Here is a 57,671-nt window from a genome sequence, read left to right on the forward strand (position 1 = left end):
GCGGCGTCGGCCGATCTTCCGGCGATGTTCCGCGAGCGCATGGTGAACCTCGCGGTGATCGTGGAGGACGTTCCCGCGGAGAGGCTGCTCCGATCCCTCGCCGATCCGACCCCCGGCCTCCTCGGGCTCTTCGTGGGGACGCCCCTCCCCGAGAAGCACCTCTCGGATCTCCCCTCCCCGCCAGACGCCATCTACCTCTTCAAGCGAAACCTGGAGCGCGTCTCTGAGAGCCGCGACGAGCTGGTCGAGGAGATCCGGATCACGATGCTCCACGAGATCGGGCACTTCCTCGGCCTCGACGAGGACGACCTCGAGGCCAGCGGCTACCAGTAGCCCTCAGAGCGAGCCGCTCCCCTTGACGTCGAGGTAACGGTTGACGATCGCGACCGGGAGCGACGAAGGCTTGACGTCGAGCAGCCGGATTCCGTGTCCCGAGATCGCGCGATGGGCGCGGCGGCGCGCCTCGAGGTAGTGATGCACCGCCCCGACGCGGAGGGCGTCGTCGAAGGTCGCGACGGGCGTCGCCAGCGCGCGATCGAGAGCCGATTCCCGGAGGCTCGCGACCATCACGAGGTGGCGTCGCCTCAGCCTGCGGAGCACGGCGGCCGCCTCGGCCCCCTCCTCGTCGCGCAGGTTCGTCAGCACCACGACGAGCGCGCGCTTTCGCTGCGTCGCGGAGAATCGGGCCGCCGCCGACGCGATGTCCGAGGCCGACGCGCCGGGCGAGAGATCGTGCACCGCGTCGAGGAGGCGTCTCATCGCCGCCGGCCCCTTCATGGGCGCCACCCGGCGCTCCGTCTCCCCGAACGCGAGGAGGCCCACCGAGTCCCCCTGCTTCAGCGCGACGTACGCGAGGAGCAGCAGGCTCTTGAGCGCGTGATCGAAGTGCGACTCGCCGTCATCCACGGCGCGCATGCTGCGCCCGCAGTCGAGCAGGAAGACCACCTGCTGATCGCGCTCGTCCTGGTACTCGCGCGAGACGAGGCGGCCCCGGCGGGAGGTCGCCTTCCAGTCGATCTGACGGAGCGGGTCGCCGGGCCGGTAGTCGCGGAGCGCGTGGAGCTCGGTCCCTTCGCCCCGGCGCGGCCGGCGCCGGATCCCGATCTGGCTCGTCCGGTTGTCGACCGCGAGGAGCGCGTAGCGGATCGCCGGGGCGTAGTCGGGGCAGACGCGCACCGTGGTCGTCCCGCCCGCGCGGCGCGAGAGATCGAACAGCCCCAGAGCCGAGCGGAGCCGGACCTCGGCCCGGCCGAACGTCATCGCGCCGCGCGCACGGGGGCGCACTCGGTAGGAGATCTCGACCCACCCCCCCGCCGGGACCCGCGCGGCGAGGGGCATCCCCTCGACCTCGGCGAGCGGGGGATGGTGGTCGAAGACCTCGACGTCGATCGCGCGCCCGGCGGGGGCGGCGAGCCGCAGCCGGACCGTGCACCAGTTCCCCACCGGGATGGACGAGGGGACGGCGCGCGTGACGTCGGGAGCCGGGAGGCGGCGCGACGCGAGCAGATCCGAAAGCGCCGCCGCCGTCACCAGCGCGCCCGCGGCGATCGTCACCGTGAACCCTCCGCGCGCGACGTCGGCGGCCGCGGCGATCGCCACGAGGCCGCACACCCCGAGGAGGCGGCGCGAGGGGGTCATGCGCGCGGCGCCTCGACGGCGTCGACGACCGCCTTCAGCACCGAATCCACCGGCCGCCCCTCGATGTCGAGGTCGGGGGCGATGGTGATCCGGTGCCTGAGGGCGGGGAGGGCCATCCTCTTGACGTCGTCGGGGGTGACGAAGTCGCGCCCCGCGACGAGCGCCGCGGCTCTCGCGGCGCGCACGAGCGCGATGGCGCCCCGCGGGCTCGCCCCCATCGCGATCCCCGGCGCCGCGCGCGTCGCCCTGACGATCCGCACCGCGTACTCGGCCACGCGGCGATCGACGGTGAGGCCCGCGACGAAGCGCTGCAGCGAGACGACCGCCTCCGCGTCCGCCACGGGCTCGACCCCCGAGACGTCGAGGGCGTCCCCCACGCGCCCGAGGGTGGCCGCCGCGACCAGATCGATCTCGTCCTTCTCCCCCGGGAAGTCGACGCGGACCTTGAGGAGGAAGCGATCCAGCTCCGCCTCCGGGAGCGGGTAGGTCCCCTCGAGCTCGACGGGGTTCTGCGTCGCGATCGCCATGAACGGAGGGGCGAGCGGAAACGACTTCCCCTCGATCGTGATCTGCTGCTCCTGCATGACCTCCAGGAGCGCGGCCTGCGTCTTCGCGGGGGCCCGGTTGATCTCGTCCGCGAGCAGGAGGTTCGTGAAGGCCGGCCCCTGGCGGATGCGGAAGCGGCCGCTCGCCGAGTCGAAGATCGCGTGTCCCACGACGTCGCTGGGCATCAGGTCCGGCGTGAACTGGATGCGCGCGAAGCGCCCGCCGAAGGTGCGGGCCATCGCCAGGACGGTCAGCGTCTTGCCCACTCCCGGCACCCCCTCGAGCAGCACGTGCCCCGCCGCGAGGAAGGCGATCACCATCTGATCGATCATCTCGTCCTGTCCGAGCACGGCCTTCCGGACCTGGGCCCCGAGCCGCGCCGCGACTCCCGCGGCGCGCTCGAGCGGCGTCTCTTCGCTCACAGCGATCTCCTCGATGACTGCAGGGCGCGCATCGCGCGCGTGAAGGCCTCCGGATCGGCGGGCGCGGCGCCGGTGAGCGCGGCCAGGATCTCGCGCCGGCCGGCGGCGCCCGCGTGGGCGGCGAGCGCCCGGCTCCTCGCCGTCGCGGGAAGCGCGGCGAGATCCGGCCGCTTCCGGCCGATCTCGCGCTCGAGCTCGGCGCGGGCGGCGTCGAACAGGACGTCCTCGCGCCGCCGCCTCCAGAGGAAGCGCCCGACGGCGTCGACGTGCTCCATGAGGCTGCGGCTCCCCGGCTCGGGGCTCGGGACGATGGGGCCGAACCGCGCGCCGAGTCGCCAGAGCGAGAGAGCGCCGAGGGCGGCGATCGCGATGAGGATGGGACCGCCGCGCCGCCACAGGATGGACGCGAAGGTGGCGCGGGTCGCCGTCCGGACGAGCACGATGCGGTGCGGGCTCCCCGCGTCGCGCGCGAGGCGGAGGAGGAGCCGCGCGTGGTCGAGATCGCCGATTCGATCGTTCTCGATGAAGGCGAGGTCCGCGACGGCGACGAGATCCCCGCGGCCCAGCGGAACGCGCAGGAGGACGCCGGCCTCGCGGGCGTCTCCCGCGCCGGCTCCGGGGCGTCGCTCCGGGAGGAGGCGCGGGCCCCGGGTGCGGACGCGCAGCGACTCGTCGGGGTTCCTGAGCTGCACGCGGGCGGCCGGGCCCGGCTCCTGCGTCGGGAGAGGCTCGCTCCCGCGCGATGGCCTGATGGAGAAGGCGGACAGGAGCGGGTCGACGCCGGGCGATCGGGCGTCGACGATGGCGTGGCCTCCCGACGCGACCCAGGTCGCGATCTCCCGGACCTCCTCTCCGGTCATCTCCATGTCGCCGCCCGTGACGATGAGCGCGTCGCGCGTCGCCGGCAGCGGGGTGACGCGGGTGGCGCCGGTGGCGGGGAATCCCGACCGCGACAGGAACATCTTCGCCGCGAGCAGCGGATCCTCGCGCGCCGCCTCGCCGGGCGGGATCGGCATCTCCACCTCGACCCGCTCCAGTCGGCTTGCCACGAAACTTCCCAGCAGGGCGGCCGCGGCCAGGAGCGCCGTCGTGGCGATCGCGGCGCGCCGGTTCACCGCGAGGCTCCGAAGTGCGTCGACCACGCGCCGAGAATCTCCTGCGCCCTCGTCTCTCCGGGGCGTCGCCGTCCGTACGCGGCCGCCTGCCAGCACTCGGTCAGCCCGCGGAAGTACGCCGCCCGGGCCGCCGGGAGCCGCCGGGTCGCCACCCTCAGGCATTCCCCCTCCGTCGAGCTTCGATCCAGGGGGAGCTTCTCGACGCTCACGAGGCACGCGAGCGCCCCGCGGTAGAGAAGGCCCAGCGCTTCGGCGGCCTTCCCCTCGCTCCACAGGCGTCGCGCGGCCTCGGGGATGTCGGCGGGAAAGGCCTCCGGGCGCACGTCGAGCCCCGAGATCGTCCCGGGCGTCGGGCTCTCGAGGCGCTTGCCGCCGGAGCGTCGCTCCGGATCCGCGCGCACCACCCGGATGAAGACGAAGACCAGCGCCGAGACGACCAGCGCCCAGAGGATCGGCTGGGCGAGGGCGGCGAACGCTTCGCCGAGCGTCTCGAGCCACGGGGATCTCGACGCGTCCGGCTCGCGGGCCTTGAAATCGAATGGTTTCACGCGCCAGGTCTTCACGGGGCGCGTGCCGCCGAACTCCGGGTCCCGAAGGATCCGCCGGATGAGCTGCGCGGGGTCGGACCGCGCGGGCGCGGGATCGGCGGCCGCGGCGGCGGGCAAGATCAGGACGAAGGAGATCAGAATCACGGCGGCCGCGGCGACCGAACGGAGCCTCCGCGCGAGGGTCCGGAACGAGATCTCGACGTCCCAGGCCTCGAGGCGCGCTCGCCGGTTCAGGTAGAGGCCGAACCCTCCGCCGACGTAGAAGGGCTCGATGACGAGCATCGCGAGCAGGTAGAGGGAGGCGACGAGCCACTGCGTCTGAAGCGAGGGGACGAACGCTCCGAAGCGGCCGAGGTCCTCGATCGAGCCGTCGAGCCCGATGTCTCCGATCATCAGGTACGCGAGCCCGGCCACCCCGGCCGCCACGACGATCTCGAAGAGGGAGCACATGAACGTCAGCTGGCGCGCTTCGGCGGAGCATCCCCTGCCGAGAACCCGGCGACGGGCGGCGCGCGCGCCCCCCGAGAGACCCTCGAGCTGCCCGATCGAAAGGTTGAACGACCGCGCCGGATCGAGCCGGTGGATCGTCAGCGCGGGTAGCCAGCCCGGCCGGAGGAGGCCGGAAAGCGCCGCGAGCGCCTCCCGCGTCGTCGGGGCCGCCCCGAAGAGCGAGCGGCTGAGCACGTACAGCGGGATCCGATCGAGGAGCGGCTTGAGCCACCAGACGATCAGCGCCGCGATCATCGGCCGGTTCCAGAACGCGAGGGAGACCGAGGCGGTGAGGGGGATCGCGATCGCGAGCCACGGCGCGAAGATCGCGCGCCGCCACGTCCCGACCATCCCGAAGCCGAGATCGATCGACTCCCAGTACGACCGCGGGCGGATCACCGCCGTCACCTTCTCAAGATCCATCGCGGCCTCCGGCGAGGGCGAGGTACCCGAGGATCGCCAGCCAGAGCGTCGCGCCGGCGGCGAACTTGATCGGCGCGGCGATCCCCGCGAGCGGCGACCAGAACCCCTCGATGAAGGCGGCCACGAACAGCATGCCGCAGGCGCCGGCGACCAGGACGATGCTCCCCCGGGCGGCATCCCTGAGCGCATCGGCCCGGCTCAGGCGCCCGGGGGCGACGAGCGCCGCGCCCAGACAGATCCCCGCCGCCCCGGACAGCACGATCGCCGTCAGCTCGAAGGGCGAGTGCCCGGCGACGAACGGGAAGAAGGCCGCGGCGGAGGGAGACGTCGCGAAGTGTCCCATGACCGTCCCGATCATCAGCCCGTTGTAGAGGAGGAAGAAGATCGATCCGAGGCCCAGGAAGATCCCCCCCGCGTAGGTCCGGAAGGCGATGCCGCCGTTGTGGTAGATGTAGTACCCGAACATCCCGAGGTTCGTCTCCTCGTGCCGCGTCCGCCCGAAGTGCGTCGACGAATGGTCGTACATCTCGTCGAGGGCGCGAATCGTCGGCGCGTCGAGGATGGCGGAGGCCGCCTCGGGCTGGACGATCACCCAGATCGCGGCGGCGAGGCCCGGCAGGAGGAAGAGGGCCGCGGCGAGCGCGACCGCTCCGATCCGGCGCCGGACGATGCGCGGGAACTCGACCGCCGCGCTCGCGACGGCCGCGCGCACCGTGCGGCCGCGGTTTCCGTAGAGCTGCCGGTGCCCGCGCAGCGCGAGATCGTTCAGCCGCTCGATGAGGTCGGTCCCGTACAGCCTGAGGCGGGCGAGAGCCAGGTGACGGCAGGCCGCGCGGTAGAGAAGGTCGAACCGCGCCGGATCGGGGGGCCCCGATCGGATCGACGGCGCGGCCCCCGGCCCCGTCCGCCGCCGCGCGTCGAGGCTCGTGAGGAGGGCGTCGAGCTCCTCCCATTCGGGCCGGTGGCGGGACTCGAACTCCTCGCGCGTCACCGCCGCCCCACGATCCAGCCCGCCATCCCGATCAGATCGCCGACGCGATCCCGCGACGCCGGGACCAGGGGGCGGACCAGGCGGGCGAGCTCGTCCGCGCGCTCGCGGGTCAGCGTCGGCACCCTCTCGGCGAAATCGACGAGGGCCCGCTGCTCGGCCACGGTCAGGGCGACCGGGAGGGGGATCGGGGCGGCACGGATGGCGCGGATCTCGGCCGGCGGCGCGTCCGCGTGGACGACGAGCGACCCCGCCGCGATGTCCCCGAGCCTCTTGAAGTCGCGCCGCAGCAGGCAGGAGGCGAGCCCGAACCCGTAGGCGAACGGCAGGAAGTCGGCCGCGCGCAGGAGATTCCGGATCATCGACGCGGACCACGAGATTGGCGTCCCGTTGTCGTGGACGACGCGGAGGCGCAGCGCGCGCTTGCCGGGGGTCGCGCCGCTCCAGAGCACCTCGAAGATGACCGGGTACGCCCACGCGATCCCGAAGAAGACGATGGAGGCGACGCCCCCTCCCGCCTGCCCGAACGGCACCAGGAGGAGGATTGCCGCCACGAACAGGATCCACTTGATGATCGCGTCGACGAGCCACGCCTGGGCGCGGGCGACCGGCCCGGCCGGGGAGATGCGCAGATCCACCCCCTCGGGGGTCTCGATGCGGATCTGGGTGTCGAGCATCACGCGGCGATCACCACCGTCCCGGCGATGTGATCGTGGAGGCAGCGACGATCGTCGCGGTAGATGAAGAGGGTGTCGACGAGGCCGAAGAGCGGTCCGGCGATGGGAACCCACCCGATGAACCCCGGGACCATCATGCGCAGCCCGAGGATCCGCGGCAGGCTCGCGCGCGATCCGTCGGCGAGGACGATGCGCGTCCCGACGGCGCGCTTCCCGACCGTCTGCCCGTTGGTGTGGAGGAAGTACGCGTTGATGAGGAACTGGAGCCCCACGGCGGAAAAGGCCCGCGGGAGCCATTCGGGGTCGCTGGCCGCGAGGACCCCGAGCCTCTGGAAGAGCGGGAAACAGGTCCCGAAAAGGAGCGCGAGGCCGACCCCCACGTCAACGAGGGCCCCGCGAGCGCGCTGCGACCTCGTCGCGAGACGGATCGCGCCGGGCGCTTTGACGTCGGCGACGTACGTCTGCGGCGGGCTGTAGGGGTTCGCGTCGGTCACCGGGACACCTCCTCGGTGTTGCGCGCGCGCTCGGTGATGCGTGCGCGCGGTCGAGCCGCGGTGAGGAGGCGCCATGTTGACACGCGCGCGCCCCGCCCGCTACGTTCCCCGCGAGGAGAGTTCGGGCCGAGGGAGGCGAAAGGAGCCTCCTTGCACGCGCGCGTCACAGGCGGCGCTCTCCACGGCGTCGACGTCCACCTCGTCCGGGTCGAAGCCGACATCTCCTCCGGACTCCCCGCCACTCGCACCGTCGGCCTTCCCGAGGCGGCGGCCCGCGAGGGAAACGAACGCGTCCGCTCGGCGATCCGAAACTCCGGCCTCGCGTACCCGTGCAAGCGCATCGTCGTCAACCTTGCCCCCGCCGACGTCCGTAAGAGGGGGTCGTCGCTCGATCTGGCCATGGCCGTCGCGATCGTCGCCGGGGCGGACGGCCTCGACCTCTCGCCGCTCGACGGCGCCGTCCTGTACGGCGAGCTCGGCCTCGACGGCTCGGTGCGCCCCGTGCCGGGAGCGCTGGCGGCGGCGGTCGCGGCGCGCGCGGCGGAGCTCGTCGCGATCGTCGTCGCGGAGGAGAACGCGGCGGAGGCCGCGGCGATCGAGGGGCTCAAGGTGCTGCCGGCGCGATCGCTCATCGACGTGATCGCCCACGCGCGCGGCGAGACGGCGCTCGCCGCCTGTGAGCGCGGCGCGCCTCCCGAAGCCGCGGCGAGGGGGCGGGGGGCGGCCTCGAGCGATCTGAGGGATGTCTGCGGGCAGCTCCGCGCCCGCCGCGCGATCGAGATCGCGGCGGCGGGAGGACACAATCTTCTTCTCGTCGGCCCGCCCGGCTCCGGGAAGACGATGCTCGCGCGGTGCCTCCCGGGCATCCTGCCGCCGCTGACGCGGGGGGAGGCGATCGAGGTGACGCGCATCCACGGCGCCGTCGGCACGGGCCTTCGCGGCGGGCTGATCCGCGAGCGCCCCTTCCGGTCCCCTCACCACACCGTCTCGACCGTGGCCCTCGCGGGTGGCGGGGCGCTCGCGCGCCCGGGGGAGATCAGTTTGGCCCACCACGGCGTCCTCTTTCTCGACGAGCTCCCCGAGTTCCGCCGCGAGGCGATCGAGGTGCTGCGGCAGCCGATGGAGGAGGGGGCGGTCGTCGTCGCCCGGGCGGCGCGGACGCTGAAGTACCCGGCATCCTTCATGCTCGTGGCCGCGATGAACCCGTGCCCCTGCGGGCACCTCGGCGACCCGCGGAAGAGGTGCCGCTGCAATCCGCTCTCGGTCGGGCGCTACCGCGCGCGCATCTCGGGCCCCGTGCTCGACCGGATCGACCTGCACGTCGAGGTGCCGGGGGTTGCTTTCCGCGAGCTTGCGGCGGCGGGGGAGTCGGAGCCCACGGCGTCGGTCGCCGGGCGCGTCGCGGCGGCGCGCGCGATCGAGGGGGGGCGATTCGAAGGCCATGTCAACGCGACGCTCCCGCGCGCGGCGCTCCGGGAGATCTCCTCCCCCGACGCGGCCGGGCGGCGCATCCTCGAGGCCGCGATGTCGCGCTGGGCCCTCTCCGCGCGCGCCCACGATCGGATCCTCCGCGTGGCGCGCACGATCGCCGACCTTGCGGGCGCGCCCCGCGTCGGCGCCGCGCACGTGGCGGAGGCGATCCAGTACCGGTGTCTCGATCGGGAGGTGGAGGCGGTCACCGCTCCGATGGGAGGGCCGGGGGAGTGACGGAGTGACGGCGCAGGCGCAAAATCTGGAAATGCGTGTTGCCATCCGGCCGAGATCTTCGTACGATCCGCGCGCCCGGGGAAGTGCGTCCGGCGGGGGGATGTGCGATGTGGAGGAAGGGCCTGGCGCTCGCCGTCGTGCTGTCCGTCGCCGGAGGCACTCCCTCCGCCGCGCCCACCGCGCCCGCGAAGCAGCCGCCTCACGCGACGTACGACGTCACGCTCAAGAGCGGCCCGATCCACGCCGGCGCGCAGCGGACGTATGTGGCCGAGAACCCGGAGAACAATCTGCGCCTGGAGTTCCGCGCCGCCGGGGTCGTCGCGGTCCCACGGATCGCGCAAGGGGAGGCCTGGTCGCTCGATCTGCAAGTCCTGAACGTCGTGCGTCAGGGCCACGAGAGTCCTGTGGGATCGCCGCGGATTTCCGCGACGGCCAACATCGTCTCCTACGATTTCGAGACCGCGTCGGTTCGCTACGTGAACGGACCGGGTGGCCTCGAGCAGGTTCTCACCATTCCGTCGCCGTCCGCCGCCGATGAGGCGGCAGCGCCGGCGACGGTCTCGTTCGATCTCGCGCTCGGCGAGGACCTGACGTCGGAGCCGGCCGCCTACTTCGTCGATCTCGTGGCCGCCGACGGGCAGCGCGTGCTGCGCTACGGCGCGATCCGGGCCGTCGATGCGAACGGGAGGTCGCTCCTCGGCGAGATCTCCACGGTCCCGGATGACGCAGGTCCAGCCCGGGTGCGCATCCTCGTGCACGTGGCCGACGCGATCTTCCCCGTCGAAGTGCACGCCACGCTGAGGCGGCCCGGCGGGCTCGACGAGGCGGCGCCTGCGGGATCGGAGGAGATCGAAGGATTGCCGCAGCCCCTCGCCCCCCTCGTCGAGGAGACGGTCGTGAGCCTGTCGGAGCGGGAGAGGCTGGCGCCCGCGTCGGTTCTCGCCATCCCGGTGGAGACGCACCCGGAGTACGAGCTGGAGCTCCAGAAGAAGGAAAACCCTCTCGCCCCCGAAGTCGCCTCCTGGCCGCCGGCCGCGATGTCCGTCGCGGCGCCGGCGGGGCCGCCCTCTCTTCCCCAGACGCTGGGCCCCGTGAGCTTCAAGGGGATCAGCCTGTCGGAGTCCGGCTTCATCCCGCCGGATAGTATGGGGGACGTCGGGCCGACGCAGATCCTCATGCACGAGAACGGCCGCATCAAGGTCTTCGACAGGCTGGGAGTCCTCGGCGCGCTGAACGTCACGGACGCGACCTTCTGGGCGAGCGTGAGGGGCTCCTCGCAGCCGAGCGACCCCGAGGTCCGGTACGATCGCCTCACGGGGCGCTGGTTCGTCGTGGCGATCAACACCGCGGCGTCGAACAACCGCGTCATGATCGCCTGGACGGCGCCGAACGCGACGATCACGGGGACGGCGAGCTTCACCTTCACCTTCTACACGGGCCCCGTCGCCGCCGACGGAACGAACTGCTTCCTCGACTACGAGACCCTCGGCGTCGACATCAACGCCCTCTACATCGGCGGGAACCTTTTCTGCGGCACTCCGACCCAGACCTTTGCGCACTCGAGCGTGGGGGTCATCCCGAAGGCCCCGATGCTCGCCGGATCGGGCACCGTCTTCCAGTTCGCCAACGTGACGAGCGGCGTCACCGCCGGACCCTACACGGCGCTCGGCGTCGACAACGACGATCCGCTGGCGACCGAGGGGTACTTCATCGGCGTCGACGTCGCCGCCTTCAGCATCATCCAGGTCCGGAGGGTCTCGAGCCCCGGGGGGACTCCCACCCTCTCCGGAAATCTGTCGCTGACGGTGCCCACCGAGACCTCGCCGATCCTGCAGCCGGCCTCCGGCTCGACGACCAGCCTCGACACCTCCGACGACCGGCTCTTCAAAGCAAAGATCCGCAAGAACAAGCTGACCGGCGCGAGCACGCTGTGGACCGCCCACAACATCCAGGTGAACGCGAGCTGCGTCGGGAGCAACACGGGAGGGCGCAACGGCGCGCGCTGGTACGAGATCACGGGGAGCGCGCCGACGGCCGGCGCCCCCCTCGGCGGGTCCATCGCGCTGGCGCAGTCGGGGACGCTGTGCGATCCCGCCGCGACCAACCCCCGGGGGTTCATCTACCCGAGCGTCGCGGAGACCGGCCAGGGACACATGGCCCTGGGCGCAACCTTCGCCGCCTCGAACCTCTTCGCGGGGGTCGCCGTCGCGGGCCGGCTGAGGACCGACGCGACCGGGGCGACAGAGGCTCCCACGACGGCGCAGAGCGGCGGAGGCTCCTACTCGAACGTGTCGCAGGGGCGGAACCGCTGGGGGGACTACTCGCACACTGCCGTCGATCCCACCGATGATCAGACGGTCTGGACCTTCCAGGAGTACGCCGACGCCACGAACAGCTGGTCCGTTCGCGCGGTGGAGCTCCTCGCGCCCGCGCCGGCGACGCCGGCGAGCGTCCCCGCCGTCTGCACCGGGCTTGCGAGCACCTGCGTGACGCTGACGGGGACGTCCGTCTCCGGTTCCGAGTTCTTCGATCCCCAGCCGCCCGCGCTCGTGAACGAGACGCCGGCCTACGCGAGCCACATCTCGGCGACGGTGACCGGCGGCGTGACCGTCCTCCCCTGGCCGGCCACCAACATCATCGTCCCGGGCGCTCCCGCGACGACGCCGGTGACGCAGATGAACATCTGCATGGACACCACGGCCGCGACCGCCGGCGCCCGGGACGTCACGGTGAGGAATCCGGACGGCCAGCAGGCGACGGGATCGGGGATCCTCACGGTCGTTGCGACACCGTCCGCCCCGACGGCCGGAAACGGCGGGCCGATATGCGAAGGCGCGTTGCTGCAGCTCTCGACGACGACCGTGGCGGGCGCGACGTACAGCTGGACGGGGCCGAACGGGTTCAGCTCCAGCGTGCAGAATCCGTCGATCCCCGGGGCGACATCGGCGGCGTCGGGCACCTACACCGTGACCGTCACCGTCAACGGCTGCACCTCGACCGCCGCGATGACGACGGCGGCGGTGACCGGGGCCGGCGGGAGCTGCGGAAACCCGTCGTCGACGAGCTGCGACGCGCCCGATACGTGCGGCGCCGGGGGCGTCTGCCAGTCGAACCTCGCGGCCTCTGGGACGTCGTGCGCGGGCACTTCGAACGGGGGAGGCTGCGACGGGACGGACGCGTGCGACGGCGCCGGCACTTGCGTGGACGGGTTCCTGGCGGCGACTACGGTCTGCCGTCCGTCGGCAGGTCCATGCGACGTGGCGGAGAGCTGCACCGGGAATTCGGGGGTCTGCCCCGCGGACGTGACGCTCGCTCCGGGCGAGGTGGACGCGGGAGTCGACATCACCATGAGCGGAGGCATCGCCACCATCACGTGGAACCTCGCGCCGGGGTCGAGCTCATCGGACGTGGTGCGCGGGGGAGCGAAGGCCCTGCCCGTGGGACCGGCCGGCGCCGACGAGACGTGCCTCGCCGACGACATCGCCGGCGCGTCGATCGCGGACTCCGCCACGCCGCCGCTCGGAGACGCCTTCTGGTACCTCGTGCGCGGCAGCAACGCCTGCGGTCCGGGTTCTTGGGGGAATGAAATCAGGAGCGGCCAGTCGCCGATCCCGCGGGTGACCACGACCTGCCCGTAGGGCCGGTCGGCCCGATAGCCCTCCGCTCCCGCCGTCGTTGACGGGCGAGGCGGCGCGGACTATACCGTTGCCCTTCGAATTCTCGTTCCTCATCCCCCTGAGAGCGATGTCCAACACCGAGACCTCACCTGGCCGCCCCCTCGTCGACGCCAACGACCTGGGGCTCCTCTGCGTGGTCGTCATCTGGGGGCTCAACCTCGCCGTCGTGAAGTTCGCGCTCGGCGAGATGCGTCCGCTGGCGTTCAACGCGGCGCGCTTCGTCCTCGCGACGATCATGCTCCTCGTCCTGCTCAAGCGGCAGGGGGAGAGCCTCCGCACGAGCCGCCGGGATCTGTTCCTGCTCATCGTCGCGGGGTTCCTCGGGCATACCGCATATCAGCTCTTCTTCATCGAGGGGATCGCGAGGACGACCGCCTCGCACGCCGCCCTCATCTTCGGCATCTCCCCCGTGGCCGTCGCCCTGATGAGCATGGCCGTCGGGCACGAGCGCATTCGCGCGTCCGGATGGATCGGCGCCGCGCTCGCGCTCTTCGGCGTCTACATCATCATGGCCGGGAAGGCGCCTGCGGGAGGAACCCCCCCGTCGCTGACGGGAGATCTGCTCGTCCTCGTCGCGGCGATCTCGTGGTGCGCCTACACGGTCATGGCGCGCCCCCTCCTCGCGCGGCACTCGCCGCTGAAGGTGACGACCGTCTCGATGAGCTGGGGGGTTCTCCTGATGCTTCCCCTGTGCGCTCCCCAGGTGGTTCGCCAGCCATGGGGAGACCTCTCGCGGGGGATCTGGCTCGCGATGGGCTACTCATGCGTCTTCGCCCTGGTCGTGGCCTACATCCTGTGGTACCGCTCCGTGAAGCAGGTCGGCAACATGAAGACGGCGATCTACTCCAACCTCGTGCCGGTGACGGGGACTCTCGCGGGATGGCTTTTCCTCGGCGAGCGGCTCTACCCGGCCCTGGGTCTCGGGGCCGCCGCGATCTTCGGCGGGATCGCGCTGACGAAGATGAACGCCGCGGCCGAGTCGCCCCGCGCGGATCGCCCCGAGCCGGGGGAGATCGTGGGCGATCTCGGCGAGGAATTCTGATCGAAGGAGCCTGGAGGCACTCGATGGATCTGGGGATTCGGGGAAAGACGGCGCTGGTCGGAGGGTCGAGCGGCGGCATCGGAAGGGCGATCGCCGAAGGGCTCGCGGCCGAAGGGGCCAACGTGGCCGTCTGCTCGCGAAGCGCGGGCGCCGCCCGGAAGGCGGCCGACGAGATCGCGCGGCGGCACGGCGTGAGGACGACGGCGATCGAGTGCGATCTCTCCGAGCCGGCCGGCGCGACGACCTTCGTGGCCGGGGCCCGCGCCGCGCTGGGAGCCGTCTCGATCCTCGTCACCAACAGCGGCGGTCCGCCGACCGGGGTCTTCCGGACGACCGATGACGCCGCGTGGGAGCGGGGGCACCACGTCACGCTGATGAGCGCCGTGAGGCTCATCCGCGAGTGCCTCCCCGACATGACGCGGGCGCGGTGGGGGAGGATCGTGAACATCGCGTCGATCTCCGTCCGCCAGCCGATCGACGGGCTGCTCCTCTCCAACGCCCTGCGGGCCGCGGTCGTGGGGATGGCGAAGACGCTCTCGCGGGAAATCGGGCCCGAAGGCGTCCTGGTCAACACCGTTTGCCCCGGCTACACTCAGACCCCGAGGCTCGCGGAGGTCGCGGAGATCGACGCGAGCAGCCGGGGGATCTCCCCGGAGGCGGTCGTGGCGGGGTGGGTGGAAGGGACGCCGCTGCGCCGTGTCGGAACGCCCGAAGAGATCGCGGCCGTGGCCGTCTTCCTGTGCTCCGGACCCGCATCGTACGTGACGGGCACCACGATCTGCGTCGACGGAGGCAGGGTCGCCGGCCTCCCCTAGGCGGGAGCGGAGGGACCAGGTTCCCATCATGAGACGACTCGCAGGCTGGATCGGCCGGCTCGCGCTGATCCTGATGGGGGGTGTTTTCCTCCTCGCAGGAAGCCTCAAGGCGGTCGACCCCGCCGGCTTCACCGAGCAGGTGGCGGGATACGGCATCGGCCCGGCCTCCCTGGCGCCGATCGTGACGTACACCCTCATCCCTCTCGAAATCGCGGTGGGAATCGCCCTTCTGCTAGACTTCCGCCGCCGCTGGGCGGTGGGGCTCGCGGCCGGCCTGCTCGTCGGATTCCTCGGCCTGATGGCGTGGACCTGGCACACGGGAGGAAATGTCGGGGAGTGCGGCTGCTTCGGCCGCTTCGTGGAGAGGACCCCCGCCGAAACGGTGGCGGAGGACCTCGGTTTCCTCCTCCTTTCCGCCGCCGGGCTGATGGCGCCGGCGAGGGGGCCGGGAGGCAGGGTGCGTGGCGGTTTCGTCCTGGCGGGCGCTCTCGCGGCGGCCGGCTTCCTCCCCCTGGCGCCGGGGCTCCCGCTCGATGGGTTCGTGACGGGGCTCACTCCAGGGGTCAAACTGGATGATCTGAAGCTGAGCCTTCCGGACGCGTCGCTTCAGACCGGGACGCATCTGGTCGCCCTCCTCGCGCTCAAGGAGGAAGCCAGCACGAAGGCCGCGGACGGGCTGAACGCGCTCGCGGCGGCGCCCGGAGCTCCTGCCATCGCGGTCATCTACGCGGACGAGGAGCAGGTCAAGGACGCGTTCTTCTGGGCGCATGCGCCGGTCTACCCGATGTACCAGGTCGTTCACGGAGAGCTGCGCCGGCTGTACCGGCGCCTGCCGAGATTCTTTCTTCTCGAGGATGGAGTGGTGAAAACGGTGTGGGAGACGCTGCCCGGCGCTTCGGCGATCAACGCTTCGGCGACCCTCGCTCGCGAGGAGGGGAGACGATGAGAGGGCGACCTTTCAGCGCGGGCTCTCGCGTCGTGGCCGCGCTCGCGGCCCTGTGCGCCGTCGGCCTCCTCGCCTCGGGCTCCCCCGCATGCGCGCAGGCTCCCACGAACGCCGCCGCCAGCGGCGCGCCGCTCGAGGAGAACATGCCGCGCTCGTGGTTCCGCAACTACGACTACGGTCTCGAGATCGACGGCAAGGTGCTTCCCGAGGCCGGCCTCTACCAGATGATCGGCAAGCCGTACATGCTGGTCTTCGGCCCCGTCCTCGACTCCGCCTTCGTCTGGTCGGCCGATCCGCGCGTCGTGCGCTCGGTCGGGAAGGACAAGGTCACGCCGAAGGGGGAGGACGAGCTGATGCTCGCCGAGTCGTCGTTCGCCGCGGCCGCTCCCATCCCGTGGATGCAGGACGGCCCGGAGGCCGTGGTCTTCTACGCGGGGCAGAAGCGCTTCAAGATCCTGCGCGTCCCGCCGATCATCGGGCCGACCTCCGCCGACGAGATGCTGAAGCTCCTGCCGGCCTACCGGAAGGGGAGGGACGAGTACCTGCCGGAGCCCGGCGCCGTCGCCGCCCTGAAGAACGTTCGGAAGAAGGTGGAGATCGAGGTCTGGTTCGGCTCGTGGTGCCCGCACTGCCGCGCCGTCGTCCCCCGATTCCTCAAGACGATCCAGGAGGCCGCGAACACCCATCTTGCGGTTTCGTTCTATGGGGTCCCACGGGAGTTCGGGTCGTATGCTCCGTCGACGGCGCGCGATGTGAAGGGGCTGCCGACGTTCATCCTCACGCAGGACGGCAAGGAGTTGGGCCGCGTCCGGGGGGAGCCGGCCTCGGGCTCCCTCGAGGCCGAGCTCGCGAGGATCGTCAAGCAGGGAGTCGTTGCGGCGGGGAACTGAAGGCCGCGTCGTCCGTCAGACCTCGCGCTTCCTCCCAACCTTGAAGAGGACCGCCGAGAGCCCCGCGAAGACGAGAAGCGCGACGGCGACGCCGAATCCGGACTCGCGACCGTGCTCGCCCCACAGGCCCAGGCCGAAATCGAGCTTCGTCTGGAGATCCAGCATCGCGATCACCGCGACCGCCAGCCCGGCGATGGCGCCGCCGGCGATGAGCCCCGAGCTGAAGAGAACGCCGCTGCTCGCCTCCCCCTCGTCCTCGTCCCGCCCGCGGATGCCGTGGCTCCAGTCGACGAACTTCTTCACGAGCCCGCCGACGAAGATGGGGCTGGTGGTCGAGAGGGGCAGATAGACGCCGACCGCGAAGGGAAGTGACTTGACCCCGCACAGCTCCAGGGTCAGCGCCGAGAAGACGCCGATCAGGATCAGATTCCACGGAAGCTTCTGGTTCAGGATGCCGTTGATGACCGTCGCCATGAGCTGGCCCTGCGGCGCCGGCAGCGCGGCGCTGCCGATCCCGCGCTCGACGACGAAGTGGACCGCGCGATCCGTGCTCCCCACGAGGTACGCGCCGTCGGGGAGCGCCCCGGATCCGATCACGCTCTTCCAGATCAGCTTCTGGCCGCCGGCGACGAACGCCTGCGCCGCCTGCTTGTCCGCGTCCGCGCCGAAGCGCAGCTTCGCGACGTCGGCGTCGGGCATCGGAGTCGTCCCCGCCAGATCGGCCTCGGCGAACGTGTAGGAGATCTTCTTCGACTCCGCCGTGCTCGTCCGGGTGTACGCGGCGTCCATGAAGGACATCGTGAGGCCGATGATGAGCGTGGAGAACGTCACGCCGAGCATGAGGCCGATCTGCTGCGAGGAGGGCGTCGCCCCCAGCAGGAACCCCGTCTTCAGATCCTGCGACGTGGCCCCGGCGTTGGCCGACGCGATGCACACGACGGCGCCGATCGAGAGAGCGACGGCGGCGAAGGCGCCCCCGGTCCATCCCACGGCGAGGAAGATGAGGCACGTCGCCATCAGCGTGGCGATGGTCATTCCGGAGATCGGGTTCGAGGACGACCCGATCTCGCCGACGAGCCGGGAGGAGACGGTCACGAACAGGAACCCGAAGATCACCATCAGCACCGCCGCGGCGAGATTCGCCCCCGCGTGGCCGGTGTTGATGAAAAACTGGAGAATCACCCAGAGGAACGCCACGACGGCGATCGAGCCGCCGCCGACGATCGTGATCGGCAGATCTCGATCGGTGCGCTCCTTCGTTGCGCCCGCGGCGCCGTCGTTGCCGGCGCGCAGCTCCGCGATGCTGGACTTGAACGAGTCGATGATCACGGGCATGGCGCGGATGACGTTGAGGACACCCCCCGTGGCCACGCACCCGGCGCCGATGTAGCGGACGTAGGCTCCCCGGACGGCGTCCGGGGCCATGTCGGCGATGGGGGTCGTCCCCGGGAAGATCGTGGTCCCGGGAGGCATGTGCGCCGCGAGGAACTTGATGAGCGGGATGAAGACGAGGTAGGAGAGGACGCCGCCGGCGACCATGATCGCGGAGATCCGGTAGCCGATGATGTACCCGACGCCGAGAAGCTCCGGCGAGATGTCGGCGGACACGGATCCGCCGTCGTAGGTCTTCTTCGGGAACTCGAACTCCGGCGCCGGGTTGCACGCGCCGAACGCCTTGATGACGAAGGCGTAGACGAACCCCAGCCCGAGCCCGTTGATGACCTTCATCCCGAGCGAGCCGCCGCGCTCACCAGCGATGAGGACCTCGGCGCAGGCCGTCCCCTCGGGGTATTTCAGGTTCCCGTGCTCGCGGACGATCAGGTAGCGCCGCAACGGGATCATGAAGAGGACGCCGAGCCAGCCTCCCGCCAGCGCCACGCCGACCACGCGCCAGTAGCTCGGGTCGAAGCCGAGGAAGACGAGAGCGGGGAGCGTGAAGACCACGCCCGCGGCGATCGACTCGCCCGCGCTCCCGGTCGTCTGGACGATGTTGTTCTCGAGGATCGACGCCCCTCCCATCACCTTGAAGATCACGATCGAGAGGACCGCGATGGGGATGGACGCGCTGACCGTCAGCCCGACCTTCAGCGCGAGATACACCGTGACCGCGCCGAAGAACAGGCCGAAGAAGATGCCGAGGAGGACGGCGCGTGGTGTGAACTCGGGCGGAGCCGAGGAGGACGGGATGTACGACTTGAAGGTGGGCTGAGCGGGCGATCCCTGTCCGGTCGCTGGGCTGGCCATCTTCGGAGGCTCCAAGAGAAGGGACGTCGCGACGATCACGGAGGACTCGACGCGCGCCATGTTGAGCCACCGGATCGGATTGAGTCAAGGGAGCGGGCGGTGCGGTACACTCGCGCCCCCATGCGCCGCGCGCCGCTGCTCGTCATCCTGCTCGCAGGCTTGCTCCTCCGCATCGTCTATCTGAGCCAGGTCGCCTCGCTCCCGTTCTTCGATCACCCGGTGGGGGACAGTGCGCTGTACCTCGCCCGCGCGGCGGAGATCCGGTCCGGGAAGATTCTTCCCGACCGGCCGCTCTTCTACGGGAGCGCCCTCTACCCGTACGGGCTCGCGGCGATCCTCGCGCTGCCGGGCGGGAGCCTCGACCTCGTCGGCCTCGCGCAGGCGCTCGCCGGGACTCTCCTCGTCTACCTCCTCGCGCGCGCGGCCCGCCGGATCGGCGGCCGGGCCGCGGGACTCGCCGCGGGAGGTCTCGCGGCGATGTACGGGCCGTTCGCCTTCTTCGAGTCGGACGTTCTGGGTGTGGTCTGGGGGCTCCTCGCCATGGCGCTGGGCATCGCCTGGTGTCTTCGGTGGGAGTCGAGGCCCCGGAGCCTCGTGAGGTACCTCGTTCCGTCGGGAGCCGCGTTCGGCCTCGCGGCGGCCGAGCGGCCGAATCTCATGCTCCTGGTGCCGATCGTCGCTCTCTGGGCCGCGCGCGCTCCGAGCGAGGGGGAGCGCGCCCGCGGCCTCGCATGGGCCCCCGCGCTCGCGGTCGTCGCCGGGGCGATGCTCGCGTTCGCTCCCGTCGTGATGATCCAGCTGGGGGCGTCGGGCGGCCGCGCCGCGCTCAACACGTCGGGCGGGATCAACCTCTGCATCGGCAACAACCCGCGGGCGTCTGGAACCTTCGAGGAGCCCTGGGCGGCCGAGGACCCCCAGTTCACGGCGACCCACACCGATCTCGAGGAGTCCTCCGTGCGGATGGCATCGCGCCTCGCGGGGCGTCCGCTCGACGGCGCGGAGGCGTCCGGGTTCTGGGCCGGACGCGCGCTCGACTTCGTCCGCGCCGAGCCGGCGGCGTTTCTCCGGATCACCGCCCGGAAGGCCGCGCTTCTCTGGAACGCGGCGGAGGCGCCGAACCACCTGGATTTCGTCTTCTTGCGGGAGGTCGCCCCTTCGCTCCGGCTGATGTTCGTGGGGTTCGGCGTCCTCGCCCCTCTGTCCGTCGCGGGATTCGCCCTCGGGCTCGCGCGAGGGCGAAACCGCCGCGCGCTCTCGTTGCTGGCCGCGCTCGCCGCCGGCGCGATGATCAGCGTGCTGCCGTTCTTCGTCGCCGATCGGTACCGCGCGGCGATGGTGCCGCCCCTCCTAATCGCCGCCGGGTGCGGCGCCGCGCATCTCGCGCGCGCAGCCTTTGTCCGCGGGCTTCCAGGGGGATTCCGCGCCGGGCTTTCGCTCCTGCCGGCGGTCGTGATGGGAGGGGTGGCGCAGATTCCGCTGCTCCACCCCGATCTCTCACGGGACCACTGGATGCTCGCGCAGGCCTGGCGCGCCCGCGGCGATCTCCCGGAGGCCCGGTCGGAGTACGAGGCGGCGCTGCGCGAGTCGGGGGAGGACGCGATCCTACTGAACAATCTCGCCCGCGTTTACCGATCGATGGGGAAGGAGCGCGAGGCGGAGTCCGCGTTGCGCCGGGCGATCACCGCCGGCCCGTCGCTCGCCTACCCGCACAAGAATCTGGGATTGCTGCTGATCGGCGCGTCGCGATTCGACGAGGCGCTCGCCGAGCTCGAGGCCGCTCTCCGTCTGGGTGGGGACGACGCCGAGGCGCTCGGCGCGCTGGCTGCGATTCACGCGGGGAGAGGCGAGAGGGATGAGGCGGCCGCCCTCTACGCGAAGGCGCGCCGCCTCGATCCTTCGGATCCGAGGCTGGCGCGCCTGGTGGAGATGTATCCCTATCTCGCCGGATCGGAGCTCACTTCTCCTCGATCCAGACCTTGACGTTCTGCCCATCGTGGTGCGCCTCGACGATCGTGAGGGGGAGCGTCGACTTCAATCCCGCGACCATGTCGGAGAGCTTCAATCCGCCCTCGTGCTCGTCCGTCAGGTAATCCATGACCGCGAAGGGGATACGGATCTCGACGTTCGGCGAGTCGTAGTCCGGCTCCTGCACGCTGACGCGGAAGGTCTCGCCTTCCTTGTAGACCTTGATCTTGTTGTTGTCCTTCTCGACGGTGACGAACTCGTCGACCTTCGCGTTCCGGATCTCCCGCCAGAGCTTGCGGATGTCGATCTCGTGCTTCGACTTCACGTCCTTCGCGATGCTGTTGAGGTCGACCGAGTCGATCACGACGTCGATCAGCGAAAGGGGAAGCGAGACCTTCACGCGCGGCGTGTCCGAGCCCTTCCCGCTCACGTCGACCCTCAGCATGATGAGAGGTTCATCGGCCGGAGCGGCGGCCGCCGCGACGGGGGTGAGAACGAGGATGGCCGCGTCCGCGGCTGCCAGTGCGTACGTCCGTGATTTCATCGGTTCCTCCAGGCCTGCTGCCGAGCCCTTCGTTCCGGGCCGGGATCCGCGTTGTCGGGTGCGGCGCCGTGCTGCCAGCCTCGCCGCGAGCGCCCGTGTAACGGGTCGGGGAGAGGGAGGTTCCCGGGGATGGCATGTTTTTTCAGAGGAGGGAGGGGCGCCTCAGGAGAGGCGCTTGACGATGACGAGCGTGGAGTCGTCGTACTGCGGCGCCTCGCCCGCGAACGCGAGGAGCTCCTCGAAGATGGAGGTCTCGACGCCCGCCGAGCGCTGGTCGCGGTTCTTCGTGAGCACGGCGATGAGCCGCTCCTCGCCGTACATCTCGCCGTCGGTGTTCTGCGCCTCGGGGACGCCGTCGGAGAACATCGCGAGGAGATCGCCGGGCTGCAGCGTGACCTCCCGCTCCTCGAACTTCGCGTTCTCGAAGATCCCGAGCACGACGCCGGTGGCCTTGAGGCTGTCGACCTGCCCGCTCGCCCGCACGACGTAGGGGGGGTTGTGGCCGGCGTTGACGTAGCGCATCACCCCCGTCTCGCGATCGAGCTCGCCGTAGAAGAACGACACGAACTTGTTCGGGCTGGCGTTCCGGATGAGATGACGGTTGAGGGAGGTCAGGAGGCTCGCCGGGCTGTCCACGATGTCGTAGAGGGTGCGGAAGACGGCCTGGACCGAGGCCATCATCAGCGCCGCGGCCATTCCCTTGCCCGAGACGTCGCCGATCACGATGCCCGTCCGCCCGTCGCTTCGCGCCACGAAGTCGAAGTAGTCGCCGCCGACGGATCGGCACGCGTCCGCGCGCCCGCTGATGTCGTACCCCTCGACGGTCGGCGGCCCTCCGGGGAGGAGCCGCTTCTGGATGTCCGACGCCTGCTCGAGCTCCTTCTCCATGCGCTGCTGCTCGATCGCCTGCTTCTCGAGCCGGGTGTTCTGGATCTTCATGGCGGCGATGTTGGCGAGAAGGGTCAGGAGCTTGAGGTCCTCCGGCCTGAAAGAGCGGGCCGTGTTGAGCGTGTCGACGTAGACGAGGCCGATGACGGACTTGTTGTCGTAGAGGGGGACGCACATCGCGGAGCGGATCCCCTGGAGGACCACGCTCTCGCGCATCTTGAACCTCTCGTCGCTCTGCGCGTCGGTCGTGAGGATCGCCTGCCGGTTCTGGATGACCATGTTGGCGATGCTGCGCGACAGGGAGATGGATCCCCCGCTCGACTTCCGGAGATCGCGGACGGCTTTCGAGACCATCTCCGTGCTGTCCCCTTCGAGGAGCATCAGGAATCCCCGCTCGGCGGGGATCGCCTCGAAGACCAGGTCCATGATGACCTCGAGGACCTCCTCGTACGGCCGGTGATTGATGAGCTCCATCCCTGCCCGCGTCAGGATCGTGAGGGTCCGCCCCTCGCTCCCCCGGATGTCGGGGGCGATGGTGGAGCCGAGATCCCGCAGCCTCGACCCGGAGGCTCTCTCTCCGACCCCTTCAACCGCGGAGTGCGTGATGATGTCGTCGAGCGGGATCGTGAACGTGCTCGTGTCCCGGCTGACCGGCGTGTCGTCCAGAACGACCGACGGCGGTCCTTCGTCGCCGAAGAGGATCGTGGTCTCGCCGAGCGTGATCCGGTCGCCGTTCTTGAGCGGCGCGGGCTCGACGACGGCGACGCCGTTGAGGCTGGTGCCGTTGCGGCTCCCGACGTCACGGACGAAGAAGCGGCTGTCGCGCCTCAGGATCTCCGCGTGGAACCTGGAGAGGGAGAGGTCGAACGACAGGTTGACGTCGTTCTTGGATGAGCGGCCGACCGTCAGGACGTCCTTGTCGACGGGTCGCTTGAACGTCCGCCCGTCGGCGGCGGTGATGGTGATCGCTGGCAAGAAGGGCGCTCCAGAACCGGCTGTCGTCCGAGACGTCATGCTAGGCCACGGCCGCGAGGGCCGTCAAACGCCGTCGGGGCCCCAAACCCCTGATTGACACGTTCTTCCGGGCCGGGCTAGCATGCCGCGCACTCACGATTCGAACAGGACTCCAACCCGCGAGAGGACGGGTGTGGGCCGCGGCTCCGACGTCCGGGTATGAGAGACCACCCCAGCATCGAGATCACGATGGCGAGCCGCGTGGAGTTCGTCAACCTCGTCCATGCCGCGAACGACGAGGTGTGTCGTCTCCTCGATTTCGACGAGGACACGACCATGAACCTCAGCCTCGCCCTTCACGAGGCGACGGTCAACGCGATCAAGCACGGAAACCGCCTCGACTCGAGCAAGACCGTCTCGGTGATCTTCCAGATGCGGCCGGGCGAGCTGGAGGTCACGATCCGCGATCAGGGGAACGGCTTCGACGCGGCCCGCCCCGAGGACCCTCGCGCGGCGAGAAACCTCGAGAAGACGAACGGGAGGGGGCTTTTCCTGATGCGCAGTTTCATGGACCGCGTCGAATTCCGTCACGTCCCCGGCGAGGGGATGGTCGTCTCGCTGATGAAGCGCGTGCCGGCGAAGCGCGCCGGTGCGGAAGGGGAGGGCGGGGAGTAGCGGCCTTCCGCCGCGTCGGCGCGTTCGAGTGAGTGATACAATCGTCCGGATCCATCGCGATGCGGGATCCCACGTTCAAGTCGAGGAGGTTTCATGCTCAAGATCAACACCCGGGAGGTCAAGGGCGTCAAGGTCATCGACCTCAATGGCAAGATCACGATCGGCAAGGGCGATCTCATCCTGCGCGAGGCGGTGGATCAGGCGTTGAAAGAGGGACCCGGCTCCATCATCCTCAATCTCGCCAGCGTGAGCTACATGGACAGCGCGGGGATCGGTGAGCTCGTGGCCTGCTACAAGCGGGTCCTCGAGCGGAAGGGGAAGATGAAGCTCGTCAATCCGGCAGGGCGCGTCCAGGACCTCCTGGCCCTCACCAAGCTCGACGAGTACTTCGACACGTTCTCCACGGAGCAGGAGGCGATCGCTTCCTTCTGACGCCTCCCGGGCCGAGGCCGCACGGGACCTCGCCGGACCGATACCGAGCGAGCTCGGGCGCGCGGGTGATCGCCGGCGCGCGCGCCCGACGATCGACTCACCGGCGGAAGCGGCGTGATGATCGGCACAGTCCTCTCTCACTACAGGATCGTCGAGAAGATCGGCGAAGGCGGCATGGGAGAGGTGTACCGGGCCGAGGACCAGCGCCTTCCGAGGTCCGTCGCGATCAAGATCCTGCCCGATCGCGCGCTCGGGAGCCCCGAGCGGCGCGAGCGCTTCATCCGCGAGGCCCGGGCCGCCTCCACGCTCAGCCACCCCGGCATCGTCCACGTCTACGACGTCGACGAGTCGCAGGGGCACCTCTTCATCGCGATGGAGTTCGTCGCGGGGAGGACCGTCTCCGCCCTGATCGAGGCCGGCCCCATAGCCCTGGACGAGATCCTGCGCATCGGCGTGGAGGTCGCGGAGGCTCTCGCGGCGGCCCACGCCCACGGCATCGTCCATCGTGACGTGAAGCCCTCGAACATCCTCGTGGCCCACGAGGGGTTCGTGAAAGTCTTCGACTTCGGCCTGGCCAAGCTCCTGGGACCGCTCGAGGCGAGCGCCCCGGACGACGCGTCGACGCGCGCGCCCAACCTCACGCGCTACGGTCAGCTCATCGGCACGGTCCTCTACATGTCTCCCGAGCTCGCCCTCGGCGAGACGGTGGATCACCGCAGCGACATCTTCTCGTTCGGCGCGGTTCTCTACGAAATGGCCACGGCGCGGCTCCCGTTCTCGGGGACGAGCGAGGTGGCGATCATCGACCAGATTCTCCACGGCGCGGCGCCGCCGATGGCCGAGATCCGCGAAGATCTGCCAGGCGAGTTCGTGAGCATCGTCTCGAAGGCGATGGAGAAGCGCACCGAGAACCGGTACCAGAGCATGGAGGAGATCCTCGTCGACCTGCGCAATCTGCGTCGCGACGTGGAGGCCGGGGTCTCCCCGAAGCCGCGGCGCACGCAGGCCGGCTTCGCGTCGTTCAAGCCGCGCCCGCGGATGTCCCGGCTGCGTGGAGCCCTGTGGGGTTCCGTCGCGCTCGCGGCGGCGGTGGCCGCGGCCCTGGTCATCGACCGGGGGGCGACCGGGACACCGCGGGCCGCGGAGCGGCGCGAGCGATCGGTGGCGGTCCTTCCGTTCGAAAACGCCTCCGCCGACGCGGAGAGCCGGTACTTCAGCGACGGCGTGACCGAGGGGATCATCGTCGACCTGTCCCGGATCGCGAACCTCAAGGTGGTGATGCCCCCCGGAGGCCCCGAGCCGACCGCCGCCACCGACACCCTCGGGCTCGCGCGGAAGCTCAGCGTCGAGACGCTGCTCGAGGGGACGGTGCGCCGCGATGCCGCCACGGTCAGGGTCTCGGCGAGGCTTCGCTCGGTGCCCGAGGGGCGCGTGCTCTGGGCCGACAAGTACACGCGCGGGATGAGCGACGTCTTCGGGCTCCAGGACGAGGTCTCGCACCAGATCGCGCAGGCCCTCGAGATCGAGCTCACGCGCACGGAAGCCGAGAGGATCGCCCGCGTGCCGACGACGAACCTCGAGGCCTACGACGCCTACCTCCGGGGGCGCGAGCTCCTGAGGCAGCGCAGGCCGCAGGAGACCCGCGGCGCGATCGCGCAGTTCGAGCACGCCAGAACCCTCGACCCGAACTACGCCGAGGCCTTCTCGGGCCTGGCGGACGCCTATGCCGTCGGGCTCATGTACGGCTGGGACGTCGGCGACGGCGCGCGGGACCGCGCGGACGAGGCGAGCCGGCAGGCGATCACGCTCGATCCGACGCTGGCCGAGGCGCATCTGTCGCGGGGCGTCGTGGCGGCGCTGGAGGGGGACATGGAGGGGGGCACGAGCCGGGTTCTGCACGCCCTGTCCCTGGATCCCGGCTCGGCGCGCGCGCACCACTGGCTCTCCGTCCTCTACAAGCTCCAGGGGAACTACGACGCGGCGCGCGTCGAAGACCTTGCCGCGCTGCGGCTGGATCCGACGCTCGTCCCGGCGCGGCTGAACCTCGCGCACGTCGCGATCCTGAACGGCCACCCGGAGGAGGCGGTCGCCGGCATGCGCGATCTGCTCGAGGTCGCCGACCTCCCGCTGGCCCGCGCGCTCCTCGCATGGGGGATGTTACGGACGGGACACGCCCGGGAGGCGCTCCAGCATCTCGACACGGCGGCCGCGATGTCGCCGGACGACCCCCTTCTCGCCGGCATGCGCGCCATGGCGCTGGCCCAGATCGGATCGCGGGGAGCGGCGCTGACGGAGGCGAGCCGGGCGTCCCAGCTCTCGGCCGCCCGGCCGTTCCCCCTGGCGGATTACGCCGTGGCCTGCGTCCATGCGCTCGTGGGGAGCGACGACGACGCATTCCGCTTTCTCGAGAGGGCGCTCAAGAGCCCCGCGCTGAGCCTCAACGCGGTCATCACCCCTGCGTACATCCGCGACGATCCCGCGCTCGCCCGCGTCCGGAGCGATCCGCGGTTCGCGCGCCTCGTCGGCGGCCGCTGAGGGGCGTCATGGCCAAAGGCGCCGTCGACCACGAGAAATACCGCGCGCTCTACCGGCTCGGCTCGACGATGAGCTTCAACACCCTCATCGACGCCGACCGTCTCGCCAACCTCGCGATCTCGATGCTCGCCGAGTTCACCGCCGCGCGCCGCGGCTACCTGACGCTCTTCGACGACGAGGGGGAGGTTCGCCACCGCTTCGGGATCGAGGTGGGCGAGGACGTCCGGGACCTCGGCCTCGACGGGGCCGCGGAGCGCCGGATGCTCGACGCGGCGGCGGGGGGCGAGGGGAGCCGCTCCGAGGACGGCCACGCTCTGACCGCGGTGCTCGTGTGCGAGGAGTCGACGGTCGGCGCGATGCTCCTGGAGCGGAACGCGGCCGACCCACCCTTCGATCCAGGGGATCTCGCCCTCGTCGAGGCGTGCGCCGCCCACCTCGCGCAATCGCTGCGGAGCCGCCAGCTCTACGAGTCGCACATGGCGCAGCGACGGCGCGTCGAGCTGTTCGATCGGGTCACGCGGGCCGTGAACTCGCCGAACGATCTCGAGGAGATCCTCGCGATCATCGTCCGGACGGCCAGCGAGGCGCTCTCGGCGGCGGCCGGCGCGCTCATCCTCGGCGACACGGCCGGGCGCCTCGGCGTGGCGATCCCGTACAGGATGCGCGAGGGGCTCGTGGACTCGGAGCTGCGCCCCGCGGAGAGCCGCATGGTGCGCTGGGTCTTCACGGAGGGAACGCCCTTCTGCGACGGGGAGCGCGTGATCGCGCCCGTCAAGCAGGTTCTGCGCGATCGGCGCGTCTTCGACGAGCGGCGGCGCTCGCTCCACGCCTCGGCGTTCGTCAGGACGCTCGGGGTCCTGTACCTCGAGGGGCCCTTGCAGCGGGGCCCCTTCAGCGAGGAGGATCTGATGACGCTCGGCGTGTTCGCCGACCACGTCGCCGCGGCGGTGGCGAACAATGCGCTCCTCCAGCAGGCTTCGACGGACGCGCTCACGCGCCTCGAGTCGCGAAGACAGTTCGAGACGAGGCTCTCCGAGGAGTTCGAGTTCGCCCGCCGGCACGGAATCCCTCTCTCGCTGATCATGGCCGACGTCGACCACTTCAAGAAGGTCAACGACAGCCACGGCCACCCCGTCGGCGACGAGGTCCTCGTCGAGGTGGCGGCGATCCTCAGGGAGGCGGTGAGGAAGTACGACCAGTGCGCGCGCTACGGCGGCGAGGAGTTCATGATCGTGCTCCCCGAGACGCGCCTGTACGGCGCCGAGGTCGTTGCCGAGAACATCCGGCGGCGCGTGGAGGGAGGCCTCTTCTCGCGCGAGAGGATCCCCGTCACGATCAGCCTCGGCGTCGCCGAGTTCCCCCTTCACGCGGCCACCCCGGAAGGGCTCGTGCGAAAGGTCGACCGCGCGCTCTACGAGGCCAAGTCGTCGGGACGCAACCGCACGCGAGCGGCCACGGCGGGCTGAGCGGGAGCGGCGTCCTTCGTCAGTCCTTGACGCCGAGATTGCGGATCAGTCGCGAAAGATAGGTCGGGTTCAGCCCGAGAAGCCCCGCGGCCTTGCGGTGGTGGCCACCCGCCTGCCGGATCGCGTCGCGGATGAGCTGCGCCTTGTAGCGGCGCACGTCGCCGTGGAATCTTCCGTCGACGTCGCTCGGGCCGGGGGGTGCGGTCGTCTCCAGAAGGTACAGGGGCAGGTCGTCCGGCACGATTTCCTCGTCCACGCCGAGGACGACCGCCCGCTCGATGGTGTTCTCGAGCTCGCGCACGTTGCCCGGCCATTCGTAGCGCATCAGCACCGAGAGCGCGGGCCTCGAGATCCGCTTCACGTCCCGCTTCGTCTCGCGCCGGTACTTCGCCAGGAAGTGCTCGGCGAGCGACGGGATGTCGTCCATGCGCTCGCGCAGGGGGGGCATGCGGAGAGTGATGACGTTGAGACGGTAGTAGAGATCCTCACGGAACGTCCCGTTCCGGATCTCTTCCTCGAGATCGCGGTTCGTGGCTGCGACGATCCGGATGTCGACGTCGATCGCGGCGTTCCCTCCCACGCGCTCGAACCTGTGCTCCTGCAGGACGCGGAGCAGCTTCGCCTGGAGCTCCGGCTTGATCTCGGCGATCTCGTCGAGGAAGAGCGTGCCTCCGTCGGCGATCTCGAACTTTCCCGCCTTCTGGTTCACCGCGCCCGTGAACGACCCCTTCTCGTGGCCGAACAGCTCCGACTCGAGCAGCTCCTCGGTCAGCGCGACGCAGTTGACGGCGACGAACGGCGCCGCGGAGCGATCGCTCCAGCCGTGCAGGCAGCGCGCGAGCACCTCCTTGCCGGTTCCCGATTCGCCCAGCACGAGGACCGTCGACCTCGAGGCGGCGGCCCGGCGCGCCGTGCCGACGATCGCCAGCATGGAGGCGGCCGATCCGATCAGATCGACGTGACGCTCCTCCTCCTGCGCCCGGAGGAATCGGTTCGTCTTGCGCAGACCCGCGCGCTCGAGCGCCTTCGCGACGGTCAGGGTGATCTGCTCGGGGTTGAACGGCTTCGTGATGAAATCGTAGGCGCCGCTCTTCATCGCCTCGACGGCGCGATCGATCGTGCCGACGGCCGTGATCACGACGGTCGTGACGTCCCGGCCGTCCTCGCCGACCCGCCTCAGCACCTCGAGACCGCCGAGCTTCGGCATCTGGAGATCGAGCAGGACGACGTCCGGAGTCTCGCGCTCGATCGACTTGAGCGCCTCGAGCCCGTCGCGCGCGGTCGTCACGTGGTATCCCTGCGCGACGAGGCGATCTCCGAGGACCTCGAGGATGTCGGGGTCGTCGTCGGCGATCAGAATGCGTCCCTGGCGCACGCGTCAACCCTGCGTGGAGCGGTGAGAGCCCCACGCGGACGCCGCGGGTGCGCCCGACGGGGGCGATGGAGGTTCCTCCACCGGCCGCGGGGGCGGCGGGGGAGGTCCGGCGATCGGAAGGGACACCGTGAACGTGCTCCCCATGCCGAGGGCGCTCTCCACGGCGATGCCGCCGCCGTGGAGCTCGACGAGGCTCTTCGTGATCGAGAGGCCCAGCCCGGTGCCGACGGTCGGCCCGCCGTCGGTCGCCTTGATCTGGTAGAAGCGCTCGAAGATCCGGGCCTGCTCCCGTGGATCGAGCCCCACGCCGTTGTCGCGGACCGCGATGCGAACCTGGTCGCCGGCCGCCTCGGCGCGGATCGAGACGTTGCCGCCGCTCGGCGTGAACTTCAGGGCGTTCCCCGTGAGGTTCAACAGCACCTGCGTGAGCCTGACCTGGTCGGCGATCACCGTCAGCTCCGCGCTCTCTGCGGCGAGCGTGATTTGCTTGGCGGCCGCCAGCGGCCGGAGCGACTCGCAGATTTCGTGGATGAGCGAGGCGAGGGGGAGCGGGCGCGCGTTGAGCGCAATCTGGCCGGCCTCGATGCGCGAGAGGTCGAGCAGGTCGTTGATGAGGCGCACGAGGTGATCGGTGTTGCTCTTCATCCGGTGGAGGTACCGGACCTGTTTCTCGGCCAGCTCCCCGGTGAGCCCGTCGAGCATGTTGTCGAGCGAGCCCTTGATCGCGGTCAGCGGCGTGCGCAGCTCGTGCGAGACGTGCGAGACGAAGTCGCTCTTGAGGCGATCGATCTCCCGCAGCTTCTCCATCTCCCTCTCGATCAGCCGGTGCTCCAGCTCCTCCTGGCGCAGGAGGAAATTCTCGATGGAGATGGCCGAGTGGATGGCGATCGATTCGACCAGCTCGCGGGTGACCTCGCCCAGCGGCCGGGTCGCCTGCGACGAGTCCGTGTAGATGACGCCGATGACGTCCTGCGACACGGCCGATCGCGCCGACCGGTCGTCGGGTCGCGAGACCCGCCGTGGAGGGCGCGTCAGCATGTGGGCCGCGGGAATCCGGATCGGCAGGCAGGCGATCGAGCGCAGCTTCAACTCGGCGATGCTCGTGCGCTCCCTCAGGTCTGAGCTCTGGAGCGCGTCCGCGAGAAAGATCGGGCGGCCGCCGCTCATGACGTCGGAGACGATGCTCATGCTGATGCGGAGGTTCTCCGGCCGGATGCGCTCGCCCGCCATGTTGCGCGCCGCGTGCATCTGGAGCTTCCCTTCCGGATCCCGGAGCATCAGGAATCCCCGCTCGGCGGAGGTCAGATCGACGACCGCGTCGAGCGCCAGCTCGAGCAGGTCGGTGAGGGACGTGAATGAATTCATCCCCTTGCTGATCTCGAGCAGGATGCGCAGGTTGCGGAGCTCCTCGCGGCTGGTCTCGCGGGCGGGAGTCTGGTCCACGCGATCGAGGATCTGGCTCATCGGATCCTCGTGCAGGAAGACCATCTCGATCGTGCGCTCGCGCCCGAACGAGACGACGTCGCGGTTCTTGAGGGCCCGGCGGACGATCGGCTCCCCGTTCACGGCGGTCCCGAACAGGCTCTGCTGATCCTCGATGACGTAGGCGTCCCCCTCCTTCGACACGATCGCCTGGACGCGCGAGATGTCGCGGTCGGAGAGAACGAGGTGGTTGTCGCGCCGGCGGCCGATGGTGAACGGCTCGGAGGTGATCGGCGTGACGCGGTGGCGTCCGCCCGGGAGCAACAGCTTGAGATGTGGGGTGGCGTCCAACCCGATGCTCCGTGCAAGTAATTGAAATACCTATGACTTGCAGCCACCTGTATATACCACGAACGAGGCGCGGCGGCAAGGGTGCGTGCGATGGGGAGCCCCTCCGGGCGACTTCTCTTTTTTTCAGCGCCCGCTTATCCGCGAAGATACGGTCTTGCAGCCTGCGGGTGGCTCCCGGAGAACGCCCGCGTGACGCGCTTTTCGATAACCCTATCCATTCAATGGCGATGTCGGCTTCCTCGCGCCGGCATGACCGCGCGGCCGTCTGTGGCACCCCGGTTGCTCTTCTTCCGGACGACCGACGCAGGCGGCAGGTTGGCGCGGCGGTCGGTTGATCGGGCGCGTACCACAACCTCCTCCACGCGTCCGGTGAGTCTCGAGGGCGGGCCCCCAGACCCGCCCTCAACGGAGTCCAATTTGAAGCTCGTGGGCAGGTTCAGGACGCAGGAAGGCCGGGTCGTGCGGGTCGCGCCGACCGCGACGTCGAGCGCGGCGGACGCTGAGCGCGACGCGACGCCGCAGCAGGCGGCGCCCCCACGGGATTTCCTCGTGGCCCCCCGGGGCGCGGCGGCCGCGGACGATGCCGATCGCGACCCGTGGTGGTTCCTCAGGGCCCTGGCGCAGGAGGCCTATCAGAAACACTTCTGACGAGTGGTTGCCCGGTTTGTTCACCGCGCCCGATAGTGGCCGGGCGGTGGCAGGGGGTGAGTGAGCCGGGTTGGTCCCTTGGGATGAAGGGGCCGCAAAGGGGGTCGGAGAGGGCCAGCTCCGGCCCCCTTTGAATTTGTCCCGGCGCGTTCCGAGGTCAGCGCGTCGCGCGCGCCTTCAGCTCGAACAGGAGCCTGAGCGCCTCGATGGGAGAGAGCGCGTTCGGATCGATCTCGCGCAGCCTCGCCGCAACGGCCTCGGCCGCCTCGCCCCTCGCCGTGCCGAACAGCTCGAGCTGCCCTCGCGCCGCCGCCGGATCCCGGTGGCGCGCCAGGCGCGGCATGCCGTCTCGTCCCACCTCATCGGACTCGAGGTTCGTCAGGATCTCTCGCGCGCGATCGATGACGCTTCGAGGCAACCCGGCCAGCCGGGCGACGTGGATGCCGTAGGATCGGTCCGACGTCCCTTCGGTGATCTTCCTCAGGAAGATGATGGCCTCGCCGGTCTCCCGGACCCCGACGGTCAGGTTCCGCACGCCCGGCAGGGTCAGGGCGAGATCCGTCAGCTCGTGGTAGTGCGTCGCGAAGAGCGTGATCGGAGGCGCCGTCCCTGCGTTGTGCAGGTGCTCCACGATGGCCCACGCGAGCGACAGGCCGTCGAACGTCGCCGTCCCGCGCCCCACCTCGTCGAGCAGGACGAGGCTCCGCGACGTCGCGTTGTTGAGGATGTTCGCCGTCTCGGTCATCTCGACCATGAATGTCGACTGACCGGTCGCCAGGCTGTCCGACGCGCCGACACGGCTGAAGATGCGATCCACGACCGGGATCTCCGCGTCGCGCGCCGGCACGAAGCTCCCCGCGTGCGCCATGAGCACGATCAGCGCCGTCTGCCGCAGGTACGTCGACTTTCCCCCCATGTTGGGGCCCGTGATGATCAGGATGCGGTCGCCGCGCTCCCCGGCGATCACATCGTTGGGGACGAACCTCTCGCGGGACGTCGTCTCGACGACGGGATGGCGGCCGTCGAGGATCCGCAGGGAGCCGTCCAGAACCAGCCGCGGCCTCACGAACCCATCCGTCGCCGCCACCTCGGCGAACGAGGCGAGGGCGTCGAGCCTCGCGACGACGTCGGTGGCGGCCCGGATTCGCCCGGCCGCCTGCGCCACCTCCGCCCGGATCTTCAGGAAGATCTCGTACTCGATCGCGCCGATCCGCTCCTGCGCTGTGAGGACTTTCTCCTCGTAAGACTTCAGCTCGGGCGTCACGAACCTTTCGGCGCCGACCAGCGTCTGCTTCCGCTCGTAGTCGTCGGGCACCAGGGGAAGGTTGGCCCTGCTGACCTCGATGTAGTACCCGAACACCCTGTTGTAGCGCACCTTGAGGGACGCGATCTTCGTCCGCGCTCGCTCTCGCGTCTCGATCTCGGCGATGTAGGCGCGGCCATCGCGGCTGATGGCGCGCAGATCGTCGAGCGTCGCGTCGTGGCCGTCCCGGACGATCCCCCCCTCGTGGAGCGCGGCGGCCGGCTCGTCCGCGATCGCGCCGCGGATGAGCGATTCGATGTCCGCGAGCAGATCCTCGTCCGCGGCCGCGCACCGGAGCGCGGGCGCGACGAGCTCTCCTCGCACGCCGGCGAGGACGGGAAGGGCGGCGAGCGAGTCCCGCAGCGCGACGAGATCGCGCGCGAGGGCCGTCCCGATGGCGAGCCGCCCGAGGATGCGCTCGACGTCCCGCACTCCGCGGAGGGCGGAGCGGAGGAGTTCCCGGCTCGAAGGGGCCGCCACGAGCTCGGCCACCGCGCCCTGGCGATCCTCGACGATGGCGAGGTCGGTCGACGGGGCGACGAGCCACGAGCGGAGGAGCCGGGCGCCCATCGGGGTCACCGTGCGGTCGAGCACGGAGAGAAGCGTTCCCTCGCGTTTGCCGTCCCGCATGGAGGCGACGACCTCGAGAGTCCTCACCGTGGTCTCGTCGAGCGTCAGGTGCTGCGACGGAAGGAAGGGACGGAGGCGCGTGAAGTGATCGAGCCGGCTCTTCTGCGTTTCTCCGAGGTGCAGCAGCAGCGCCCCCGCCGCCCTCACGGCCGCCCCCGAGTCGCGCCAGCCGAATCCGGCGAGCGTCCCCGTGCGGAGCGTCGTCGTGAGAGTGCGGAGCGCGGAGTCCTCCCCGAACATCCAGGCCGGGGCGCGCGTCACGGGGATCGGCGGCTCCCCTCCGGAGGGAGGGAGGAGACCGGCCGCGTCCTCTCCTTCGGGCAGGAGGACCTCGCGCGGACGGAAGGCGACGAACTGGAGCGCGAGCGCCTCGGCCGCGTCCGCGGCGGGCGCCTCGGCGATGCGGAGGTCGCCCGCCGAGAGGTCGGCGTAGGCGCACCCGACGCGATCGCCGGCCCGGCAGATCGAGGCGAGGAACAACGGCGTCCGGGAGTCGAGCGAGCCCGGGTCGGTGACCAGGCCGGGGCTGACGACGCGGACCACCTCGCGCCGCACGAGCCCCCGGGCCTGCGAGGCGTCCTCGACCTGATCGCACAGGGCCACGCGATGCCCCGCGCCGACCAGCCGGGCGACGTAGCCGTCGGCGGCGTGGTAGGGGACCCCGCACATCGGCGCCTCGTGCTCGGTCCCGCGCCCGCGGGCCGTGAGGGCGATGTCGAGGAGGCGCGAGGCCACCTCCGCGTCCTCGTAGAACATCTCGTAGAAGTCGCCGAGCCGGAACATGACGATCGCGTCCGGGTGCGCGCGTTTCGCGCGGTGGTACTGCTCGAGCATCGGCGTGGCGGGGGTCATGGCGCGCCCCCCCTCAGGTCACGGGCGACTGGAGCGCCATCACGCGGACGCGCTCCGCGAATCGCTCGGGCTCGCGCTCCTGCCAGACGCGGTGTCGCGACTCGTGGCAGGACAGGAGGATCACCTGGTGGCGACGGCCGAACCGATCGATGACGACCTCCATCGCCCGCGCGAACCGCTCGTCGTCGAACGTCGCGAACGGGTCGTCTAGGATCAGCGGAAGCCTGACGCGGCCCGACGAGAGGTACTCGGCCATCGCGAGCCGCGCGGAGAAGTAGATCTGGTCGCGCGCCCCGGCGCTCAGACGGTGGTTGACGTCGTCCACGCCCCGGCGCGATTGGTCGCTCCGATCGCGGACCGTGAACGTCAGATCGTTGTCGAATCTCAGATCGTCGTAACCGTGGGAGACCAGCGCGAGCGTCTCGGACGCCCGCTCGTTGAGCACCTCCGCCCACTCGGCATAGGCCTCGCGCGAGAGCTCCTCGAGGACGGAGCAGGCGAGATCCACCGAGCCCTTGAAGGCCGCCGCGCGCTCCCGCACCTCGGTCCACTCGGAGAGCCAGCGCAGGGCGTCGGGGTACTCCTTGCGGTACTCGCGCAGGACCTCGCTCAGCTCGGCGGAGAGCTGGGACCGCCGCTCCGCGAGGTTTCGAGATTCGTCCTGCAGGCGGCTCCGCTCCTCGACGTACTCCTTGTGGCTCTTCCGGGGGACGAGCTCGGCGAGGCCGGGCGCCTCGGCCACGCGGCGGCGCAGGACCGAGTCGGCGATTTCGACGGCGCGCTTCAGGGAGTCGCCGCGATGCGTGAGAGATCGTCGGACCAGCGCGGGGATGACGTCGCGCTTGAGTGCGTCGTAACGGTCCTTGCGGGCGATTCCCTCCTCGAAACGGCGGATGGCCTCGTCGAGATCGGCCGCGGGCTCCAGCCGGGCGGAGGCGACGATCGACGCGACGTCCCTCGCCTGCGCCGTGCGCTGTCGCTCGAGGTCCCCGATCTGGCGCTCGCTCGCCCGCCGCCGCTCGCGCATCTCGTCGATTCGCGAAAGCGTCTCGCGGCACGTGGTCGCGAGGGAGCGAAAGCGCCGAGAGGTCCGCGGGGTGACGGCGCCGAACCGGGGCTCGTGCCCGCCCGAGTCCATGACCGAACGAATGATGGACGCCGCCTGCTTGAGGAGCGCGGCGGCCTCGTCGCGCCGGCGCTGCAGCGAGGCGCGCTCGGCCGTCTTGTCCTGGTGCGTCGCGGCCTCGCGATAGTCCCGGAGAAACTCCTCCTCCGAGGCGTAGCCGGCGGCCCCGGCGAGCGCGCGCACGCGCGATTCAATCTCGGTGGCGGCCGTCCTCCTCTCCTCGAGGCTGCGGGAGAAGGCCTCCCGCTCGGCGCCCAGCGTCGTCGCGACGATCTGCGAGGCATCGGCCGGAAGCATCGCGAACCGGGTCGCGAGCGCCGCCGCGGCGGCGCCCAGGCTCAGGAACGCCCAGAGGTGGGGAAGCGGCGACAGGAAGAGGCCCGCGGCGCCGAGCGCCAGGACGGCGGCGGCCACGGCGAGTGCGTTTCTCGCCGCCTCGCCTCGCCGCGCGCGCCCGGCCGCCTCCGCCAGGCCGGCGTCGAGGCGCTCCATCTCGCGCTGCGCGTCGGCGGCCGCCGAGCGCAGCGAGGCGAGTCGCTCTCCCGAGTCGAGGAGAAACCGCCGGTCGTCCCCCCGCATTCCTGCGAACCTGCCGGCCATCATCGTCAACCGCGAGGGGTCGAGCCCCGCCGCGCGCGAGGCGCGATCGTGGGCGGCGAGCGCCCGCCGGGCGTCGCGCCGCGCCTTCCACGCCCCCGCGAGATCCGTCTCGGCCGAGGAGAACCTGGAGAGCTCCGCCGGCTTCAGATCGGCGAGCCGGCCGGAGCTGGCCGCCCTCTCCTCGAGCCCCGCGAGAGGGCGGTCGATCTCCTCCTCGGCGCCGGCGCGGACCCGCGCCGCCTCCCGATCGAGCTCCTGGAGCCGGCCCTTGATCTCGATCAGCCGCGCGAGGCCCTGGGAGGGGAAGTCCGCGGCCGGGGAGAGCGACTGGAATTCCTTCTCGCGCTCCTCGAGATCGCGGCGCTCCTGGACCTCCTCCTCGTGGCGCGCCGCGTCCTCCTGGCGGCCTGCGGCCAGCACGAGGTACTCCAGGCGCTGGAGATCGACGTCCACGCGTCCCACCATCCCGGAGACGTTCTCGAGCTCCGAGATCCGGTCCTCGGCGGCGCGCCGTCGCTCCTCCATCCCCTTCAGCCGCTCTGCGAGGGTCCGGATCTCCTCGTCGATCTCCGCAAGCTCTCCCTCGATTCTCCCGCGGCGAATCTTGCGGCCCCGGAACGCGCGGGTGGCCGCCCTCAGAATCTCGATCGCCTCCGAGGCCGCGACGTCCCCCTGCTGCGACGTCGCGATCCGCTGCAGCGCCGCGGTCACCCCGGCGGCGTCGCGGATCTCCCGCGCCTCCGACTGCCTCACGAAGACGCTCCGCGCGAAATCGTCGCGGTCGAGGCCGGTCAGCCGCCCCCCGAAGTCGAGGGTGTCCTTCGCGGTCGTGAACTCCCCGGAGATGTCCTTCCCGGTGCGCCACTCGCGGACGACTTCCTCCTTCTTCCCGAAATCACGGCGCACCGTGTACACGCGCCCGCCGGCCTCGACGTCCATCTCGACGAGATACTCGCCGCCCGACCAGGGGCGGTGCACGTCGACGTCGGGGACGGGGCGGGCCTCCGACCTCCGCTGTCCCGCGGGAAAACCGTAGAGCGCCGCGAGGATCGCGTGCGCGAGCGTGGACTTGCCGCTCTCGTTCGGCTCGAGGATCAGGTTGATGCGGTCGGCCGCGAAGTGGAACTCGCCGCGGAGCCTTCCGAAGTCGCGCACCATGAGGCGCCGGATTCTCATGAGAGGTCACTCTTCATAGCGGGGGGCGACCTCCTTCTGGATCAGCGCGTCGAGCCCGTAGAAGAGCGCGTTCTCGATCACGCGCCGCTCCGCCGGATCCGAGCAGGCCTCGAGGCGCGCCAGCATCTCGCGGGCGAAGCGCGCTTCCGTCGTCCGGAGATCCGCGCGACGGTAACGATCCAGGTCGTAGGCCGGCCTCAGGCGCGACGCGTCGATGGCGACGTGGAAGAACCGGTCGCCGAGGTACGCGTCGGGGAACCTGAGGTCGATCCCGGGGGAAACCCGCCCGGTGAGGCGCAGAAAGAGGATGTCGTCGGGGGCGGCGCTCCGCAGGGCGATCAGCTCCTCGGCCCGCGTCAGCATCGCCTCGCGGTGCGTCAGCCCGGTGCACGGGACCTCGACGACGTGAATCGTCCGGCGGTCCAGTCTCACGCGCTCGAGGGAGACGCGGGTCGTCGCGTCCTCGACGGAGATCTCGCCGACGAGCACGCTCTTGGGCCCCGTCTCGTCGAGGCCGCGCCCCGCGGGACAGCCCGCGTAGGCGCCCACGATCCGCCCGCCGGGCTCCAGGATGTTCGCGGCTTCGTGGTAGTGGCCGATCGCCGCGTAGGCGAACCCCTGACCGACGAGCTCCGCGTCGGAGAAGGGGAGGGTGCGGAGCTTTCCGGAGGGAAGATCCGTGTTGTCTCGCGAGCCGTGGAAGAGCAGGAGCTTCAGGGGGGCCGCGGCGTCGGTGGGCACTCCGGCGGCGACGAGGCGATCCGAGAGGGGCGCGCCGGCGGCGTGCGCCATCCCGGTGATCGAGATCGGCGGGAGACCGGGCGGGTGCCAGACCTCCCATCTTCCCGACGTGAAGATCTTGACGTTCCCTGGCCAGGGGCGCTGTCTTCGCGCGGCGAGGAGCTCGCTGTTGTACGGGCTCCCGAGCGAGTAGAAGTCGTGGTTCCCCGGCGCGATGACGACGGGGATCGGATCGAGCCGGCCGAAATGGTCGATCACGAAGTTCACGGTGTCGAGGCTGACCGATTCGTCGTCGAAGAGATCCCCGGGGACGAGGACGAGATCGACGCCGCGCTCGGTCGCGAGCTGGCACGCGGCCCCCAGGACCGAGCGCATCTCCTGCTGGCGGATCCGGACCTTCTCGGGAGAGAACCCGAGACGTCCCGACGTGAGGGATGAGTCGAGGTGAAGATCGGAGAATTGGAGGAAGCGAACGCTCGGCATGGGTCCCCTCGGCGCGCGCCGCAGTCTAACAGAACGCGATCGACTCCGAGGGGCGCGGGCCCCGCCGCTCTAGAAGAAGCGGAGCCGCCCGACCAGCGAGATCGTGTCGCCGATGAGCTCGGCCTTGTCGAGATCGCCGCACTCCGGGACGAACGTCCCCGGCGGCAGCTGGAGCAAGCGGTTGCTGCCGATGTTGCAGGTCTGCGGGCCGTTGAAAACCCTCGTCTCGGTCCCTCCGACGCTGCGCACGAGCGAGCGACGCCATCCGCCCTCGATCCCCAGCAAGTCGTTGAAGGCGTACGCGAACTTGAGCCCGGTGTCCAGCCCGCGGGACTTCGCGGAGTGCTGCTCGACCCGGAGCTGGCTCGTGTGGAGATCGGCGTCGAGCAGGCCGCAGCCGGGGGTGTTGGGATCGTTGTCGTTGACGCATCCATAGACGCGAAACGCCGGATTGACGTGCTGTGCCGAGTGGACGAAGGGGAGTCCGTGGCCGGTGAGATCCCCGTTGCCCGTGTAGCGCCCGAAGACGTGCAGCACGGCGCCGACTTCGAACGTGAGCTTCTTCGTGATCTCGCCGCCGATCCTGAACCCCGCTCCGAGGTTCAGAAAGTTCAGGTCGTAGCTCGCGGGCCGGCTCGCCTTGGCGAGAAAGACGGGGTCGATCAGGACGTTCGGATCCCAGGGGCTGAACCGCTCGATCCCCGAGTGAAAATCGTAGTGCGCCCTCGTGCTCTGGAACTCGACGAGGCCGTCGAGGTGGACGCGCGACGGGCCGTGCTTTTTCCTGGGGAGGGCCCGGATCGCGCCGCCCATGGTGAACTGGTTCAGCTCCGGCGCCGCGGACGTGGCGAACTGCACGAGGCGGAAATCACCGGGCGCACCGAAGTTCCCGATCAGGCGATCGTCGGTCATCGTGCTTCCGGGCGACTTCGTGTCGGAGTAGCCGGCGTACGCCGTCAGGCGGGGGAGGACTCGGTACTTGATGTCGAAAGTGACCCCCGACCCGCCGGTCGGATTGAAGCGATCGAAGATCGTCTGCTTCAGCTTGAGCTGGCTTACGCTGTCGAAGTAGAAGCTCGTCCCGCGCGTGCTCCCGCGAAGGGAGAGCCACGAAGGGCCGAGGCTGACCTCGAGGCGATCGGACAGGCTCTCGCCTCCGGGCTTCGCGGGCGCGCTCGGTGAGGCCGGGGCGTCGCTCTTCGGCTGCGGGTCGGCCGGCTGCGCGGGTTTGTCCGCCGCGGGCTTGGCCTGTGCGACCGCGGGGACGTGGAGGGCCGATGCGGCGAGTAGAAGGGAGCACGCGATGACGACACGGGAGCGCGGAAGCATCAGAGGGTTCTCCAGAGGTCGGAGCCGGGCGCGGCGCTATAGGCTCGGGGGAAAAGGCCCTTATGTGTATCCGAATGTGATTCCTCTGTCAATAGTTGCGCGCTTCCGCGCCACTCGTCCCGCGACGGCGGCCGGCGCTCAGGCGTGAGGCGCGGGAGCCCTGCGCGCCGAGGAGGCTCGCCCCTCGTACTCCCGTGCGCGCCGCGTGTCCCCGGTCTTCCTGTAGGCGCGCGCGATGGCGTCGAGGAGCACGGGGGCGGGCGCCCCCGCCCCCTCGGCCTCGAGGAGGAACGGAAGACCGTCGGAGTCCTTGCCGTCGGCGCAGAGAGCGACGCCCAGGTTGTAGGCGCTCTGCCGGTCGCCGGGCTTTGCCGCGGCGGCCTTCCGGAAGGTCGCGATCGCCTCCGCCGTGTGTCCCTGCTGCATCTGCACGCCGCCGAGATTGTTCAGGAGCAGGACGTTCGCGGGCTCGATCGCGAGGGCCCGGACGATCATCTTTTCCGACTCGGTGAGCCTCTTCTGCCTCAGCAGCGACATCGCGTACCACCCGAGGTGCTGGATGCTCGACGGCTGAGCCTGGATTCCGGCCTCCAGCAGCCGATCGAGCTTCGAGAACTCGCCGACGGCCGAGTAGATCGCGACGAGCTGCGCCATGGGGGGCAGGGCGCCCGGGCTGAGGGTCAGGGCGTCGAGATACTCCTTCTCGGCGCCGTGAACGTCCTTCTCGGATTCGAGGACGAGGCCCATCGCCGTGTAGGCCTCCCAGCCGGCTCGCGGCGCGGCGGCGAGGGCGGAGGCCGTGTCGCGGACGAGCCCGGCGAGGTGATCTCCGGCGAGCGCCTGCGCGAGCTTCAGGCACTCGGGGGCGGCCAGCGCCTTGATCTTGATGGATACTTCGGTGACGCCGCGCGGCCCGAGCGCGCGCGCCGCCAGGGCCGAGGCGGCCGTTTGAAGCGCTCCCGACGCCAGGTCGACGGGCGGGGCCTTCGCCGCGGCGGCCGCGAGCGCGGCGGTTCCGACGGACGTGAAAAGTGCCTGCGTCCCCGCGTCGCGGGCGGCCGCGTCGAACGCGAGCGCCCCGGCCGCGTCGATCCGCCCCGCAATGTCGAATCCGGCCGCGTACGATGTTCCGTCGCGGAAGGTGAGTAGCGTCGAGTCCGCGGCGGCGGATGGCCGGGACGGATACTTCGTGAGCGGCGCCGCGAACGGAACGCGAAGGTGCCATCCGGGGCCGAGCACCTGAGCGGCGCCATCCTTCCGCGCCACGGCCAGCTCCCCCTCGGGAACCCGGGCGATCGATGCGTAGAGAGCGACGGCGAGGATCGGGAGGAGAATCGCGAGGCTGCGCTTCATTCGGGGCGGCGTCCTGATTCTGGCGGGCTCTCCGCGGGGCTCGCGCGCCGGACCCCGCCGGATCCGGACGGATGCGGGCGCGACATCGTGGTCGCGCCGAGCGACCGTATCACGGTCGCGGCCGCGCGGGCAAGAATCAACGGCTGGTCAACGCCTTCGATGGAAGGCCCGCGCCGGGGCATCCCACTCCAGCGCCGCCCCGTCCGTGGCCCACCATTTCGCCGCGGCGTCGAGAGCGGCACGCCCCTGAGGTGCGTCGGGATCGCCGGGGGGGGCGGCGCGGGAGCCGCTCAGCGCGACGAGGGAAGCCAGGGCCTCGGTCCGGCTTATCTTCGCGTCGCCGCGCCCCGCAATCTGGAGGAGGACCGGGATCCCCGCGGTGTCGCCGAGCTGCGCGACGGCCTGCGCGATCCGGAGCCTCACCCACTCGTCCTCGTCCACGTTCTTGAGACCCTGGATGAGGGCGGGGAGGGCCGATCGGTTGCCGGCCCGGCCGAGCGCGACGGCGGCGGCCTCCTTCACGTTTGCCGACTGATCGTGGAGCGCCGCCACCAGATCCGAGACGACGCGCAGATCGCCCGTCGCCGCGAGATCCGCGACGGCCCTGGCCCGGACGTTCTCGTGGGAATCGCGGAGCGCGGCGCGCAACGCGTCGATGCCCCCACCCACCGCGTGCTCCGGTGGGGGCGCCGCCGATTCCACGGGCTCCTGGGCCTCCCCGGGATGATGCGCGGGGGCCGGCCGGAAGCGGTACAGCGTCCAGAAGCTCGCCGTCACGATCGCCGCCGTGGCCGCGGTCAGCGCGACGGCTCTCGATCGGCGCGGGGAGGCGGCGATCGCGCGCGTCAGCCCGCCGAGAATCAGGGCGACCGCGAAGCAGACCATGATCGTCGGCCCGGACGGCCGGTCGTACGAGAAGTAGAGGCCGATGGCCGAGACGAGGGCCGCCATCGTCCACCCCGTCAGCAGGCGCCTCCGGAGGTCCTCGAAGAACATCACCGCGAAGACCGACGGTGCCACGAGGTAGCAGAAGACGAGGAGGACTCCGGCGATCTGCACCGCCGACGTGATCACGACGCCGAAGGAGAGATAGAAGAGGAAGTCCCAGAACCTCACGTTGATCCCCTGCGCGTACGCCTCGTCGGGGTTCATCGAGATCAACAGGAACCGTCGCCGGTAGGCGAAGTGGAACGCGCCGATGAGGGTGTAGAGGATTGCCGTCTTGACGATCTGGGCGGGGGTGACCCACACGATGCTTCCCGCGAGGAGATCGTGGAGGTGCTCCGCGCCGTGCGGCGAGATGTCCGCGAGGAGGATGGCCGCCGCGGAGGCGGTCGCGTAGGTGAGGCCGATCACGGCCTCCTGGGGGACGTGCTCCCGCCGCGTGCGGGTGAGGGCGAAGATGACGGCGGCGAGCACCGCGAATCCGAGCGAGACGTAGTAGGACCCCTCCGAGCTCGGGTCGTAGCCCAGGAGAAGCGCGACCGTCGCCCCGAGCGCGGCGATCTGCGCCAGCGCGATGTCGACGAAGATCACTTTCCGGCTGATGACGTGGATGCCGAGATAGACGTGGATGCCGGTGAGGATGAGGCACGCCAGGAACGGCAGGAAGAGGACCTGGATCTGCTGGGCCATGATGGGTCCTAGTGCCCCGCGCCCGGGGGGGCCGATGAGAGCGCGGAGGCGAGCTGGCCGGTGACGTGGTCGAAGAGCTTGAAGTAGTCCGCCGCCTCGGGGGCCCCGCCGACCTCGATCGGAAGGGTCAGGACCTTCACGCCGGTCTGCTCGGCGACGTAGTCGGTCGAGCGGTGCTCCACGTAGGGGCGGGAGACGATCGCGCGGATGTCACCCTTCTTGAGGCGCGCGATCAGCTCCTCGAGGTGCTTGGCCGAGGGTTGGATGCCGGGCTTCGGCTCGACGTACTCGACGATGTCGAGCCCGAACCGGGCGGCGAAGTACGTGTAGTCTTTGTGGTAGGAGACGACCGGCTTTCCCCGCGCCGGCTGCATGCGGCCGAGCCAGCCGCCGAGGCGGCTTCGCAGAGGGGATCCCCCGACGCTCGTCGCGTCGAGGAAGGCGTCAAGCGTTCCGGCTGACGCCTCGCGCGTCAGCTTCGCGCCCCCCACGAGATCGACGAGCTCCTTGCCGAAGGTAGCCTCGTGAATCGCTTTCACGAAATCCCTCTTCCTTCCCTCGAAGTAGTCCGAGGACGAGGGGTCAATCTTCTTCAGCGCCTCCGCGATTGTCCCGGCGACGACGATGGCGTTGAGCGGATCGGTCAGGTAGTGAGGGTTCCCGTAGGGATGCACGTCCCCCTCCGTGCGGCTGAGGTTCGTCGGGACCTCGAGGACCTGGATCCCCTGCGAGCAGTCGACGAACCCCGGCGCCCCCTGGAGGATCTTCGGGTTGCGCGCCCCCTGCGTGAGCGGCGGGATCCAGCCGATCTCCAGGTCGAGGCCGTTGACGAGGATGAGATCCGCCGCGCGCAGCTTGACCATGAAGCTCGGTTTCGGATCGACGAAGTGCGCGTCCTGGGTTCCGACCGCGATCGTCGTGATGTCGACGCGGTCGCCGCCGATGGCCGCCGCGATCGAGCCGAGGTTCGGGAGCGCGGCGACGAGGCGAATCGGGGCCGGCGCGGCGAAGCCGCCGCCCGCCGGAGCGAGGAGCAGCGCCACGCCGAGGGTCTGGAGAAGGAATCGTCGTGAGATCGTCATGGGAGCCTCAGTACTTATGGGCGCCGTGGGCGCCGATGATGGGAATCCATTCGAAGAGGAGCCGGGTGTCGCTCGTATCGCCGTTGAGCCGGGCGGCGGCGTCGCCGTTGCGGTGCACGCGATCCGCCTCGAACCTCAGCTCCTGGAACTCCGAAGGCACGAAGCGCACGACGAGGGCTCCTCCGGATTGCCTCGCCGACGCGTCGTCGGGCATCTCCGTCCAGTCGTACCGGCCCCCCACGCGCCACCTCTTGGTGAGCTGTCCCTCCACGTACGTGTACCCCCCGCCGGCGAGAACGACGCCGGTGTCGAGCGAGGGGCCGGCGCCTACCGTCTCGGTCCTGCGCCGGCTCCGGAGCCATTCCGTCTGCCACAGGAAGGAGCGGTAGACGTTCATCTGCGGCGGCTTCCACTTGTATGTCACGTCGACGCCGGAGACATTGGACGCGCGGTGATCAGCCGGGACGAGCGTCGCCCCGAGATTCGGATCCGAGACCGCGTCGCGCAGCGACGAGGACGGTCCAGTGCGCCCGAAGGCGGTGCTGAGCCCGAGCTCCAGCGTCGAGCTCGACGTCGTGTTGAAGAAGGCGCTGACGTGCTCGAGGTACGAGAGGTCGTGCCGGTCGCTGTTGAAGGAGGGGCCTACCCTCGGGGTTCCCACCTCGGTGATCGCCTCGAGATAGAGGCCCCACGGGTTCGGGATCAGCACGCTCATCGAGAGACCGTCGTCGGTCAGGCTCTCTCCGCCGAGAACCGTCTCGAGCGCGAGGGGCCTCTCGATCGTGAAGAAGGCGTGATTGTGGAGAGTGTTCCACTTCCCGAAGGCGCTCTTGAACCGCCCGGCCTTCAGCGCGAGGGACCCCGGCAGCGAGAGCGTGCTGACGTACCCCTCCTCGACCTCGGGGCCGCCGTCCACGGGGAAGGTGAGGAAGAGGTCCATCTTCGCGTACGGATCGATCGCCGACTGGAAGGCGACCTCTGCCTCGCTCAGGTCGAATCCATTCCTGTCGTCGGCCCTCTTCAGAGACGTGTTCCCGATCGTCTGGAATACCGCGCTGATCGCGGGGTTGAGCAGTCCCTGGCTCCGCGTCGGGACCGCAGGGGCGGAGGGGGCCGGCGCGGACGGCGCCGCCTGCGCCCCGGCGGTCGCGCCCCCTCCCGCGAGGAGGACCTTCATCTGGTCTTGCAGCAGCCGGACCTGCGCGCGAAGCTGTTCGATCTCGGCGCGCAGCGCGGCGACCTCGTCCGGGCTCGTTCCGGTCGCGGCGTTCGGATCCGCGGCTCGATCGTCGCGGGCGACGGCCGGCGCCGTCAGCGCGACGGCGACCAGCAGCGGAATGCCGGCCGCCCTCAGGAATGATCTTCCCATCTCTCTCTCCACCATGTCCGACGTGAATGCGTAGGAACCCTGTCGGGCCCCATCGGGCTCACCCCCGCGGCGGGCGCGGGGAGGGAGCGCGGTCCGGTTCAGGCAGTCGGACGGGAAGGAGGGGCGCGGAGCGGGTGGAGCCGCGTCTCGATCTCGAGGGCGCCGACCGAGGGGGCGTCGGCAGAGAGAGCGGGGACGGGTGTCGCGGGCCTCGCGATCGGCCCCGTCGTCCGGGCGAGCGCGGGGGTCTGGAGGACGCGGCAGGCGGTGCAGTCGCTCGGCGCGCTGCAGTGCGGCGAGGCGGCGTGGATGAGCGAGGCGACGGAGGCCGTCAGGAGGACGAGGGAGCAGAAGACCAGCCATCGTCTCGAGCGGGCAGCGGCGGGCGTCAGGCGTTGCACGGTCACGAACCGTATCCCAGCCCCCCTCCCTTGTCAAAGAAGTCCCACCCGCGGGAGGCCGGTCCCGGAGCGAGTGATAGACTCGGTCGACCGGCGTTCGCGCGCTCGCGACGCGGCGGAGGCGGCGGAATGGCGATGGACTGCGAGCGAGAGCCCCGGCGGCGACGAGCCCCCCTCGTCCTCGCGGTCGCCGGCGCGCTCTTTCTGACCGGGGCGGCCGGCGGCGCGCGGGGCGCCGACGCGCCTCGGGAGGGGCGCGAGACGGCGCGCGAGATCGCCCTGAGGCTCGACGCGCGGCTCGCCACGCTGCGGACGATGAAGGGGCGGTTCGTGCAATCGTTTGCGTCGTCGGGGCTCGGCATGCCGCAGTCCGAGGGGGGGCGATTCTTCCTGAAGCGCCCGGACCTCATGCGATGGGATTACACGACCCCGGAGGTGAAGACCGCGGTGAGCGACGGCGCGCACACGTGGCTCTATGTCCCCGAGGATGCGGTCGTCTATCGGGGATCCGTCGCCGCTTTCAAGAGCCGGGGCGCCTTCGCGGCGCTCGCGTCGGGGTCCCTGAGGTCCGAGTTCGAGGCGATCGGCGTCGAGGCGAGGGGCGCTCAGGTTCGCGGCGACGTCGTCCTGACGCTCAAGCCGCTCTCGGAGCGCGACGATCTCGCGTCGCTGCTCATCGAGATCGAGCCCACGCGGCTCTCCATCGCCTCCATGACCGCGATCGACGGCGCGGGGAACCGGATCGCCATCCTCTTCAGCGACGTGGAGGAGGACGTCGATCTCCCGGGCGATCTCTTCACGTTCGCGCCCCCCGACGGAGCCCGCGTGATCGATCAGGATCCCCGCCCCGCGAATCGCTGACGCGTCGGCCCGCGACCGCCCCGCCGATCTCGCGGAAGGTCGCGCGTGCGGTTGCCCGGTCCGAAGGTGGGTGGTAACATCCGGCCCCACTCAGCCTCGCCCCTGGAGCCCCATGGCCTCCGAGAGTTCGTTCGACATCATCTCGAAGATCGATCTCTTCGAGGTCGACAACGCCATCTCCCAGGCCTCCAAGGAGATCGCGAACCGGTTCGATTTCAAGGGGACCGGCGCGGAGATCCGCCGCGAGGCGCAGGTCATCCACCTCTCCGCCGCCGACACGTACAAGCTCAAGGCTCTCGACGAGGTGCTGAGGGAGCGGATGGCGAAGCGGAGCGTCCCCCTGAAGGGGATGACGTACGGAAAGCCCGAGACCTCGCCGACGGGCAAGGCCACCCAGAAGATCGACGTCCAGAACGGGATTCCGACGGACAAAGCCAAGGAGATCGTGAAGCTCGTCAAGGAGCTGCGGCTCAAGGTGCAGGCCTCGATCCTCTCCGACCAGGTGAGGGTCAAGGGGCCGAAGAAGGACGACCTGCAGGCGGTCATGCACGCGCTCCGGGAGGCGGATCTCGGATGCCACATCGAGTTCACGAACTTCCGATGACGACGACGCCGGCGCGAGCCCGCCGCCGAGTTCCTCCCGCGAGGAGCGTCGCCTTCTGCGTCGCCCTCGCGGCGAGCGCGGCCCTCGCGTCGAGCGCGGCGGCGGCAGAGAAGTTGGTCGACGTGCGCGGGCGCGTCACGAGCCCCGACGGGCTCGGAGCTGCAGGGCAGACGGTGCGACTCATCAAGACCCGGCGTCAGGTCACCCTCGGGCGGTTCGAGAGCGGGGGACAGATCGCGGAGGCCGCGCGCGTCGCCACCGACGCGGACGGCTTCTACCAGATCTCCGTGCCGCGCGATCGCTCCTTCGACGCGTACTACCTTCGATTCTACGACCCGAACTCCTTCGACACGGTCCAGTACCGCTTGCCCGCCGACCGCGAGATCACGCACGATCTCAAGCATGCCGGGACGCTTCGCATCGACCTCGCGATGGAGTGGAACCCGTCGTGGCCCGAGACCTCGCGACGCGTCGCCGCCGAAGGCGCGGACACCCCGAGGGGGAGGATCCTCAGGACGCTCGGCGTCCCGGAGCGCGAGGAGCAGGGGATCGGCCCCGAAGGCCCGCGGGAGGAGTGGTGGTACCACTCGCGGGGCGTCGTCTATTTCTTCCGCGAAGGGCGCCCGGCGGGCTCGCGCCGGTTCGAGCCCGTGACGGAAGACCCCAGGGCGCCCGCGGCTCCCCAGCGCGCTCCGGAGTCGGCGGCGGCGGGCGGAGGCGTGTAGACGTGGAGCCCGCGCTGAGAAAAGAGACGCCCCTCCCTGCGGCGCCGCCGCTCGGCGCGCTCCTCGAGCCCGTGGAGGCCGACCTCCACGCCGTCGAGGAGCGGCTGGCGAAGAGTCTCGAGTCCGACGTCGAGATCATCCAGACGATCGGCACGTACCTCTCCGAGGGGGGAGGCAAGCGGATCCGGCCCGCGCTGCTCCTGCTGTGCGCCCGCATGGCCGGGTACCGGGGCGATCGCCACGTGCTCTTCGCGACCGTCTTCGAGCTGATCCACACGGCGACGCTGGTTCACGACGACGTCATCGACGGCTCGGCGATGAGGCGGGGCCGATCGACGGTCCACTCGCGATGGGGGAACCATCTCACCGTCCTGTTCGGCGATCACATCTATCTGACCGCGATGAACGAGGCCCTGAGGGCCGACGACCTGAGGCCGATCCAGATTCTCTGCGAGATCACCCTCCAGATGATCCACGGGGAGATCCTGCAGTCCCACATCCATGGAAGAATCGACGTCTCCGAGGAGGAGCATCTGGAGATCGTTCGCCGGAAGACGGCGCTCCTCTTCTCGGGATGCGCGCGCGTCGCGGGATACCTCTCCGGGCTCCCCTCGAAGGCCGAGGACGATCTGGCGGAGTTCGGGATTCACCTGGGGATGGCGTACCAGATCGTCGACGACCTCCTCGATCTCACCGCCGATCCGGTCGTCCTCGGCAAGCCCGTCGCGAGCGATCTCCGCGAAGGGCGCATCACGCTCCCCCTCATCTACCTTCTCGAGAAGGGGGAGGCGGTCCACCTGGAGATGGTCCGCTCCCTCGTGCAGGAGCGCCGGTTCGACCGGGCGTCGCTCGCTGAAATCGTCGGCGAGATGAGGCGGCACGGGAGCCTCGATCGCGCCCGCAAGCTCGCCCAACACTACTGCGGCCTCGCCCGGGCCCGCCTCATGACCTTCCCGGAATCGCCGGCCCGGAGCTCGCTCGTGGGCGTCTGCGACTTCATCACCGCCCGCTCGTACTAGCCCGGGCACCTCCCAGGCCCCTCGGCGTTCACCCGCAGATCCATCGGACTCCAGGGGTGTGTTTCTCGCAACGCCACCATATCTTGCGCACGGATGTCGGAGTCAGCACGAACTGTGGTAGGATGCCGACCTATGTCATGGTAAGGCCGAATCCGCCGCATTGAGGCCGGTCAACCTGGGCGGCCGTTGTCGGGCCGCCCCTCCCAGAGTCGCGGGGTCCACCGATGTTCAGGCTCGAGAAGCTGGAACTGAATGGCTTCAAGTCGTTCTCGTCCCGGACCGAGTTCCTCTTCGGGGCCGGCATCACGGCGGTGGTCGGCCCGAACGGCTGCGGCAAGAGCAACATCGCCGACTCGATCAACTGGGTCATCGGCGGGCAGAGCTCGCGGGCGCTGCGCGCCGAGCACATGGGCGACGTGATCTTCAATGGAAGCGACGCCCGGCGCCCCATGGGGATGGCGGAGGTCTCGCTCCACCTCGTCGCCGCGAACGGCGCGGACCACGCGACGGTGTCGGTCGAGCTCGAGGGGTCGGCTTCGCGCTCCGATCCGGAGACGACGGTCGATTCGGGGGATGTCACCGCGGCGGAGCTCCCGGAGGCGGATCCGATGCCCCTCGCCGAGGCCGGGAACGGCCACGCAGGCGGCAACGGGAACGGCTCTCACCCGGCGCCGCCCGACCCGACGGGCGACGCCCCGCGTCGCTCATGGCTCGATCGGCAGAAGGTCGTGATCACGCGCCGGCTCTTTCGATCGGGGGAGAGCGAATACCTTCTCGACGGGCAGAAGTGCCGGCTCCGCGACATCCAGGATCTCCTCGCGGAGGTGCGCATCGGGAGCGGCCTCTACAGCGTCATCGAGCAGGGGCGCGTCGACTCGGTCCTCCTCTCGCGCCCCCGTGATCGCCGCGTGCTGATCGAGGAGGCCGCGGGGATCGCGCTCTACAAGGTTCGCAAGCGCCAGGCGCAGACGAAGCTGGAGGCGACCGAGGCGAACCTGCTCCGCATCCACGACATCGTCTCCGAGCTCGAGAAGCAGATCGGCTCCCTCAAGAGGCAGGCCGCGCGCGCGCGCCGCTACGCCAGGATCTCCGCCGAAATCGAGAAGGGCGAGCGCATTCTGTTCCACCATGAATCGGTCCGGCTCGACGGCCAGGCCGACCAGATCGCCGCGCGGCGCGTCGAGGTCGAGGACCACGGCGCCCGGGCGGCCGCGACGCTGGCGAAGGCCGAGGCCCTCGTCGCCGAGGGGCGCGAGGCCGTCGCCGAGGAGGCGGCGCGCCACCAGGCCGCCCGCGAGGGGCTGCACGCCCTCGATCGGGCGCTCGATCAGATCAAGGCCGGCATCGATCGCTTCCGGGAGCAGGAGACCGAGGCGACGACCCACCTCGCCCGCGGCGCCGCGGAGGCCGCCTCGCTCGCCGGGCGGCTCGCCGTCGCGCGGGCGCGCGAGGAATCGCTGGCCGTCGAGCTCGACGGGGCGGCGACCGAATCGGCGCGCGCCGAGGGCGCGGTGCTCGACCACGAGGCTTCGGCGCGCCTCGACGCGGCCGCGCTCCAGTCCGCGGAGGCCGCCCTCGCGGCGGCGCGGGAGGAGGCGGTCGCCGGCGCCGGCGGGCTCAGCGAGTGCCGGAACGAGATCCGCCGCCTCGACGAGAGCGCGGCCCGCTGGCACGCGGAGGAGTCGCGCCTCGAGCGGCTCGTCGCGGAGATCGGCGAGGAGAGCCTCTCGCTGGTCGAGCGGGGCCGCGAGCACGAGTCCGGGCGCGAGGCGTTCGGCGTGTCGCGGGCGGGGCTCAGAGAGATCATCGAGGACGGCGCCCGCGCGCTTCGAGGGGCCGAGTCGCGCCGCGAGGCGCTGCTCCTCGAGCGCGAGGAGCGCCGCGGCCGCCTGCGCGCCATCGAGGAGCGCATCGTCAGCCTCTCCGGCATCGAGGAGGCGGACGGGCAGGAGCTCGAGGCGCTCAGGGCCGGCTCCCCCGCGCGATTCCTCAAGGACATCCTCTCCCCCCCCGAGGGGTTCGATCGCGCCGTCGACGCGGCGCTGCGCGGACTGCTCCGGGGGTGCGTCATCGACTCGGTCGACGAGGCCGCGGCGCTGATGGCGGCGCTCAAGGATCGCGGCATGGGCCGCGCGGTCCTCATCCCCGCCGAGGCGCGGGCGCGCGGCGCCGGCGCGCCGGACCCGCATCCGCATTCACCGGTCGGCGGGAGCCTCGGCACCCTCGCGCAGCTCCTCGACGCCGGCTCGCTCGGAATCCCGGGGCTCGCCGTGATCCTCGATCGCGTCGCGGTCGCCGCGGACATGGCCTCGGGGCTCGCGGTGCGCGAGGCGATGCCCGGACGCGACGTGGTCACTCTCTCGGGCGATTTCCTCTCACGCGATGGCTGGATGGAGGGGGGCGCGGAGATCCCCGAGGAGGCCGGCGTCATGACGCTGAGGCGGCTCCTCAAGAGGCTCGGCGCCGACTCCGAATCCACGGGATCCCGCGTCGCGATGCTCGACGGCGAGATCGAGGCCCAAGAGCGGATGGTGGGAGACCTGCGATCCCGGGCGGCGGATCTGAAGCACCGCGAGGCGATCCTCGAGAAGCAGGGGGAAACGCTGCGCGTCGAGGAGGAGGTTCTGCGGGGCGAGAGCGCCCGCCTCGAGCTCCGGCGCGACGCCCACGCCGCCGATCTCGGCCGCGTGCGCGAGGATCTCGCCGCGGGGGCCGGGGCGCGGACGGCGGTCGCCTGGACTCTCGCGGAGACGCTGAACCGTCACGACGGATTGCTCCGCGAAGCGGAGTCGCTGGCGGGAGGCGTGGACACCGCGCGCGGCGCCCTGGCGGCCCGCAACGCGGCCCTCGCGACGCAGCGCTCGGCGGCCTCGGCGGCGCGCGAGCGACGGGCGTCGCTCGAGGCGGAATCCCGCCACCACGCGGCGGCGATCGCCGACCTGCACGGGCGGATCGATCGGGAGAGGGAGGATCGAATCCGGTGGGACGCGCGCCTCGCGGAGGCGAGGAGCCGCCTCGCCGAGGACACCTCGGTTCTCTCCGATCGCATGGCAGATCGCGTGCTTGCGGACGGGCTCGTCGCGTCGGCGGAGGCGGCGCTGATCGAGAAGCGGGGAGCCCTTCCGGCGCTCGAGGAGGGGGTGAGGCGGGCGCGAGGGGCGCACGACGAAGCGCGCGAGGCGCTCCACGCCGTCGCCCTCGAGGAGGAGCGGCTCATCGGCGAGAGGCGCGGGCTCGAGGCGCGCGTGATCGAGCGCGGGCTGCCGTCGCTTGCCGTCGCCGTCTCGGACCTCACGCCCGAGGATCGCGCTCTCGATCCCGAGGCCGTGAGGTCTCAGATCGCCGCGCACCGGGAGCGCCGCGACGCGATGGGTGCGGTCAACCTCATGGCCGTCGAGCAGTTCCGCGAGCTCGAGCAGCGTCACGCGTTCATCACGGCGCAGCGCCGGGATCTCGAGGACTCGATCCGGTCGCTGAAGGAGACGATTGCCCGCATCAACCGGCAGTCGCGCGAGAGATTCCTCGACGCCTTCGAGAAGATCCGCACGGGGTTCGCCGACATCTTCAAGATCCTCTTCGGAGGCGGCCGCGCCGATCTCCGCCTCGTCACCGACGGCGACGAGGACGGTGATCTCCTCGAGGCCGGCCTCGAGATCAGCGCCCAGCCCCCCGGCAAGCGCCTGCAGAGCCTGTCGCTCCTCTCCGGCGGCGAGAAGGCCCTGACCGCGATCGCGCTGCTGTTCGCCATCTTCCGCTACTCCCCCTCTCCGTTCTGCCTCCTCGACGAGGTCGACGCCCCGCTCGATGAGGCGAACGTGATACGGTTCAACGCGCTGCTCGAGCGGATGTCGTCCGACACCCAGTTCCTGATGATCACGCACAACCGCCGCAGCATGGAGGCGGCGGCGATGCTCTACGGGATCACGATGGAGGAGCCCGGGGTGTCGCGCGCGGTGTCGGTCGTGATGGCCTCGGAGGCGGACCGGAAGGAGGCCGCCCGGACGCTTCCCGCGCTCCTCGCCTCGCGCCATCGGGGGCACGCGGGGCGGGTGCGGCCGGCCGCACCCACCGCGGGCGGGAATGGCGCCTGAGAGATTCCTCCCCACCGCGCTCCGGATCCTGCCCGCGCTCATGACGCTCCTGGCGGCCGGCCCTCTCGGCGCCGGCGGGGACACCGGCCCGCCGCCGAAGGACCCACCGCTCGATCGGCCCCTCGCCGCCGCGGTCGTCGCGGCGCGCGCGGTCACCGGTGTCCGCGATCTCGTCGCGTTCGGGCCGAGGATGGGAGGCACCTCCTCCGGCGATCGCGCGGCCGCCTACCTCAGGGGACGGTTCGAGGCCCTCGGGCTCACGGTCGTCGAGACGGTCGAGCCCGAGAAGCCGACGCACGAGGAGAGATCGTTCGAGGCGACGCTCCTCGAGCCCGGGGCGGCGCCGCTCGACGCGTGGCCCGTGGGCTTCTCCCCCTCGCTCCCCTCCGCTGAGCTGCTCGTCCACCGATCCGCCGGAGGTGTCCCGAAGGGGGCGTGGGCGCTCCTCTCGGACGAGGTCCCCGACGCCGCCGCACGGCGGGCGGCCGAGGCCGGGGCGACCGCGGTCCTGACCGATGCGCCGCGCGAGGAGGGGAGGTATCTCGACTGGGCCCCCGCCGAGGAGCTCGGCGCCTCCGCCCCTCGAACGGTGCCGGTCTTCACGCTCTCTCTCAACTCCGGGAAGAAGGTCCGCCGTGCCCTCGACGCGGGAGGGGCGGTGAAAGTCCGGCTCTCCCTGGACGCGCGGACCGCCCCCGGTCGCCCTCGCTCGATCCTCGCGACGCTCCCGGGGGATCTCCCCGGGTGGTATCTCGTCTGCGCGCACGGAGACTCCGACTCGGGCGGGCCGGGGGCCGACGACAACGCCTCCGGCGTCGCGAGCGCGCTCGAGGTCGCGACGTCGCTCGCGGCGGCGGCGCGCGCGGGGCTCCTGCCGAAGCCTCGTCCGTCGGTGCGCTTCGCGATCTGGGGAAGCGAGATCCACTCCTCCCGGGCCTTCGTGACGGAGCGCGCCCCGGAGATCGAGTCGCTCCTCGGCGTCTTCAACTTCGATCAGACCGCGGCGGCGACGGAGAGGCACGCCATCTACTTCGAGGGGAACGACGTTCCGTGGAACGGGCCGCTGCTCCGGACGCTCCTGTCGGCCGCGAAGGCTCTCGCGGGTCGCGACGGCTTTCCCGGCGAGCACACCACGAACCCTTCGCTCGGAGGAACGGACGCCGAGATCTTCCTTCCGAAAGAGGCGCACGGGGCGGGGCTCACGAGCGCGCGCGTCCCGGTGACGACGGTCTTCACCGCGGCCTGGGGGAGCCCCGAGGAGGTGCCGCAGACTCCCGGCTGGGACTCCGACGCGTGGCCTCAGAAGGGGATCGTGCGCATCGACTACAGCCCCGTCTACCACTCGTCCGGAGACACGCCGTCCGCGGCGACCGATCATCGGGGCGACAACATGGCGGCCTGCGCGCGCGTCGTCGCCGTGGCGCTCGGGCGGCTGATGTCGCCGCCGGCTTCCGGAGAAGCGCCCTCTCAGCGTCGCTGAGACTGCGGCCGGGCCGGCGCGGCGGCGCCCGCGCTCGCTTCCGGCTCGGGGGGGTGAGCCTGAAGGAGCTTGATCGTCACCGGCCACAGGCCAATCGTCTCCGCCGTCGACCCGATGTTGGTCAGCCCCGGGTTCGAGGTCACGGGGTGCGCGGAGTCGCCCCCGCCGCGAGGGCGCTCGGATCGGATGCGGAGGTCGAGGCGGGTGACCTGACCTTCCTTCACGTCCAAGTCGTCGTACGACTCCGCCGCCATCAGCGTGTACTTCGGATCGCCGGCGAGGCGCGCCGCCACGATCAGGAGCCCCCGGTGATGGCCGGCCCCCGCCGGGAACCGCCAGCGCGGCGGGTGGGGGAGGTAGACGAGCGGCCCCCCCTTGTGGCGCTCCGCCACCTGCGCCGTCGACGCCTCGAAGAAAAGGACCTCGTGCCGTCCCGGTGAGGCGCCGAAAGGGCTGAGGGTGTGCCACTGATCCGGAACGTGCGCGGGCTGCGAGCACGTGACGGCGAAGGCGAGCTCGACCGGTGTCTCGCTGCGCTGCGCGTCGCCGTGCGCGACCGCGGGAGCGACGACGGAGTTCTCGGCGGCGGAGCGCTTCGGGTCGTCGTCGAAGAAGATCTCGATGAACCCCATGGCCGCGGGCGTCGTCGCGGCGGGAGGTACGGCCGCAGGCCTGGCTGGCTTGCGCCGCATCGCGTCGAGGATCGCGTCGCTGAGCCCGGCCTGCTTCAGCTCGGCGAGCATCTCGGGCGAGAGATCGTACTGGCCCGGCGCCTCGCGGACGCGCTCGAGGATCCGCGCCTCGCTCATCCCGCTCGCCAGCATGCGCACGACGTCCTCGTCGTTCAGGGGAGCGGGGGCCTCGGCCGCGATCGCGCCGGCGAGCCCCCACGGCAGCGCGACGAGGAGGAGCGCGGCCCACCCCGGCCCCCCGCGCGTTCCGGGCGGCCTCGTCACATCGCCATCTCCGCCGCGATCGCCTCCGCGGCGCCGGCGGGATCCGCCCCGCCGGTGATCGGCCGGCCCACCACGAGGTAGTCCGCCCCCGCGAGGATCGCCTCGCGCGGCGTCGCCGCGCGCTTCTGATCGTCGAGTCCGGCGCCCCCGGGCCGGATCCCCGGCACGACGATCACGAACGAGGGGCCGCACTCGCGCCTTATCGACGCGACCTCGTGCGCCGAGGCGACGACGCCGTCGAGGCCGCTCCTGCGGGCGAGGATCGCGAGATCGGTCACGAGCGCCGGGACGTCGGCGCGGAGCCCGACGGCCCCCATGGCCGCCGCGTCGAGGCTGGTCAGGATGGTCACGCCCAGGATCCGCGGGCGCGCGGCGCCGGGAGCGGTCCCCGCGCGGGCGGCGGCCGCCGCCGCGCGCATCATCTCTTCCCCCCCGGTGGTGTGGACGTCGGTGAAGAACGCCCCTGCCCTCGCCGCCTCCTCGACGGCGCGTGCGACGGTGTTCGGGATGTCGTGGAACTTCAGATCGAGGAAGACCTTCTCGCCGGCCTCGACGATGTCGCGGACGACCGCCGGGCCCGCGGCGGTGAAGAGCTGCAGCCCGACCTTGAAGCAGCCGACGCGGCCGCGCAGGAGGGTGACCGTCCGCCGGGCCATCTCGCGATCCGACGTGTCGAGCGCGACGATCAGGCGATCGCGCGGTGGGACCGGCCCCGGTTGACGCAAGCTCCGCCCTCCCCTAGCATCTTTTCATGGAACGCGAGTCCCGCCTGAGCCCCCCGGTCCTGGCGCTGATCCTCGTGGGGATCGGCGTCGTCCTTGGATACGGAGCCTTCGTGACGACCCGGACTCCCGGGGAGGAGACGCTGCCGCCCGGCGACGTGAAGGTCGCGTCGAAGGGGGATGCCTTCTCGATCCACGACGCGCTCGTTCCGGGCAAGTACACCATCTTCGATTTCTACGCGGACTGGTGCGCGCCGTGCCGCGCCCTCGATCCCGAGCTGCGACGGCTCGCCTCGAAGCGGCCGGACATCGCGGTGCGCAAGGTCGACATCATCGACTGGGAGTCGGCGGTCGTGAGGCAGTACGGGGTCACCGCCCTCCCGCACATGAAGATCTACGACCCGCAGGGGACCCTGCTCGGCGAGGGGGACGATGCCTACCGCGTCCTCCAGAACGTGCTCCGGATCGACACCCTCTGACGCCCGGGGCTCCGCCAGCCCGACGACCTCGATCCTCACCTTCGCCGTCCCGTCCCGCGAGCACTCGATCTCCCGCGCCGCCCTGTACGACAGATCGATGATGCGCCCCCGCGTGAACGGCCCGCGGTCGTTGATCTTCACGACGACGGACCTCCCGTTCTCGAGGTTCTCGACGCGCACCTTCGTGCCGAACGGCCACGTCCGGTGGGCCGCGGTCAGCTCGAACATGTTGTACCGCTCGCCGCTGGCCGTCTGGTTCCCGTGGTAGTCGGGGCCGTACCACGAGGCGTACCCCGTCTCGTGGTCCCCGATCTCGACGCGCGCGACGCGGGGGGACGTCGCAGGGCGCCCTCCGCACCCGAGAAGCGGGAGCGCGGCAAGCGCGAGCGCGGCGGCGCCCGCGAGCACGCCGGCGATCCGGCGTCCGCTCACGCGCCGGGCTCCTCCGCGGATCGCTCCCCGCGATGCGCGGCTCCCACGAGATCGGAGATCTTCGCGACGCCCTGCGCGCGGCAGTAGCCGGCAAGGCCGTCGACCGTGTTCGCGGAGGCGCACGGATCGACGAACGTCGCGGTCCCCACCTGCACGGCCGTCGCGCCCGCGAAGATGAACTCGAGCGCGTCGGCGGCCGTGCCGATGCCGCCGATGCCGATGATGGGCGCGCGCACCGCCCGACAGGACGGGGCGGCGCGTCGCGACGTCGATCTTCATGCCGAAAAACGTGTTCACGAGCGACAG

At 70.8% G+C, this 57,671-nt stretch carries 44 protein-coding genes and 1 pseudogene (2 of these 45 running past the window's edge); 21 read left to right on the forward strand and 24 right to left on the reverse strand.

From position 1 onward, the window contains the following. A protein-coding gene (locus tag HY049_05620; protein MBI3448380.1) for a metallopeptidase family protein crosses the window boundary here: on the forward strand, positions 1–333 show its end. Its footprint begins 483 nt before the window's first position; only the last 333 of its 816 coding nucleotides appear in the window; its start codon lies off the left edge, out of view; it ends in the stop codon at positions 331–333. A gap of 3 nt (positions 334–336) precedes the next feature. Here HY049_05620 and HY049_05625 read toward each other — a convergent pair whose 3' ends face one another. The 7 genes from HY049_05625 to HY049_05655 form a co-directional block, all read right to left on the reverse strand. Then, a complete protein-coding gene (locus HY049_05625; GenBank protein ID MBI3448381.1) occupies positions 337–1,638 on the reverse strand; it encodes a DUF58 domain-containing protein in 1,302 nt (433 codons plus the stop codon). Next, positions 1,635–2,516, reverse strand: a complete 882-nt coding sequence (locus HY049_05630; protein MBI3448382.1) for an AAA family ATPase — start codon at positions 2,514–2,516, stop codon at positions 1,635–1,637. Before HY049_05630 ends, HY049_05625 begins: the two co-directional genes overlap by 4 nt. Positions 2,517–2,602: 86 nt before the next feature. After that, positions 2,603–3,748 carry a hypothetical protein gene (locus HY049_05635; GenBank protein ID MBI3448383.1) on the reverse strand — a complete coding sequence of 382 codons (1,146 nt, stop codon included), beginning with the start codon at positions 3,746–3,748 and terminating at the stop codon, positions 2,603–2,605. After that, positions 3,718–5,181, reverse strand: coding sequence for a DUF4129 domain-containing protein (locus HY049_05640; protein ID MBI3448384.1), 1,464 nt, complete (start codon positions 5,179–5,181; stop codon positions 3,718–3,720). The genes HY049_05635 and HY049_05640 overlap by 31 nt, the downstream gene beginning before the upstream one ends. Then, on the reverse strand, positions 5,171–6,172 hold the full coding sequence (locus tag HY049_05645; GenBank protein MBI3448385.1) for a stage II sporulation protein M: 1,002 nt from the start codon (positions 6,170–6,172) through the stop codon (positions 5,171–5,173). Before HY049_05645 ends, HY049_05640 begins: the two co-directional genes overlap by 11 nt. Then, complete coding sequence (locus tag HY049_05650; GenBank protein ID MBI3448386.1) at positions 6,169–6,846, reverse strand: RDD family protein; 678 nt, start codon at positions 6,844–6,846, stop codon at positions 6,169–6,171. Before HY049_05650 ends, HY049_05645 begins: the two co-directional genes overlap by 4 nt. Further along, entirely contained in the window at positions 6,846–7,340 is a 495-nt protein-coding gene (locus tag HY049_05655) for an RDD family protein (protein ID MBI3448387.1), read from the reverse strand. Before HY049_05655 ends, HY049_05650 begins: the two co-directional genes overlap by 1 nt. A gap of 36 nt (positions 7,341–7,376) precedes the next feature. Here HY049_05655 and HY049_05660 point away from each other — a divergent pair, with 36 nt between their 5' ends. The 6 genes from HY049_05660 to HY049_05685 all read left to right on the forward strand — a co-directional run bounded on the left by HY049_05660 (position 7,377) and on the right by HY049_05685 (position 16,417). After that, the gene (locus tag HY049_05660) at positions 7,377–9,047 is read left to right on the forward strand and encodes a YifB family Mg chelatase-like AAA ATPase (protein MBI3448388.1); all 1,671 of its coding nucleotides are present in this window, start codon (positions 7,377–7,379) and stop codon (positions 9,045–9,047) included. A 107-nt stretch (positions 9,048–9,154) separates the two neighbouring features. After that, on the forward strand, positions 9,155–12,685 hold the full coding sequence (locus HY049_05665; protein ID MBI3448389.1) for a hypothetical protein: 3,531 nt from the start codon (positions 9,155–9,157) through the stop codon (positions 12,683–12,685). A gap of 67 nt (positions 12,686–12,752) precedes the next feature. Further along, positions 12,753–13,766 carry a DMT family transporter gene (locus tag HY049_05670; GenBank protein MBI3448390.1) on the forward strand — a complete coding sequence of 338 codons (1,014 nt, stop codon included), beginning with the start codon at positions 12,753–12,755 and terminating at the stop codon, positions 13,764–13,766. A gap of 23 nt (positions 13,767–13,789) precedes the next feature. After that, positions 13,790–14,581, forward strand: a complete 792-nt coding sequence (locus HY049_05675) for an SDR family oxidoreductase (protein MBI3448391.1) — start codon at positions 13,790–13,792, stop codon at positions 14,579–14,581. A gap of 28 nt (positions 14,582–14,609) precedes the next feature. After that, a complete protein-coding gene (locus HY049_05680) occupies positions 14,610–15,527 on the forward strand; it encodes a DoxX family protein (GenBank protein ID MBI3448392.1) in 918 nt (305 codons plus the stop codon). Further along, positions 15,524–16,417 carry a thioredoxin family protein gene (locus HY049_05685; protein ID MBI3448393.1) on the forward strand — a complete coding sequence of 298 codons (894 nt, stop codon included), beginning with the start codon at positions 15,524–15,526 and terminating at the stop codon, positions 16,415–16,417. Before HY049_05680 ends, HY049_05685 begins: the two co-directional genes overlap by 4 nt. 15 nt (positions 16,418–16,432) lie before the next feature. Here HY049_05685 and HY049_05690 read toward each other — a convergent pair whose 3' ends face one another. Then, positions 16,433–18,721 carry an oligopeptide transporter, OPT family gene (locus HY049_05690; GenBank protein MBI3448394.1) on the reverse strand — a complete coding sequence of 763 codons (2,289 nt, stop codon included), beginning with the start codon at positions 18,719–18,721 and terminating at the stop codon, positions 16,433–16,435. A 39-nt stretch (positions 18,722–18,760) separates the two neighbouring features. Between HY049_05690 and HY049_05695 the strand changes: the two genes are divergently transcribed. Further along, positions 18,761–20,641 carry a tetratricopeptide repeat protein gene (locus HY049_05695; GenBank protein MBI3448395.1) on the forward strand — a complete coding sequence of 627 codons (1,881 nt, stop codon included), beginning with the start codon at positions 18,761–18,763 and terminating at the stop codon, positions 20,639–20,641. Here the strand turns inward: HY049_05695 and HY049_05700 are convergent. Further along, entirely contained in the window at positions 20,616–21,170 is a 555-nt protein-coding gene (locus HY049_05700; GenBank protein MBI3448396.1) for a hypothetical protein, read from the reverse strand. The two genes, HY049_05695 and HY049_05700, sit on opposite strands and share 26 nt — an antisense overlap. 162 nt (positions 21,171–21,332) lie before the next feature. Further along, on the reverse strand, positions 21,333–23,033 hold the full coding sequence (locus HY049_05705; GenBank protein MBI3448397.1) for a SpoIIE family protein phosphatase: 1,701 nt from the start codon (positions 23,031–23,033) through the stop codon (positions 21,333–21,335). A 198-nt stretch (positions 23,034–23,231) separates the two neighbouring features. Here HY049_05705 and HY049_05710 point away from each other — a divergent pair, with 198 nt between their 5' ends. The 4 genes from HY049_05710 to HY049_05725 all read left to right on the forward strand — a co-directional run bounded on the left by HY049_05710 (position 23,232) and on the right by HY049_05725 (position 28,120). Beyond that, positions 23,232–23,687: an ATP-binding protein gene (locus HY049_05710; GenBank protein ID MBI3448398.1), complete on the forward strand. Its 456-nt coding sequence runs from the start codon at positions 23,232–23,234 to the stop codon at positions 23,685–23,687. A gap of 93 nt (positions 23,688–23,780) precedes the next feature. Next, a complete protein-coding gene (locus HY049_05715) occupies positions 23,781–24,119 on the forward strand; it encodes an STAS domain-containing protein (protein ID MBI3448399.1) in 339 nt (112 codons plus the stop codon). Positions 24,120–24,236: 117 nt separating this feature from the next. After that, positions 24,237–26,654, forward strand: coding sequence for a protein kinase (locus HY049_05720; GenBank protein MBI3448400.1), 2,418 nt, complete (start codon positions 24,237–24,239; stop codon positions 26,652–26,654). A gap of 8 nt (positions 26,655–26,662) precedes the next feature. Then, complete coding sequence (locus HY049_05725) at positions 26,663–28,120, forward strand: diguanylate cyclase (GenBank protein ID MBI3448401.1); 1,458 nt, start codon at positions 26,663–26,665, stop codon at positions 28,118–28,120. A gap of 19 nt (positions 28,121–28,139) precedes the next feature. On the opposite strand, the gene HY049_05730 is transcribed toward HY049_05725, so the two are convergent. Together HY049_05730 and HY049_05735 are read right to left on the reverse strand one after the other, a co-directional pair. Further along, the gene (locus HY049_05730; GenBank protein MBI3448402.1) at positions 28,140–29,495 is read right to left on the reverse strand and encodes a sigma-54-dependent Fis family transcriptional regulator; all 1,356 of its coding nucleotides are present in this window, start codon (positions 29,493–29,495) and stop codon (positions 28,140–28,142) included. 3 nt (positions 29,496–29,498) lie between these two features. Next, complete coding sequence (locus tag HY049_05735) at positions 29,499–31,268, reverse strand: FHA domain-containing protein (protein MBI3448403.1); 1,770 nt, start codon at positions 31,266–31,268, stop codon at positions 29,499–29,501. 417 nt (positions 31,269–31,685) lie between these two features. On the opposite strand from HY049_05735, the gene HY049_05740 reads away from it, so the two are divergent. Then, positions 31,686–31,916 (forward strand): hypothetical protein, encoded by a 231-nt coding sequence (locus HY049_05740; protein MBI3448404.1) that lies wholly within the window; start codon positions 31,686–31,688, stop codon positions 31,914–31,916. Positions 31,917–32,073: 157 nt separating this feature from the next. On the opposite strand, the gene mutS is transcribed toward HY049_05740, so the two are convergent. From mutS to HY049_05785, 9 genes are all read right to left on the reverse strand, one after another. Then, entirely contained in the window at positions 32,074–34,701 is a 2,628-nt protein-coding gene (gene mutS / locus HY049_05745; protein MBI3448405.1) for a DNA mismatch repair protein MutS, read from the reverse strand. 13 nt (positions 34,702–34,714) lie between these two features. Further along, positions 34,715–37,603 (reverse strand): SMC family ATPase, encoded by a 2,889-nt coding sequence (locus HY049_05750; protein MBI3448406.1) that lies wholly within the window; start codon positions 37,601–37,603, stop codon positions 34,715–34,717. Between the two features lie 6 nt (positions 37,604–37,609). Further along, positions 37,610–38,827, reverse strand: coding sequence for a metallophosphoesterase (locus HY049_05755; protein MBI3448407.1), 1,218 nt, complete (start codon positions 38,825–38,827; stop codon positions 37,610–37,612). Between the two features lie 69 nt (positions 38,828–38,896). After that, positions 38,897–40,156, reverse strand: a complete 1,260-nt coding sequence (locus HY049_05760; protein MBI3448408.1) for a hypothetical protein — start codon at positions 40,154–40,156, stop codon at positions 38,897–38,899. Positions 40,157–40,294: 138 nt separating this feature from the next. Next, positions 40,295–41,509, reverse strand: coding sequence for a tetratricopeptide repeat protein (locus HY049_05765; protein ID MBI3448409.1), 1,215 nt, complete (start codon positions 41,507–41,509; stop codon positions 40,295–40,297). 147 nt (positions 41,510–41,656) lie between these two features. Continuing rightward, on the reverse strand, positions 41,657–43,144 hold the full coding sequence (locus HY049_05770) for a metal ABC transporter permease (GenBank protein ID MBI3448410.1): 1,488 nt from the start codon (positions 43,142–43,144) through the stop codon (positions 41,657–41,659). 8 nt (positions 43,145–43,152) lie between these two features. Continuing rightward, entirely contained in the window at positions 43,153–44,226 is a 1,074-nt protein-coding gene (locus HY049_05775) for a zinc ABC transporter substrate-binding protein (protein ID MBI3448411.1), read from the reverse strand. A gap of 7 nt (positions 44,227–44,233) precedes the next feature. After that, positions 44,234–45,595, reverse strand: coding sequence for a hypothetical protein (locus tag HY049_05780; GenBank protein ID MBI3448412.1), 1,362 nt, complete (start codon positions 45,593–45,595; stop codon positions 44,234–44,236). A 98-nt stretch (positions 45,596–45,693) separates the two neighbouring features. Continuing rightward, positions 45,694–46,002, reverse strand: a complete 309-nt coding sequence (locus HY049_05785) for a hypothetical protein (protein ID MBI3448413.1) — start codon at positions 46,000–46,002, stop codon at positions 45,694–45,696. Positions 46,003–46,131: 129 nt separating this feature from the next. On the opposite strand from HY049_05785, the gene HY049_05790 reads away from it, so the two are divergent. The 6 genes from HY049_05790 to HY049_05815 all read left to right on the forward strand — a co-directional run bounded on the left by HY049_05790 (position 46,132) and on the right by HY049_05815 (position 54,776). After that, complete coding sequence (locus tag HY049_05790) at positions 46,132–46,857, forward strand: outer membrane lipoprotein carrier protein LolA (GenBank protein ID MBI3448414.1); 726 nt, start codon at positions 46,132–46,134, stop codon at positions 46,855–46,857. Positions 46,858–46,969: 112 nt separating this feature from the next. Next, positions 46,970–47,461: a YajQ family cyclic di-GMP-binding protein gene (locus tag HY049_05795; protein ID MBI3448415.1), complete on the forward strand. Its 492-nt coding sequence runs from the start codon at positions 46,970–46,972 to the stop codon at positions 47,459–47,461. After that, a complete protein-coding gene (locus HY049_05800) occupies positions 47,458–48,186 on the forward strand; it encodes a hypothetical protein (protein ID MBI3448416.1) in 729 nt (242 codons plus the stop codon). Before HY049_05795 ends, HY049_05800 begins: the two co-directional genes overlap by 4 nt. A 2-nt stretch (positions 48,187–48,188) precedes the next feature. Continuing rightward, positions 48,189–49,205 (forward strand): polyprenyl synthetase family protein, encoded by a 1,017-nt coding sequence (locus HY049_05805; protein MBI3448417.1) that lies wholly within the window; start codon positions 48,189–48,191, stop codon positions 49,203–49,205. A 224-nt stretch (positions 49,206–49,429) separates the two neighbouring features. Then, positions 49,430–53,296 (forward strand): chromosome segregation protein SMC, encoded by a 3,867-nt coding sequence (gene smc, locus HY049_05810; protein ID MBI3448418.1) that lies wholly within the window; start codon positions 49,430–49,432, stop codon positions 53,294–53,296. Continuing rightward, positions 53,286–54,776 (forward strand): M28 family peptidase, encoded by a 1,491-nt coding sequence (locus HY049_05815; protein ID MBI3448419.1) that lies wholly within the window; start codon positions 53,286–53,288, stop codon positions 54,774–54,776. The genes smc and HY049_05815 overlap by 11 nt, the downstream gene beginning before the upstream one ends. Here the strand turns inward: HY049_05815 and HY049_05820 are convergent. Beyond that, positions 54,764–55,732 (reverse strand): hypothetical protein, encoded by a 969-nt coding sequence (locus HY049_05820; protein MBI3448420.1) that lies wholly within the window; start codon positions 55,730–55,732, stop codon positions 54,764–54,766. The two genes, HY049_05815 and HY049_05820, sit on opposite strands and share 13 nt — an antisense overlap. Next, positions 55,729–56,388, reverse strand: coding sequence for an orotidine-5'-phosphate decarboxylase (gene pyrF, locus HY049_05825; GenBank protein ID MBI3448421.1), 660 nt, complete (start codon positions 56,386–56,388; stop codon positions 55,729–55,731). Before pyrF ends, HY049_05820 begins: the two co-directional genes overlap by 4 nt. Positions 56,389–56,483: 95 nt before the next feature. On the opposite strand from pyrF, the gene HY049_05830 reads away from it, so the two are divergent. Together HY049_05830 and HY049_05835 are read left to right on the forward strand one after the other, a co-directional pair. After that, the gene (locus tag HY049_05830) at positions 56,484–56,933 is read left to right on the forward strand and encodes a thioredoxin family protein (protein MBI3448422.1); all 450 of its coding nucleotides are present in this window, start codon (positions 56,484–56,486) and stop codon (positions 56,931–56,933) included. A 97-nt stretch (positions 56,934–57,030) separates the two neighbouring features. Next, a complete protein-coding gene (locus HY049_05835) occupies positions 57,031–57,201 on the forward strand; it encodes a hypothetical protein (GenBank protein MBI3448423.1) in 171 nt (56 codons plus the stop codon). A gap of 160 nt (positions 57,202–57,361) precedes the next feature. Here HY049_05835 and HY049_05840 read toward each other — a convergent pair. Continuing rightward, a pseudogene (locus HY049_05840) lies at positions 57,362–57,671 on the reverse strand (dihydroorotate dehydrogenase); it runs 666 nt beyond the window's last position.

Source organism: Acidobacteriota bacterium, from assembly GCA_016195325.1.
In the GTDB taxonomy this organism is placed as follows: Bacteria; Acidobacteriota; Polarisedimenticolia; order JACPZX01; family JACPZX01; genus JACPZX01.

Excerpts from the sequence above, each read along its gene's own strand:
- HY049_05625 (MBI3448381.1), bottom strand. The coding sequence starts at position 1,638 with ATGACCCCCTCGCGCCGCCTCCTCGGGGTGTGCGGCCTCGTGGCGATC.
- HY049_05630 (MBI3448382.1), bottom strand. The coding sequence starts at position 2,516 with ATGATCGATCAGATGGTGATCGCCTTCCTCGCGGCGGGGCACGTGCTG.
- HY049_05640 (MBI3448384.1), bottom strand. The coding sequence starts at position 5,181 with ATGGATCTTGAGAAGGTGACGGCGGTGATCCGCCCGCGGTCGTACTGG.
- HY049_05650 (MBI3448386.1), bottom strand. The coding sequence starts at position 6,846 with ATGCTCGACACCCAGATCCGCATCGAGACCCCCGAGGGGGTGGATCTG.
- HY049_05660 (MBI3448388.1), top strand. The coding sequence starts at position 7,377 with ATGCGTGCGCGCGGTCGAGCCGCGGTGAGGAGGCGCCATGTTGACACG.
- HY049_05665 (MBI3448389.1), top strand. The coding sequence starts at position 9,155 with ATGTGGAGGAAGGGCCTGGCGCTCGCCGTCGTGCTGTCCGTCGCCGGA.
- HY049_05675 (MBI3448391.1), top strand. The coding sequence starts at position 13,790 with ATGGATCTGGGGATTCGGGGAAAGACGGCGCTGGTCGGAGGGTCGAGC.
- HY049_05680 (MBI3448392.1), top strand. The coding sequence starts at position 14,610 with ATGAGACGACTCGCAGGCTGGATCGGCCGGCTCGCGCTGATCCTGATG.
- HY049_05685 (MBI3448393.1), top strand. The coding sequence starts at position 15,524 with ATGAGAGGGCGACCTTTCAGCGCGGGCTCTCGCGTCGTGGCCGCGCTC.
- HY049_05690 (MBI3448394.1), bottom strand. The coding sequence starts at position 18,721 with ATGGCGCGCGTCGAGTCCTCCGTGATCGTCGCGACGTCCCTTCTCTTG.
- HY049_05700 (MBI3448396.1), bottom strand. The coding sequence starts at position 21,170 with ATGAAATCACGGACGTACGCACTGGCAGCCGCGGACGCGGCCATCCTC.
- HY049_05710 (MBI3448398.1), top strand. The coding sequence starts at position 23,232 with ATGAGAGACCACCCCAGCATCGAGATCACGATGGCGAGCCGCGTGGAG.
- HY049_05715 (MBI3448399.1), top strand. The coding sequence starts at position 23,781 with ATGCTCAAGATCAACACCCGGGAGGTCAAGGGCGTCAAGGTCATCGAC.
- HY049_05720 (MBI3448400.1), top strand. The coding sequence starts at position 24,237 with ATGATCGGCACAGTCCTCTCTCACTACAGGATCGTCGAGAAGATCGGC.
- HY049_05725 (MBI3448401.1), top strand. The coding sequence starts at position 26,663 with ATGGCCAAAGGCGCCGTCGACCACGAGAAATACCGCGCGCTCTACCGG.
- mutS (MBI3448405.1), bottom strand. The coding sequence starts at position 34,701 with ATGACCCCCGCCACGCCGATGCTCGAGCAGTACCACCGCGCGAAACGC.
- HY049_05750 (MBI3448406.1), bottom strand. The coding sequence starts at position 37,603 with ATGAGAATCCGGCGCCTCATGGTGCGCGACTTCGGAAGGCTCCGCGGC.
- HY049_05755 (MBI3448407.1), bottom strand. The coding sequence starts at position 38,827 with ATGCCGAGCGTTCGCTTCCTCCAATTCTCCGATCTTCACCTCGACTCA.
- HY049_05760 (MBI3448408.1), bottom strand. The coding sequence starts at position 40,156 with ATGCTTCCGCGCTCCCGTGTCGTCATCGCGTGCTCCCTTCTACTCGCC.
- HY049_05765 (MBI3448409.1), bottom strand. The coding sequence starts at position 41,509 with ATGAAGCGCAGCCTCGCGATTCTCCTCCCGATCCTCGCCGTCGCTCTC.
- HY049_05770 (MBI3448410.1), bottom strand. The coding sequence starts at position 43,144 with ATGGCCCAGCAGATCCAGGTCCTCTTCCTGCCGTTCCTGGCGTGCCTC.
- HY049_05775 (MBI3448411.1), bottom strand. The coding sequence starts at position 44,226 with ATGACGATCTCACGACGATTCCTTCTCCAGACCCTCGGCGTGGCGCTG.
- HY049_05780 (MBI3448412.1), bottom strand. The coding sequence starts at position 45,595 with ATGGGAAGATCATTCCTGAGGGCGGCCGGCATTCCGCTGCTGGTCGCC.
- HY049_05790 (MBI3448414.1), top strand. The coding sequence starts at position 46,132 with ATGGACTGCGAGCGAGAGCCCCGGCGGCGACGAGCCCCCCTCGTCCTC.
- HY049_05795 (MBI3448415.1), top strand. The coding sequence starts at position 46,970 with ATGGCCTCCGAGAGTTCGTTCGACATCATCTCGAAGATCGATCTCTTC.
- HY049_05800 (MBI3448416.1), top strand. The coding sequence starts at position 47,458 with ATGACGACGACGCCGGCGCGAGCCCGCCGCCGAGTTCCTCCCGCGAGG.
- smc (MBI3448418.1), top strand. The coding sequence starts at position 49,430 with ATGTTCAGGCTCGAGAAGCTGGAACTGAATGGCTTCAAGTCGTTCTCG.
- HY049_05815 (MBI3448419.1), top strand. The coding sequence starts at position 53,286 with ATGGCGCCTGAGAGATTCCTCCCCACCGCGCTCCGGATCCTGCCCGCG.
- pyrF (MBI3448421.1), bottom strand. The coding sequence starts at position 56,388 with ATGGCCCGGCGGACGGTCACCCTCCTGCGCGGCCGCGTCGGCTGCTTC.
- HY049_05830 (MBI3448422.1), top strand. The coding sequence starts at position 56,484 with ATGGAACGCGAGTCCCGCCTGAGCCCCCCGGTCCTGGCGCTGATCCTC.
- HY049_05835 (MBI3448423.1), top strand. The coding sequence starts at position 57,031 with ATGATGCGCCCCCGCGTGAACGGCCCGCGGTCGTTGATCTTCACGACG.